A 57,671-nucleotide genomic window follows, 5' to 3' on the forward strand; every position below is an offset into this window, starting at 1 on the left:
GTTTGTTGAGCAAGTACTCGATGAACTTGACTTTGATACACGTTACAAACCAAAACAAATGGAACACATCCCCAGTGAGGGTCATGTTGTTATTGTTGCGAACCATCCAATTGGCTCGCTCGATGCATTAGCATTAATCAAAGTGCTATCCAGCATTAGACCCGACCTTAAAGTCGTTGCTAACCGCATGCTAATGTCAATCACGCCAATGCACTCATTGTTATTACCCGTCGACAACTTATCGGGGACAAGTAAAAAGAAAGAGCTGGCCAATATTCAACAGCATTTAAAATCAGAAGGCGCATTATTAATATTTCCGGCTGGTGAAGTGTCACGACTAAGCCCTACAGGTATCAAAGATTGTAAGTGGAACAGCGGCTTTTTACGCATGGCAAAAAAAGCCAACGCGCCGATCTTGCCAATTTATATTAAAGCCAAAAACAGCCCACTATTTTATGGCACTTCGATGATCTACAAACCATTAGCAAGCTTGTTATTGGTCAAAGAAATGTTTAAACAACGGCAAAAATCGTTAGAGTTTGAAATTGGTGCATCAATACCGCCTGAGTCATATTTAATTGAGAATTTAAAAGATAAAGAAATTGCGCAATTGATCAGAAAGCAGCTTTATCGCCTGATCACTAAAAAGCCATTACCTTTAAAAACACAAACGCCAATCGCAAGCCCAGAGGCCACTAAGGATTTAAAGAAAGCCATTGAACAGTGCGAACTGCTCGGTGAAACATCAGACGGAATGAAAATTTATCTTTATCAATATAGCGGTAGCTCTCCGATTTTTCGTGAACTCGGTCGTTTACGCGAAATAGCCTTTCGTGCTGTCGGTGAAGGCAGTGGTAAGCGACGTGATATTGATAAATACGATATGGATTATCAGCACCTCGTACTGTGGGATGCAAAACAACTGGAACTAGTTGGTGCATATCGTCTTGCGTGTGCAAAAGATATTATAGAAAAACATGGCCAAAAGGGACTGTATACCGATAGCTTATTTAGTTACAGCGACGAAATGGCGCCATATTTCGCACAAGGTATTGAGCTGGGTCGCAGTTTTGTACAACCCAAATATTGGGGCAGAAAAAGCCTCGATTACTTATGGTTTGGTATTGGCGCATTTGTAAATAGGTACCCGCAATATCGCTATTTATTTGGTGCTGTTAGTGTATCAAATGCCTTACCTGAACAAGCAAAATCTTTACTCGTTCATTACTATCAGCATTATTACGGTGCGCAGCGAACATTAGCGATACCCAACAATGAATTTCGTCATACTGAACAACAGCGTGAACAATGTACTCAGTTATTTTCAGGGAATGATATTAAAGAGGATTTTGTAGAGCTGAAGCATATTCTGGCTAATATTGGCGCTCAAGTCCCCACTTTGTTTAAACAATATACCGAATTATGCGAACCCGGTGGCGTACAATTTCTCAGCTTTAGTATCGATCCTGAGTTTAATAATTGTATCGATGGTCTTGTACTGGTTGATCTTAATAAAGTAAAGGCCAGTAAAGCTAAACGCTATTTGGGCGAGTCTCGCTAAAACACACAGTGGATATCGGCCAATCGGCCGATTATCTATGCTTTTTAGGTGTTAACATTGCTAAAGATATTAACTAACAGCTCGCTGTAAATTTTTTCAATGAGTAGTAAGTCGGCCACAGGAACATGTTCATTCACCTGATGAATAGTGTGGTTTCGCACACCACATTCAATTACTTGCGTATGCTCACTCGCAAAAAAACGGCCATCTGATGTACCACCGTGAGTGCTTAAGACTGGAAATGTGCCTGTTACTTGATGTATCGCCTGCTCAACCTGTTTGAGCAAACAGCCGCCTGATTTATGGGGTGTGTAATAAGACTCACATGGGCGCTCCCACTGCACCTGTAGGTGCTGCGAAAGATCAGCTAAGGCAGCCTGAATTTCATTTTTTATATCGGTACTTTTATAGCCATGGCTGTAACGTACATTAAACGTTAATTCACACTGTGCAGGCACAAGATTATCGACCACATTGGCAATATTAATACCGGTTACTTGTAATGTCGTTTCTGAGCTTGGTTCATCTTTAAACCAGTTAATGGCGATGAGTCGCTTTACGACCTCTGCGCTAATATGTGCCGCATTCACGGTGTTCTCAGGATAAGCAACATGCCCCGCTTTCCCTTTTATAAATAAACGTGCAGAGAGCGCTCCGCGGCGACCATTTTTAATCGTATCACCAACATGCAAATGACTGGTTGGCTCACCCACGAGACACCCATCTAGTATGACGCCTTGTTGAGCCAGTTTCTGTGCAATTAAAAGAGAACCATACTCGGCTTCGCCTTCTTCATCTGAGGTGATCAACCAATAAAAGGTTCCTCGCACGTTTTTGCGTTGTTGCAGCAGCGCCTGTGTTGCACATAACATGGCAGCTACACCGCCTTTCATATCTGCGGCACCGCGTCCATACACAGCGCCATCAACAATGTCACCCGAAAACGCATCAACTTTCCAATCCCCCTGTGCAGCAGGAACAACATCAATATGCCCTGAGAAAGCCACTACGGGTCCATCACCAAATGAGACTTTAGCGATTAGATTCGTTACTTGATTATCGCTAAACACATCACACTCAAAACCAACCGTGGTTAACTTTTTTGCTAACCAATCAATCGCTCCTGCTTGTGCGGGTGTGACAGATTTAAATCGAATTAAGGTTTGTAAAACATCAACCACCTCATCATAGGCAGATAAATGTTGCTCAACGTGTGAATTTAGTACGCAGTTCATAATAACCCTAGCCACTGAGATAAGTAAGGGTATTACAGCGCGCTTTTATTACCGCAATGTGAAAGTAATGACTGTTCGCCATGCATTATCGTCATTTGCATTCATTAATAAGCCTGTTTTGCACAGCACGTTACTGTTGCGAAAACCATGATGAATAACGCCCCTCTCTGCCAAAGGAGGGCACAGTTGCAGGCCCTTTTTTAGTAATAATTAAGGTGTACTAAATACAAATAAACAATAAAAAAGAGCGACTCTAGAGGTTCAAAAAACCGATAAGAGTCAATTACTTTTTTTCTGTTCTTGGTTAAAAACTTAATCTAAATCAAAAAAAGCTTCACTTCGTTCAAACATTTTTGAAACTTTGATCTAGAACAGGTTTTAGCTGTGTCGACTCGGTAATAATAGCCTCAACCAAACAAGACAAGTAGTTCGTGGAGAACAGCATGAAAACTAAATTAAGCATTGCATTACTGACTTCATTATTAGCACTCTCTCCTGTTGCAAACGCTAACTTAAGCGTCAACGTCGGTGCGATTAATGTTAACCCTGATAACGACAGTTCAAAAATCAACGAAGCACCTACTTTAGGTTTACGTGGTGATGACAATACACAAGTGGGTATCACTATCGATTACGCATTTAATGATAATTGGGTACTTGAGTTAGTTGCAGCAACCCCATTTAGTCATGATGTTCAAGGCACGGGAGGCTTAGCTGGCAACAAGATTGCTGACATTAAACAATTACCACCGTCGTTGATCGCGCAATATCACTTTTTAGATTCTACTTACAAATTCCGTCCATTTGTGGGTGTCGGTATCAACTATACAACGTTCTTTGATGAGCAGCCTTCAGCAGCGTTAAAAGCAACGCTGGGTACGAACGATGTAGAAGTAAAATTAGATGATTCATTTGGTTTTGCAGCACAAGCTGGTTTCAACTACATGATGAATGAAAACTGGGGTCTACACGGTATGGTCGCATTAATCGATATCGATACTGATGCAACCGTGTACGCAGATGGCGCAAAAGCACTCACATCAACGGTAGAAATCGATCCAGTTGTTACTATGCTAGGTGTTAAATACAAATTCTAACTTTCATTTTGTGAAAGCCCATACGCACAAAAAGGCCGCAAAGGCCTTTTTTATTGTCTTTTTATTCCTTTCTTCACAGCGCTAGTTGTATAAAATTAAAAGTAAAAATCTGCGAAGTATTAAATTTAAACTACACTTAACACTCGGTGCACAAACAAAGTACTAAAATTACAATTTTGGGTGTAAAAGTAGATGGCATGTTGCATTTATGAGGACAATATCTGAATTTTCAGAGTCAATGTTTGGTTGTTCCAATCTGTTAACGTCGATAGAATGCGTCCGCAGTAAATATTGCCCTAAAGAAATGTAAATAAAGTAAAAACGAGGATCATTTGTTTAAAGTAGTCGTGAATTTTTTGCTTTTATTTGTTTGTCTTGGTTTAGTGGCATGCAAAGTAAAAGATCCAAATGAGGATAAACCTCAACAACAAAAGCAAGATGTGATCGACGCACGTGAATCACTTTTAACAGGCCATGCTAGTGTTTCGCTGACTGTCGTTAATGACGACTTAACTCCCTTAAGTAACATTCCTCTGACTATTGCAGAGCAACAATATACGACTGACAATAATGGTCAGGTATTTATTGATAAGCTGGGTTACGGTAATCATGCCATTACAATTCAACAGAATGGTTACTTTACCAAAGTAGGTATTCTTGTAAATCACCCAAACTCGACAACCACACAAATCAAACTCCACGCCAAACCTGCAACGAGTAAAAGCCTGGTATTTGGGGGTGATTCAATGTTTGGACGTCGTTACTTAGACCCGAGTCTCGCAACAATGGGCACCACAATCCCCAATGTGAGTGACGCACTCATTCGTCCAGCGACAGCCGCAGCAGATAGCATCGCAATTACTAAAGATGTTGCTCCCCTGTTTAAATACGCAAATTTTGCTTCAGTCAATTTAGAGTCACCGATTACCAGTAACCCTGCTGTCGTTCATCCGACCAAAGAATTTAGCTTTTTTTCGTTACCTGATTCGTTACAAGGCTTAACAGAAATTGGGATTGATTACGTGGGACTTGGTAATAATCATATCTACGATTATTTACAAACAGGTTTAGAAGACACACTACTTGAAATATCAAACACAGGGCTGCTGTATAGTGGCGCAGGTCTTGATGAATTTGCTGCATTCAGCCCTATTACAGCACAGCTCGACACATTCAATTTAGTACTCTTTGCTGCTACATCAATTACCGGAAAAGAGCACGAATTTACTTACGTCACCGATGCAATGAAAGGCGGTGCTGCAGATTTAACAAATGCAGAGTATGTGCAAGAAACGCTTGAGAAAATACACCCAAGTAATTTTGTTATTGCGCAAATGCATGGTGGCGACGAATACACTTATTCTCCTTCGCGCTTTATTGCAAGTCGCTTAGTTGATTTATCAACGCAAAATACCGACTTACTCATTGCTCACCACCCTCATGTAGCACAAGGTTTTGCGGTATATAATAATGTGCCTGCCATTTTAGGGTTAGGTAACCTCGTGTTTGATCAAGCTCGCCTCGATACCTTATTAGGGGTAACGGTGATGGTCGAATTAGACTCACAAACTCAAACCGTTCAGCGTGCATTTGCCTACCCTATCTTTATTGAAGATTACAAACCACGTTTTACAACGGGCTTTTTAAGTCACTATTTATTAAGGCGCCTAGCCGAATTTTCAGACGATAATATTACGCTTATCCCCCGCGATAATTATGCTGAGGTGTACTTTAAAAAAGCACACGCAACCAAACGCAATCACAAAGTCAGCGTTGAAGTAAATTCACAGACTCCTATCCTTGATTTACGTGAGTATGCTCCCTCTTCTGCCGCCTATCTATCGGCAATAGAAGTCACCAATGGCACTTTAAATGAGCTTACTTTTGGGCGAGATTTAATGGTCTTTGGGGACTTTGAAGATTGGGATAACGACAGCGAGGCATTTGAAATTAGCCGCTGGGATCATAGCAGTAATAGCGTTTTACCCTGCACTGAAAACCCGCACAATGGCATTCAAGCTTTATGCTCAACACGCGATGAGTTTGATAATACCCCCTCAATCATTCCCTTTAGACACACAATGCGTGTGATGGAGCTAACTGATGAAAATTTTCAACCAATGCTTAGCAAGCAGTTTTCTTTATTTGGTTACATTCAATCTGAAAACGGCGGCAAGATAGAAAGCTTACTCACCTATACCACAGAGGTAGATGATCTGGCTTTTTCACAACATCAAGTCTTAATTAGTGAAGGTGGTGACAGAGCATGGCAATCCTTTAGTCACGATTTCACATTACCATCTGATGAATTTACATTAGGTCAAAAAAAACAACCACCTCGGGGTGTAAAACTACAATTTAGGCACTATGCTCCTAATAAGGGAGAGGCCATGACTCGCTTTGATGATATTGCGATGATTTCATGGCAAAAAAGCGTTGCACTGCAAAACAATCAGTGGAACACAGATAAAATGCACGGATATGACTTTTTAAAGGTCTCTGTAAACGATACAGCAAGCTTAACACTCACTTTTACTTCACTTGATTAAGGAAGAAGCGTGGCTGTCACTCAACGACTATTGTTATTAAAGAATCAGCATATTTTTTGGCTTACGCTTGGCTTGTTTGCTTTAGTGGTGATTAATAATGTTTTGAATCTTTTTCAAGCTAGTAATGCTTATTTCTATCAAAAGTTAGCATCGTTTGGTGAAACGCAGCAAACCAATATCGTACTTATAACAAGTAAAAACTTGGCTAAAAACCATTCAGAACTTATTGAAAAAATAACTGAATATAACCCCAAGGCCGTTATCGTTTTATCAAACCAAAATATAACACCTTCAATTACAAACCGTGTTTATTATCCTATAACGCAAAGCGAATACTGTGTACCACGTGTTGAAATGTGGTCAAGTTACCACATGCGAATCCCAGCCAATGATAAAGAGTCTCTGTGTAATAGCATCTGGCAAACTGTTTTTGGCTATGAAGGTCAGCAACCTCGGCTAATTGATTTTAAGTTAGCGGTCAGTGCTCTCCCTAAATTCAGTGCTGAGCGGGTTCTAAGCTCTGATGTTATGAGTGAACAATTAAAGAATAAAGTCATTATTGTTGGCCAAACAAGTTCTGCGTTTAATGTAAATATTCATGCTCCTAAGTTAACGGGATTGAACGATCCTCTCCTGCTTATGGCCTATGCCGCAGACAGTATCGAAAAAACAACCACGGTGATAGAGCTTAAACCTAGTTATAGCGCCCTCATTGAACTTGCTCTGGTAATTAGCCTGCTGTTTAGCTTTCAAAAACTGGCTGTTATTTACTCATTTGTCATTGCCTTGGCAAGTTGCCTTTTCTGGGTCGTGGTCAGTTACCTTGGTATCGAGTTTGCTGCTGTTTATATCCCTGTTGGCCAATACATTATTGTTATCTTTTCGACCCTTTTTTCGGCTTTGATTGTACGAAAACTATCTGAAGATAAAGCGCTAACGGGGGTTGTAAATAATATCCAACAGAAAATGATGGGCCGTTTTTTACCGCAAACCTTTATTGAGCAAGCCTCTCCATGGGATCCAATAATTCAACTAATAAGCCAGCAATTAGATCTCGAAAAATCAATTTTTTTGGCGAGAAAAGAAGATGATCATCGCATTGTTGAAATAAGAGCGATCAATTGCGAACTCGACAATATCCAAGAAATGCGCCGTGACTACAAACGATCCCCGTACAGTGACGCATTAAAAGCACTGGGTATTGTAAAGATTAGCCGACCTTTTTTTAAAAATGTGCTCAACACTGAAATAGAGTTTATGGTCCCCCTCGTATACGCGGGCGATGTTCGGGGTTTTTGGGCTTTATCGGTTATTCCAAATGAGACTTTTGATCGACACGCCTTTGAGAAAAATGTGAACAAATTTGCAGCACAAGTCGCTGAACTGCTCTTTCATTATCATATCTATAAAACAACTCAGGCGAAGAATCAGAACTTACTCAATAGACTTGTCTCGTTCAAACTACATGAACCAATCGATCAGCAAGTTAAACGTTCGCTCAATGACATGGAGCAAAAGTTAACAACCTTAGAGTTGGTGTTTAATCATACACGCTGCGCAACGGTTCTCTTTAACCTGTTCGGTCAAGTCGTACAAACAAATGCAGCGTTAGAACACTTTGCTAAACAACATCAGCTTACCATTTTTGAAATGACAGCCTTAGATTTGTTATGTCATAGCTGCGCCCTTGATAGCGAAGTAGCCAAAGGTAAATTGCGCTATGTCACATTAAATAAGGCGGATATTCATTTACCGGCAGTCCTTAATAATCAACATTATGTTTTAAATATAAAAGCGATTCATACCGATGGATCGCAAACCGCTTCGGGTGAACCATTTCAAGTATCGGGTATTTTATTTGAATTTCTCGATACCTTTGAGAATGAGCCACAACTCGACGACGGTTATAATGAAACCCTGAGTGAGCAATAATGGACTTTGTCTTAGCTCTCTTTCCTGCAGGCAGTGGCCTTGGACAGTCAGTTATTACCACCGTGTGGGTGGGTACGGCCGTTGTTTGTCTATTGAACTTACGTTTTGGTTTCCCATTAACGGGGCTTGTGGTGCCAGGTTATATCGTGCCTTTGCTCATCATCAGTCCCACATCTGCCGTCGTTATCATTATTGAAGCAATCGTTGTGTATGGCTTAATGCGATTTAGCGCACATTACATAATGGAAAAATGTGGTTATGGCGAGATGTTTGGTCGTGACCGGTTTTTTGCCATTATATTGCTGAGTATTTTAGTACGTGTTTGTATGGACACGTTAGTGTGGCCTCCCGTTGCCAATCAATTAAGTCAGTGGGATATTACCCTAGACTACGCGTCACAACTGTACTCTTTGGGTCTTGTGATTATTGCTTTAACAGCGAATGTAATGTGGAATGGCGGCTTCAAATACGGTCTAAAAGTCACCTTTATTCAACTTTTGATCACCTTTGTGCTCGTTCGCTTCGTACTGATGCCGTTTACTAATTTCAGTATTGCTAATTTAGGTATTATGTACGAAGCCGTTGCGGCATCCATTATTGCCGCTCCCAAAGCCTATATTATTTTAGTGATCACGGCCTTTATTGCCTCAAGAGCAAACATAAAATACGGCTGGGAATTTAACGGAATAATGCTACCCGCCTTATTAGCACTTCAGTTAACTCAACCTAGTAAACTGTTGACCTCTTTCGCTGAAACAGCGGTCATTTTAGTGTTAGGCGGCTCGTTAATTCACTTTACTCGCCTTAAGCACGCCAATATTGAAGGCGCTCGATTACTGCTATTCTTCTTCACTATTGGCTTCGTGTATAAACTAATTCTCAACTACATTGTGGTGTGGTATTTCCCCGCTATAAAGGTCACAGATACGTTTGCATTTGGTTATATGCTTGCCACTTTACTTGCACTCAAAATTTACCAAAAAAACGCATTAGGGCTGGTGATCAGGGCAACATTTCAAACTTCAGTCGTTGGGGGGGCATTTGCTATTTTGGTTGGTTTTATTGTGATGCTTGTACCGTCAATGCTGTCAAAACACACTGAGACTTCAGACATTCAAAGTCACCACGTATTCACCCTTGACCAGCAAATCAGCCGTTACAAAAGTTATTTATATACCGCACAGTCAAACAAAGTCACCGTGAGTAGCTATAAAGCAAATCAAGCTGTCACTGATTTTAAATATGGGGTTTACCAAGTTAATCAGGCGATTAAAAATAATCAATCGATAGCCAGTCTTAACGCGCTGTTTAACCCGATAGGATTCAGACTTGAAAGTGATGAAGACTATATTTATATAATAGACACGTTTGAAGATCAGCAGCGCGGTCTTTTCGTATTAAATAAAAATCCGCAATCAGCGCCTTTATTGATCACCGTACCATTTCCTATCACCGAAAGTTTAGCAAGTGATTCAGCAGGGCTTATATTTCAGCACCTCAAAAGCAAAGCGCTGGTTTATGGTACCGCAAAGACGCCACAACAAACGTTAGCCCAAGAAAACCAACAAAGTCCTTTCTATCAGGCATTTATTACGGCACTTAACACTGATGAAGTATTGCAGGTACGTGAGTCTAACCACTTTACTAAAGTCTCTTTAACTGATTCTCCAGCAAAAACACAGAGCCAATATTGGATTTATAATCAACTTCCTGCATCAATAAGCCAACGAGAAATTCACCAATTTATGGGGTCTGAAGAAACGTTCTTTGGTAGCGCAACAGTAAATAGTCTACCCACCTCACAATTTTCGGGCTCCTTGCTTGAGGTGTTTTTAGATAGCGACAACTACGCGAGTATATTAGCCAATGCTTATCGCGATAATAAACGCTACAGCACACTTCAGTTTAATAAATTAGAACGAGACATTAACCAAATCATTGATGATTTTTCTGTGCATATCAGTGAAAAAGGCAGTTTTAAATATCAACCGCTGTCTAAAAACCAAGTGGCCCTTTGGGAGTTCGAAATACTTAAACCACTGTATAAATTAATTGCACAGATAGGAAATGATCCTCTCAATGAGAATAACCTAAATCAGTTAAAACAAATTAATGGCACTGCTGAGTTACTTAACTACCAATTACAACAGGTCCAGACAATGAGCGGCCGCTATTTACTATTGAGCCCTCAGGACAAAAACCAAGCGTATCAGCAAGGTCAGGGCTTATATATCTTTAAGTTAAGTGAACATGAGTCTATCACTCTTAGTGTTCCCCGCCCTTTATTTGAAAGTAATACATTGGCTGTTGCCAGCGAGTTGTTCAGCCGCACCAATGCAGCTTACTTAGCAATTGCGGGTGCTCATCCGTATGCACATCCAAAAGCGAATGTATTAGCCGTCGATAATGTAGGGTCGTTATTTAATATCGTTCATCAAAGCTACTTACGCTTTAATGAAATGACACCCAGTTTAAACATTCAGATAAGAAGCCACAGCGCGCCTTCTTGGGTGCGCCCGAATGCTATCGCGTTCTCGACGACACAGATTAATGAGCTTGCCACACCACTGATGAATCAACTGAGTAATCAGTTAACGGCTTTGGGGATTAAGTATCAAGTTGTTGAAGGACAAACAGCAACTAGAGGGCTTGAAATTGGTAGCTCTCCTCAAGCGGGCTATCAACAATTTAATGCGAATAGCGAGCTGGCAACCTTGTGGTTAGCGTCTGATTTCAAAACACAATTTTCAGTAAGCCAAAGCAGTTTGTTACAGCGTTTACTGGCTATTTCGAACACCCCAACACTAACAGTGATCAATCTCGCTACTTTGTCGCCGTCGAACTGGCAAGCGTTAAGCGACCTTGATAAGCAAAATATGAAGAGCATTATTGATAGCTACGCCGCGAACCAACGTCTCACGTCTTTGGCACGATTATGCAACGAAATGAATAAATGTTCACTGCACACAATTGAGTTAGAGCATGTCAATAAATATGCTTTGATGTTCAAACACAACAGCAAAGTCACAGCCATATATTACCCCACTAAAAATCAGCTATTTGACCTAGATGGGTTTAATCTTATGATGAGCGGAGGCGACAGTGTATTTAATTAAACGCTTGCTTGCGCTACTGGTTATTGTCAGTGTGGTATTCACCCCACTGTTCTTAGGTCGACACTTTTTTGTTTGGCTCGATTCAGCTGAGCCTATTGGTGCCAGCACAGGCGAAGAAACACGCTCTAATGTGCAATGGTTGAGTAGCGATAAGCCATTGCGATTCAATTTTTCGAATCAGCGGACCCACTCGTTGCGCATTCTTTCTAATGCCGTATTTGATAACTCGATTTCTTTTGATCAACCGGTTAACTACGCTATTAAGTATGTTCTGTATGACCAACAAGAGCGTGTGATTTTAGACGATATTTATCATCATGCTTCTAAGCTGTACACCGACTTAGACGGCCAAAAAGTTAAGCAAATTATTGAAAACAAACAATCCTTGAGTGTTGCCTCGGGACAATCTTTTTACTTACCCATAGCTCATTACCCACATGCGACCAGCTTAGAGCTGACTATGATCCCCGAACAGGCTAATCTTCAAGGAGTGGTCGTTCGTGTGCATGCTAAAACCCCTGAACAAAGTATTGATCCTCTTAACACATGGCTTAAAAGACCATTAGATCGCCGTCAACGGGCAACAAACTATTTAACGTTAGGTGAAAATGCCTTAACCAGTAACGAAATCAGTAATGCGATGGCTTATTGGTGGCAGAAAATCGCCCCGCAAGGTATTCCAGATATCGACTTTAAATCTGATATTCTCTACGAAAGCCTCCCCTATAACGTGTTGACCTATGACTTTAGTGTTGAGCAGCACGATTTAGGTGCTTACTTTACCGAAGAGGGTTTATGCGCCAGCGTTCGCTTAGATGAACCCGACAGCCTTATTTTCACCGTCAAAGAAGGCGCAAAACTGCCACATTTAATGTGGTATGACAAACTGCAATTCTCGGCGCCGACGCCTGTCAGCTTTGCTCCTACCGATATCGAAAACCGCTATCAAACACAGCTCATTGCAGCTGGATTAGTGAGTATTTGTAGTGATGAAGCGATACTTACTCAATGGCAAACTCTCTCAGACACCCCAATTTTAACGAGTTATGCTGGCAGTTATTTAATAAATGAGCTAGGCAATGTCGAGTTTGATATTGACCCCAAAAGTGACTTAAAGCTAGACGTACGTGCTTTAGAAACAAGTCAGTTAGAGGTCGTTTTATTTGATCAAACACACACAGAAATCGAACGCTACTCTTTAGCGCATAAAGGCGACGTCTCACACTACGATCGCCTTATAGACGATACAACGCAAAGGCAGCGTGTTGGTTTACTCACCTCGTATTATTTGCGCACGCCAGCTAATGCGTATCGAGTACAAATAAAGGCGAATAAAGACACTTATGTCCAGTTGCGCGCTCGTTACGCACAATTTCATTATCAGCGTGTAGTTGCTCATCAAAATATCACAACGCCGATTGATCAATTTTATGATATTGCAGCGTGGTACGAACTACGCGCGAATAATCATTTTGAATTAACACAGCAGGCACGTTTTGCCAATATTCGAACCTTTACGCCCCCTGCTGAAGTTGAGCCAATGACGACCTTTTATCAGCCAAGAGAGCTTTACACTCTACTGCCTATTTCAAATGTGGCCCTCGCACTTAGCCCTGACCGTTACTTTATACCTAAACAACCGGCACAAATTTTTAACTTTGGACTTTACACACCTAAGACCCCAGCCAGTTATTCTGATACGGGTGATAACAAACTGATTTTTAAGTTGTCTAATACCCGTGCTCAAGAACGTAATGCATCAGATGTGTCAGCGACTGAGTTAAAACAATTACAAAATAAAGCAACGGCAACCTATCAAAACTGGCATGGTGAGAGACCGTGGATTAAACAACGCCTCTATCAACTCAATAAAAATACGCCTTTGATACTCAACTTTGATGCGCAAGAACAACCAATGAGTGTGGTCTTTAAGCTGTTTCGTTCGCGCAGTGCACAGCCTATTGAGTTTAACATTCTTGAAAAAGCTAATTACAAATCAGGATTAACCAGCGAGTACAGTATCGCTAAACAGCGTGTTCAATTGCATAGCTCAGAATTACTTAACGCGTTTCTAATTCATCCAAAAAATAGCCAATTAAATAGCTACCCTAGCGTCACGCATACGGTATCAAGTGACATAAATAAACTGCACTCACTGACAATTAGCGCATCTGAGACAGTCTGGTTATCGATACTTCAGGAGTACCCGCTGGGGGAGCAAAAAGTAAGGTGGTGGAACAATGAATATTAAGTTTATCATCATTATCACGGGGTTATTGGTCTCGGCATGCCAAGCTGAATCAAACATCTCTGAACTTCATACCGACTTTCAGCAGTGGTTAAAAAATAGCGAGGCCGTCCCTTCCCATTTCACGTTAAAGGATGGAGGGTTATACGCAAAGAAATCATTAGATTCTGGCGGTGAAATACATTTTAAAGAAACCGGATATGCCTGTATTGCGTATGCCCCACACCGCTTCTATGACCTGCATACTTTAGATATTGCACGCTCCCTATTTAATGACTGCCAGGTACTCCTTACCAATACCAAGCACCGCACAAGTCGCGACGCAAATGGCGTGCTTATTGACTTTGGTAAATATAAAGAAAGTGCTGCAAATGCATTTATTTTAGCTTATGCGGATACCGTTGAGTCTTTTACCATTTTCCAATTACATGGATTCGCCAAAGAAAAACGTAAAACTAATCAAGGCAGAAAAGCCGACATTATTGTCAGTCAAGGTCGTGAAAATGCATCGTTATTTACACGTAATATCACCGACTGCTTAAATGAAAAACTAAACATTGCTGTGATGCTCTATGGCCGAGATATTTATGAGCTTGGAGGAACAAAAAATATACTCACAACCCTTGCGCCAAGCAATAGTCAATTTATCCATATTGAATTAAGCCGCGAAATTCGCGAAAAATTAATTACTGATAACCACTTATTAAAGCTGTTTAAACAATGCCTTACTTCGTAATTGCTCTCGTTAGTATAACGCTGCTGCTATGTCAGCCAGCCAAAGCCTCACAGCCAAAACACGCCGTGCTGATGCCCCCTACTTGGTTAAACACATCACCACACTTATCGCCTTTGGCGACAACGCAGCACCTAACTTTTGATGCCAAACAGCACCGTTATTTGTGGCTACCTGAAGGTCATTGGCTTGAAATAGCCCCTGCACTTTTAAATCAGTTTATTCTAAGTGCAGGGAACACGCAGTATTTACAACAACGCTTACGCGTTCACAGCGACTTACTTTGTAATACCAAACGCTGTCAGCTGCCAGCCACTGGGCATAACCGCATTATTGCCATACAAAATCATCTCGACGAGCGTGCTGAATTTACTGCCATGATAGGCCATTACCAAGGCGCAAGAGACAGCTTTAGGCGCGCCATAAAAATAGCCGCTCCTTCCATACAACTAAGCTCTGCCCAAGGAAATGAGCGGTATTATGCGCTCAAAAAAAATGAAGAAGTGAAGCTGTTTTTTCCTGCTGCAAAAAAACTAACGATCTCTGTACGTCAAAATATGCAGCAGCCCGATCCTAATGGTGTGGTGTACGCATCTATTGATAACGAACTGGTTGCCAGAGTAAATACCATAAATAGCCAAGCATTTGAGTTTAGCGAATACGATGTTGGACTTGTAAACAGTGACTACCTTGCCATTGCGGCTGGGCAGTATTTAACTCTTAAAAGTCACACCAATGCGTATATTAAAATAGAGCAAAGCCACCGCGCTATTTATGATGACCGCGCAGCCGAAAAAGAACAAGAAAAACTGTTACTCCCCTATTGGCTAACCACCGCAAATGAAGCGATTGAATCGGTTTATAACACACACTCTTTCAGTGTGTTTAGCGATGATGTGTACACACAAAACAACCCGCTTTCGCTAAAACGTCATTATAACTTATTATCGATGATGACTGTGCAATCAAACCTCACTGGCAGTACTGAGCATTCATCACTACAAATGCATAGCAAAACCATTAGCGAATTAGTGGAGCAACGCCTCGTTGATGAGCGGTTTTACCCACGTATTAATCAGCAAGTGCGCGAATTAACCTACCTTGGACACCAACCCATTGAGTTCGATTTAAGCATTCAACAACGTGCAACGCCGTGGTTAACCCTTATTGCAAAAACACAACAAGACACCCAATTTCAGTTAACCGCGGGTGAGCGTAATTGGCTTATAAACCTAAAAGCGACCGAACATTATCAAACACTTATGATTTCGGTGCCTATTTCAACCTCATCGGTAACGATTAAAAGGCTAACCAACACCTCGAAGCCTATCGATTTTGCCCTGTATGCGAGAACACTCGCCTCCTTACCGAGTGACGAATTACTGTATCAGCAACAGGGAGACCTCAGTGAAACAAGCCCTATTATCGCTAATTTATTGAGTCGTTATTTAAACAAACAACATGACGACTATGTGGCTTCAATCGAACCCTATACACCGGCTTTGCAAAATAACCCCGATATAGACTGGCAAGCGTCACTCACAAAAGCACAACATATTGCTACATCAGCGCCTCTAGAAGCACTGGCTTTATTGAAACCGTTGAGCACAAGCCCAGACCCTGATATTGCAATTCAAGCATGGCAGCTAAGAGTAGCCATACTGCGTGAACAACATCAGTTTCACCTTGCCAACAGTTACCTTGAAGGCTTGTATAAAAGCGCGCAGCACGCTCAGTTAAAGCACTATGCCGCACAAGCCCTTGTTCGTGCCTATCAAGCAGAACAAATCGAGCATAAACTTTTTGCATTATGTGCAGGGAACGTGAGGACAATAGAGCAATGTGAAGCTCAACTTATAAACCTCGCAGTAAAACAGCAAAAGAATCGTTTAGCAGTATGGCTTGCACATCACACCCAGGCGCAAACACAGGTTGAACACAGTTTTAGTGCACTCAATTATCAGAGTTTAACGGAACTTGAAAAACCTGAAGAGGCACTTTATCAACGCTCTATTGGCTCGCAATACGCGTTTATTAACCCAGAAGGAAAGCAACAAAGCACCCTCGTTAATAACGATATACCTTGGGTATTTACCGCTAACCGCGCAATGCATTTAAGCATAAAGGCGCGGACTAAAGCCGATCAAAGTGGTGAATATCATACCGCGTGGTTGAAAGCTGATAGTCAGTATCAGCATAAGTTAATGCCCATTTTTAGTGATATAGCGGCCACATCCCAATTCGTCAGTAATCAGCAAGCAGTCTCTATTGCCGCTAATTTGGTTATTAGCTTGCAAGCCGGTGAAACGCTCACTGTGACCACCAATCAAGCTGCTTACCTTGATATAAGTGTTATTCCAAAGCCGTTATTTGCACTTTTTGATTATTATTCTGATGCCACCACTCAAGCAACCAGCGATGATATTAGCTCGCTTATTCATGCGTACGATACAACGCCAAACAAACTCCTTATCAATGGGTTGTATCTACTATCTGAAAAACGTCTTAGCAATAATCAGTACACACAACTGCTGCAACGAATCGACACACTTCCCCCCTCTGCCCATTCGGTTTTCTTACAAAATAGAATTGAACGCTTTGGTCAGTGGCAGCCCATTGAAAACATGCTCGATTACGCTGGTACACGTCTGTTTAATATGCAAGAGACTGAACAACGTAGTTTTGCCGATAGGTTTGCTCAACACACGACTCAATCCGCACCAGAGCAAGGGATCTTATTACGCCCTTTTCATACTTTATACGTTGATTTAACGAAGACTGAAGGCACACAAATTCGCTTTAAATTTAACTTTTCTAGCGCAGAATTAGCGCGTGCAAATAGAGCAAATATCTCTTTTCAGTTAGCAAATCAACAAAAGGTGTGGTCTGTTTCTGAGCAGCAAAGCATTCCATTCACTTTTAATAAGCAAGAGTTAAGCAACAATACAATTGCCGTACGTTGGCTCAACCCATACCTGTCGCAACAGCTTGCTATTGAAGCAGAGCAATATATTGCGGGGCAATGGAAAGCGTTGCCGCTACCAACAAATTTAGCGTTTTATACTGTATCAGCTGATACGCCACTTATTGCTAACTTACCTGCCGATACATTAGTAAAACTAGAAGAGATGAATGAAAACAAACGCAGCGAGCGTCGTTTTTTCCATCCAGCAGGTAAAATTGAAGTGCGCACGGATCAATTAAAGTATGTACGCCTCTATCGTTGGCATTTAAGTGAAAGAAACAACAAGATTACGAGTTTTTCTGACATCGATACGCCACTGCCAGAACTAATCACTTATCAGGCACCATCAGCACCTAAAATAGTGAATAAGCAAGCCACTTTGCATAGCGATGAGACCAACCTACAAGGCTTTATTCGCTTTGATCGACAACATATATTTCAAAGTGCAGAAGACATTCCTGCACAACAAGAAACCGACATAGGTGTGAGGCTTCGCTTTAATGATCAACAACATTGGTATCAATTAGAAGGCTATTATGCGTTTGACGAAAAGCAGCATGACTTCATTGCCTTAAATGGTTACCACTCTTGGCTTGATGACACGAGTCATTGGTTTATCGATTCACAGATCACAAGTCGATGGCAGCTTAGTCGTGATAACTCAGATAGCCAATACGCGTTAAATGGCGCGATTAGTATTGGACAAGTATGGCGCCAAGATACAGTGCATCGGCATCAATGGTCTGTTGCCCCTTTTATTCACACCAGTAGCGCAGACTTAAACGACTACCTCAATGACAAGAAACTAAACTCAAATATTTTTAATTTTTATCGTGAAAATCATGCTTCTGGCTGGCAAGGTTCTTACCAATATCGCTACCAACCTTGGGTAGATAACTACCTCAACTTTGGTGTTGCATCTGGCTCAAATGATGATTGGCTAAGTCTTGATTATTTGCGGTTTAACAGCAGTTGGAACCAATATTACCATGGTCACATTTTGCAAGTTGGTCTTGATAGCTACTACCGTTTTGCCGATGATCATCGTGCAACAGCCACGTGGCAGTACATCAGTCGGGTAGCTTGGCAAAAACAAATTGATATAGGCTCCTTCTCACAGGGTTGGCTAAAAATCAGTTGGCAGCAAGACTGGGGATGGAATAACCATAATATCAGTCTGGAATTTTCATCGGGCAATAATCAGCATACTGGCTTTGCTCCCTATGCCCATGATGAAATTATTTTTCCGACACTTCAACTTAACCATTTGCTAGAGCGAAGAGATTATGAGCAGTAAAGAACTTAAAAAACGCTTAGAAACCTTACTTTTTGCAGATATCGCAAGCTTTTGGTTAGATCTCTACAGGCAAAAATACCGTCAATTAGTCAACGAGCTAAGTCAGTGGGAATTGATCAAGAACCAACCAGACGGACACGACGAAGATGACTGGTTATTACTGCAAGCAATTGCCTTTTTAACTCATAAAATAGATACCCTACAACATCAACTTACAAAGTTAGATGCAGATCACAGCCGTTTTATAGAAAAGCTAAGTCATGCCGAACTCAAAGCAGAAAGACAGTTCCATATACTGGATTATGCGGCCACGTTAGGGGCTGATAAACAACAGTTACAACAAGATCAAGAAGCCTTCGCACGTTGGTTTGATGAAGGGGCCATGATCAACCGTTATCAAGATAAAGTGTCTGAACTTGAGCAATCATTAAAGTTTTTAATTGGTAAACTGGGCGACTTAACGCACCGTTATTTATGCCTTCATTTACATGAAATAGAGCAGTCATGGCAAACCGTAAATTTAGAAAGCTTTTTTTTAGATTTACTCGAACACACTGATAATGATGCAATAAAAAACTCTCTTTTTAGAGCCTTGGCAAACCAAGTTACTTTATTAAGCGAGCATGTGGACGATCCGGAATTTAGCGCGGATCTGGTTGAAATGCTGTTACTCTCGCTTGAAAAATCAACCACTCCACATGCAGCCAAAGTGGATATATTAGAAATACTGATCAACCTTCGCCCCACCTTTACCCGTTATTTCATGCGTTCGCACATTGACTTAGAGGTCCCAAATACGGGTAAAGTTGACCGCCAGCAATTATTTTTACTAAGCGCTTTTTCAGCCATCATCAGTAAACAACAAACGCTCAATGAGGCAAATCAAAACCTGTTACAGTTGCTGGCAGCTCACCCCTACCCGCGCGTGCGTCAAAGTGTGATAGAACAATGTTTTATTTTGCCGTGCTCATTCGCACTTGCACTAATAACCGAGCGTTTAGAAAAAGAAACCCACCTCGCAATCAGGCTCACATTAATTAAACAATTAACCGCAACCCGATTTAGCGATGGGCAACACAGCTTGATTATTTGGCAACAGCAACTTATGCAAGCTCAACATTTTGCAGAGCAACGTTTATTGCTCGAACTTGCACCACGTATTATGTTTAATTTACAGGTTGAGTGTGAGGAGCAACAAGCCAATACGATTTTCAAGCGCTTCATCGACACCTTAAATAAACACCTTGAAGCACAACAAAACCTTGCCATAAAGCGGATTATTAGCCGTGTCCGTGAACAACTTGTCAGTTTTATGCACCAACAACACGTTGCTGAACTCGAGGCAAACTTAAACACCCATTCGTCAATCAATAACCAAAACATTGACGAAGCACTACTAGGCCGGCTTTTAAGTCAACAGGCTCAAAAATATGAAGCCTACAATGTGAGTCAAAAGAAACAAGGTTGGCACATAAATCAAGGTTATCAACGCGGCTTCCGCTTTTGGCGCTTTTGGCATGAATTTAAAAACCCCAGTACAGGTAAGCGCCAAAGCTATAACCATTTACAAGCAAGAAAACCCAGTGCATACATGCATGTTCCTAGCTGCACTGTCGCAGAAATTAGCCAAACAGATGTCCCCGGCGAACCGCGATTTGATGACCTACAATTTAGTTCGCGTCCTCATTTGCCATTGCTCGACTTTCTTTTAAGTACTTTATCGCAAGATAACTTAAAAGCCCCAGCGAAAACCTATACCCCTGATGGCATATTAGTTGTAACACCACCCAAAACAGTATTTAAACGCATTCAAGCATACTGCTGGATTTCACTTAACTTTGAAGAACTTAATAATTTACGAAACGGCTCTGACATAGAGCAAAATAATTTTTTAAATGCTTTAAGAGCGAAAGGATTTACATTTGATTTCCAACAATATGGTGCGGTACTCGATAGCGACTTCCCGGTAGAATCAAGTATTGCGACTCTGTATAAAAAACTCGCTGTTACCCCTTTTATGTTTAATATTTGGGTGAGTTTTAAAGAATATGCCTATTCAATTTATCAAAACAGTATTGGTCAGCTGGTATTTTTCGTGCTGGCTTTCATAGGTTACTTTTGGACACGCCACATAAAAGTGAGCCGCCAAATTCGCGCCGACAGAGCGCAAATTCCAGTATCTATTGGTGGTTGGGGTACTCGCGGAAAATCAGGTACAGAGCGATTAAAAGCAGCACTGTTTAGTAGCTTGAGTTTAAAGCTAATCAGTAAAACAACAGGCTGTGAAGCCACATTAATTTATGCAAGAGCCAGTGGAGAGCAATTCGAAATCCCCTTGTTCAGACCATTCGATAAAGCCAGTATTTGGGAGCAAGGTGATGTGCTTCATTTTGCAAAAAATGTTAAGGCCGATGTGTTTTTGTGGGAATGCATGGGGTTAACACCTCGTTATGTCCGTATTCTGAGAAACTGGATGCAAGATAACTTTTCAACAATAACCAATGCATACCCAGATCATGAAGATATATTAGGCCCCACAGGCATTGATGTTGCAAACGAAACAAGTCATTTCATTGGTGAGAATAGCCTTGTTTTTACCAGTGAACAAAATATGGCGCCGATTTTAGAACTCAATGCCAAACGAAAAAATGCCAGTTTAATTCAAGTGCATTGGGCAGATGGTATGCAAGTTACTGACGATATTCGTGCTTTATACCCATATCAAGAACACCCCGCTAATATTGCACTTGTGTGTAAAATGGCGCAACACATCGGCCTTAGTAAAGACTATGTGTTTAAAGAAACCTCTGCACGCATTATTCCTGATATCGGCGTATTGCAACACTACCCACAGGCACGCATAGGCGCAATATCTCAGTCGTTTGTTAATAGCATGTCAGCCAATGAGCGCCTAGCAACACTAGAAAATTGGCAGCGATTAAGTCTTTATGATTTAAATAATAAAGCAGATACGCAAGTGATCGCCTTAATCAATAACCGCAATGATCGTGTGGCACGATCCAAGGTGTTTGCCGGCATTTTAAGCCATGATTTGCGATTTGACCGCATCGTTGTCATTGGTACTAACGTCGATGGTTTTTATAGTTATTACCTGCAAGCACTCACAGAGCGCATCGATAAAATTATCAGCAATAACGACACCAAAGCGCTTGAAATTTTACTCACTCAGCTTAATTTAATGTCATCTTGTCAACTAAAGGCACGTTTAGTTAACGCCTATGATGAAGATATTGCTGAGAAATTACTCTTGGTGGCGCACCGCACTTCTGTAAATAAAACCGATATCAGCGAAGTACTCACAGATGCGAGTAAAAAGGAAATTTCGACAATCCTATTAAACCTAAAACATTATCAAGCCCGAACAACTTTAGACTCTTTAAAACAAGACACATCTAAGCACAGTGAAGAAATCAAGCAGCAACTACTCAGTATTGCAAAATCAAAAGTGACCTTGCTTGATGATAGTAGTTTATCTGCGGATGCACTCACCGACACAATCTCTGACTTAGCATTAGCAAATACTCATCAAGTCATTGTTGGGATGCAAAATATTAAAGGTGTCGGCCTCAATTATGTTTATGCATGGCAACAGTGGCAAAAGATTTCACACTCGGTAGAACACCTTTTTGATGAGCAATGCACGGCCAAAGAGTTTAGAAGTACACTGTCTAATTTAAATATGATTGTGTCTTTCAATCGTTTAGATATTGATTATCTTCAAGAAAAACTAGCGCTTTTAAAGAAAAGTGCATTGGCGCAAAATGAGTTTTGCCAAGCTGAGATCACAAGTCTATTCAACAAACTAGATAAAACAGATAACAAGCAACAACACACACAACAACATCAACATGCTTTTACACGTTACTTTAACCAAGTCGTTGAATCTTTTTTAGATGCTGGGGCTGCTGTTAAACGTAAAAAGCGCGCAAATCAAATTTACCAAGACATTGCTGATCAACGCATCACATTAGAAAAAGCCATAAAAGTATTGGGTAAGTTAAATCGAAATCAAAAAGCGGGGTGGTTTGCGAACAAGTCAGAACAAGATTAACTAAATAATGACAAAGTAAAATAAAAACCATACTAAAGGAGGTTTAGCATTTTAAACCTCCAAAGCAATTGAAAAATCAGAATTTTCCCAAAGATAAAACAACTGTTTTATCGTCAATAAGTTACCTAATTATTAGGGTATTTCGCATATAAACAGGACCGTTCCTCGTTTGAATACTTCTATCCTAAAGCAGTAAAATGATACCAGCTCACATTAATTAAATGTTAACAAATAAGGTTATCATGAAAAAACTGATTTCTAAATTTGCAATATTACCTTTCACTATTGCAACAAGCATCGCATTGGCTAACACCAATTTAGTTACAAATGGCTCTTTTGAGAATACTAACGCTGTAACAGCAAACTCAGGACAATGGCAACTATTCAGTGATATTCCTCACTGGGATCGTAGTGGCTATGCAAAATTTGAAATTCAAACCAATAAACTTGGCTTAATTACAGCACAAGACGGCATGCAATATCTAGAGCTAGATTCAACATCGAATTACGGTATTGTGCAAAATATTGCCACTCAAGCTGGAAAAAAATATGAATTGAGCTTTTATTATTCAGCACGCATTGTTGGTAACATTCATACCAATAAAGCTGAAGTAAAATGGAATGGAAACTCACTCGCGGTCATTAACAGCAGTGCAAAAGGTTGGACCAAATATACCTTCAACGTAGAGGCCACCAATGCTAACTCCGTACTCGAATTTATCGGCCGTGGTAGCTCAGATTCTGTAGGTGCATTACTTGATAATGTTTCCTTAACTGAAGTACCTGCACCTTGCGCTGTGACGACTGGCTTGTATGGTATCAATAACTTTGGCTCTGAGACTGAAGGGTATGTATACCACTTTAATCCAGAGTCAAATGCTGTCACTGTTGTGGCAGGTATTACGAATACAGCATCGAACATTGCCAGCAATGAGGGTGTGCTTTATTTCATGCAGCAACTAGATAGCACTACAAAAGCATCTCAAATCTTCAGCTTAGATTTAGCAAGTAACGTGCAAGCAGAAGTTGCCAATAGTACATCGTTCCCTATTTACCGCTCAGCTATCACGCCTGATGGTCTATCACTTCGTGCGACAAGCAAAACTTATATGTACGACTTTGATTTAGCAACAGGTAATAAAACTGTGCTTGGTAAGCTTTCATACTCTGGCGACACATTTGCAGATGGTGACATTGCTTATTCAAACGACAATAACGTGTTATATGTGCTTACAGGTAAAGCACTTTACACATTAGATGAAGGCAGCTTTGAATTAACACTGGTTGGCGAGCATGACATTAATTGGGCTTCTGGCATTGCCATTGCAGATGACGGCACTATTTATATTTCTGGCAGAGAAAATAGTGAAAATGCCAAAATCTACCGCTTAGATCAGAACACTGCAGAAGCGACATTCATTATGGACGGTCCTTCGCACATAAACGACTTAACGTTTGTTAGCTACACGGTCTGTGCAGCGAAATAAATTGTGTTCAAAGCCTCAAAAATGCCGGCAAATCGCTTAATGCAGATCAGTTAAGGAAAAACCAATAAAATAAAGGGTTACAGCGATGATTTATAAAAATCTTACTGAAGCCCTTTTGCTATATGGTCTTTAGCTAATTTTGTCCCCACCTGCTTTAAGCAGCTTTAACTGAATAATATTCACATATTTATTCAAAAAACTGCTTAACTGACTGGCATTAGGCAAATCGCTGGCATTTTTTTTACTTTGAGCATTATACCTGTACGCGCTAATAGTGAGTGTTTTGGCAGCGTATTAACATCATTGATTAGTGATCTTTTTTTGCTCAAGCATTTCTTTCCAATGCATTATCTCTGCCGGTAAAATAGGCGCAACACCTTTAAACCCAGCAACTTCAAGCATTTCTTCAACACTAACCACTCCTTTCTTACGCTTGAATACACCGCGTACATAAGCAATGGCATGTAAGCCACGCTCTGAATGAAACTTTTGCTCAATATAAAAATACTTATGATCCCATCCGACTAAACGCGTGCTTACTGTGTATTTTTGCATCGGTTTAATGTCTCGAATGTAGGTGATTGCCGTCGCGTTAACGATTGGAAACCAACGACGCTTCATAATATGCTGCAACAATCCAACCCGCTCAGTCATCCAAGTACGTGCTAAATCCATGATGCCTAAATACCGAGAGTTAGTCAGATGAAAATTTATATCACAGTCAGTGGGTAATGCTTTAAATTCAATATCAATCGTATCAAGTAAGTCTTGGTAATCACGATTACGTTTAATTTTAAAAAACAATAAAATGAGTCGAAAGTAGAGGTTCACGATAAAGGTCTAACCAGTTGTTAATGAGCAAAGTGTATCACAGCATATTGCTATGGCGAATATTCTGCTCTAATCTGTGCATATATTAGTATAAAAAAAGAATAATCTAATGAAATTTATTAATTTAGCGGCCTTGTTGACTGCAAGCTTATATACTCAATCTGCCTTTGCTGATTTTAATTACCCGGGAGAAGGGACTTTAAGTTACCCTACCGGGGTTGAGAAACCCTTTAAGTTTGGTTTTGGCTGGCAACAAGACACAGAGAAATTCACCATTGGTAATAAAACCTATGATATGTCATTGCCTGAGTCTTACTCTGTCGCCATTACATTAAGTAAAGATGAGCAACAAATATGGGTACAGGAATTTAATAATGGGTTCTTCGAAGGGTTTCGTTGGCAAATTGGCGAGCACACTCTGGCATTAGAAAAACGTCAGTTTTCTGAAGCAGTCAAGGGCGATTATGTGATAAGCCTAGATAACCGAGACTACTTTTTTGCGCGCAACAATATCAGTATTGTTATTAAATTTGATAACGAGGGTATAAAAAACATCGCCATTGATGGCGTCACAAAAGACATGGGCACTAAACAATAGTGCCCATAGGGTAATTACACTTTCACCGTTTTACGATTAATGCCGTAATCTCTAAGCTTATTAGCCACCGCGGTATGGCTTAACCCTAAACGCTTCGCTAGCTGACGAGAACTTGGATACGCCGGATACAACTTACGAAGTAACGTGGCTTCAAAGCGTTTTACGGCTTGGTCTAGTGTGCCCTCAAAGTCTGACTCCAAATAGCCTAAATCATGTGTAAATGTTGGTAATTGTAAATGCTCAATTCTAAGCTCATTATCATCTAACAATGAAACAGCGCGATAAATCGCGTTTTCTAATTGTCGCACATTACCCGGCCACGGATAATCCTGTAAAAACCGTAAACATTCCTCCGATAAAACAGGCACCGAATGACCGTTTTGCTGAGCGTATTTTTGAATAAAATGCTCAGCGAGTGGACCCACATCCGCTTTTCTATCACGAAGTGGCGCTATTTCAAGAGTCAAAACGTTGATACGATAGTAAAGATCTTCTCTGAAGGTGCCTTCTTGAACCATGGCTGGCAAATCTTTTTGAGTCGCCGCAATAATACGAACATTCACTTTAACTTCGTTTTCATCGCCTACTTTTCTAAAAGTTCCATCCTGCAAAAAGCGTAATAACTTAGTCTGCAACTGAGTCGACATTTCACCCACTTCATCTAAGAATACGGTGCCGCCATCAGCCTGCTCTAACACGCCTCGTTTTGGGGCTGCATTTTCCTCGTAACCTGCATAGCCAAACAGTTCAGATTCAGCAACATCATCTGGTAACGAGGCGCACGATAAAGCAATAAAAGGTTTTACAGAACGATTAGACGCATAGTGGCAAGCACGCGCTAAAAGCTCTTTACCCGTACCTGTTTCACCGGTTATTAAAATAGGTGCTTCGAGTTGCGCCATTTTCCGTGCTTCTCTGACAACACGACGCATAGCAGTACTAAAGTTATGAATAGTGGCAAAGCTTTCTTGCCCATAACGACGAAAAGCACTGACCTGCTGACCAAGACGGCTTTGCGATTTAATATTAATAACAGCACCTGCAAGCACATCCCCTTCAACGCCTTGGGGAACTGAAATAGGCAGAATATCGGCAATAAAGTCTTCACCTGCCACTTCAACACGCGTGGTTTGTCCTAATACTTCTTTACCCTCAAGCCAGCGGGTGAAGTTAAAGCCTTTCAATAAATTATTTATATTAGCGCCAATAACTTCTTTTTCTGATAACTGTAAATCACGGCATGCTGCATCATTACATAAACGCACCCATCCTTTTGCGTCTATAGAAATAACGCCGTCGGGCAAAGCTCTCAGCAGTGTATTTAGCTCATTATGTTCTCGCTCAGAAGGTAAGAATGCAGTTGTTCGCACATCTTTTACGCCATCAATTAAACGAATTGATGGCATAATTTTTTGAAACTGCTCAAACTCTATCGGTGGAAAACTCACATACATTCGGCAATTAACCGAATCAACTTCGATACCTTTTAAATCGACCTGGTAACTTACCAAAATATTGAGAATTTCTTGTGCGATACCAATTCGGTCGGCACAGTGAATATCTAAACGCATTACATCCTCAAAGAACGGGAACCTATAGTATGAGAATAATACGCTAACTCCCCATTTCTGGGTAGTCTATTGTAAAGATTTTTGGACAAACGTGTGCAAAAAACTCAATTGCTTGGGTACTTGGTCCACTCTTGGCCATCTAATTGGATATAAGGCTGTCCTTTAATGTACATCATAACGGTATCTTGGTTTTCAGCGACTACCGGAGCACTTGGTAAATTATCAAGCACACGCTTAACAGGCACCGTACCCGCAAATACATCCAGTTTCATGGTGTTATTGATAAGTTCAGACAACGAAAAATAGCTCATCGTCTGTTGTACATCATTCAAACCGCTGTGTTTAACATCAGGACCAATAAACTTCACGGCAGTGGGTACAGACACAATTGACGGGCTTGGGATTTCACGAAGACCTGCAAATTGTAGTTTATCACCCTCTAATGCTGCACCATGTTCAGGCACAACCATTAACAGTACATTGCGCCCTTCTCTTTCAAGCTGACTAATAAAGTCATCAATATCACTAAATAAATGCTGCTGGCGAATTGGATAACTCTTTAGGCTATTCATACGAGAGCGGCCCGCTAGCTGATTACCATCATGCAAGCTAATCGTGTTGTAATAAAGCGCACGTGGCTGCTTGGTATTTTTATGACTCTCCAACCAATTACTTAAGATAGCGGCATCTGAATAAATAGGCTTTCCATCGAAACCATATTGCGCAGCTTGAAATTGACTAAAATCCAAATTAGGCACTGACACGCCACCGTATTGTTTGATCAAGCCAATAAAGTCATCAAAATGACCATCATGATTTAATGCCACGCTCGTGTTATAACCTAGCTGCGATAAGTTACTAAATAATTGACACTCTTTAGCCACAGGTTTAAACAGTTGGTCTTGAGGAGTTTGCCCACAACTCGCACGCAGTAACCTTATTGCTGCAGGACCACTGTATGAGGTTGCTGAATTAAAATTACTAAACAAAATATCAAAGTTATCAAATAAATCACGCGGTCTCACACCAATGGCGTCCAGGTCCGCAGTGGCCAAAGAGCAAATATTAAGCACAACCACGTCAAAGGGTTGTCCATTGAAATTAGTCGGAAATTGGCTTTTTAGTTGAGTTTGTTGCTGATAAAAATCATCGAGTTGTTGATCAAACGTTTTTTGTGGTGACGAACTCGACACTGCGACAGGTACCTGTTTTTTCGTTGATTGATTATTCACAACCACAGGGGTTGAGAGTGTATCTGTTACTGTCGTCGCACTCAGCCAATAAACGTAAATAAACCCGATCACTGAAATACTGGTGTAGCGTATCCATTTTACTGAATACCAATACACCACGACTAAAACAAACAGCCCCAGTAATATATCAACACTGATCACTCGCGTCGCAATCTCCGCAAAGTAAGCAAAGCTGAAGTCTTGTACATTTTCAGCTTGTTTAGTTAAACGTGAAATGGGGGGGAGCCACGAATCGTGATACAAAAGTGCAGCCCCAACTACGACACTGATACTCTGTTTTAAATACGTTAACCATTTGATTTGAAATGACACGGCTAAAAAAGCAAAAAACGCTAAATTTGCGACGAGATCAAATGAAATATCACCACGACTATAAAGAAAAAACTTTACTAAAAAGTATAAGTTCCAAACACCTAATCCTGAAAGCCTCACTGAGAATCCTTTTTCTGTTTTTTGGGAGTATAGGGCGTTAATAACACATGCCTAAAAGTCAATGTACGGTAAATGCTTACTATTTTTTTAAACAAGATTTTACCTGTATTACTAATCAAAACCCCCAATAATAAAGCGATAATAAAAGTAATAAAGAACTGATTTAAACTCATATTTGCTCACCTTTTAAAGTTACTTTTACGGGTTTAGAGATAGGCCTAATCACCTTTTTAAATTCAGGAGTCTCCTTATTCAATGAAGAAATATCAGCTGTTTTAGCATCAAAAACATAACTGACATTTTCTTTTAATTGCTCGGTGTAATCAGGCACGTCAACATTGGTATACCTGCGCTGCAGATGACGGCATTCTTGCTGAATGTAGAAATGATCTGCAATCACATTTTTCGACATAAAAAAGTCGCTAATTTCAAGCTTAAATAAATGCTTAATCGCACTTTCTACGTCATGCTCACGACACGCATGTAAATACAGGTAAATATAATCGTCAGCAAAGCTAAAAATATCCCCTTCACGTTTTACATGAAACAAATGCAGCGGGTGTATTGCATCTATACGGGGTAAAAGTTGTAACATAACAAGCACCCCGCTAACACCTAAATTTGCAGCTGAGTCACTATGCTTAGCAACTTGTTCAACAAATTTATTTATCGGCAGATACCCTTTAGTCAGTACGTTTTCACTGTATTTCAATACCTCATCAATTGAGTTAGGAAGTGGTCTTGAAAACTGGAATCCTTGGATTGATTGAATTTGTGATTGTAACCGCGAAGGCTCAGAGAAACTGTATAAAATAAGGTTCACGCCTAACGTTAAAAAGAGGCACTCATCTTGATGGCGAATAATGCCATCTACATTTTGAATGACTAGCTTTAACTTTCGACCACATTGTTTGCGAAGCGAAAAGCACTCACCAGCCAATGCAGACAAATCAGTGTAGCGCGTTACCGAAAACACTAATGTAGCAGCTTTTTTTGTAAGGCCTAGTTTATACAGTGCATTATTATCTTCGACTATTTTATAAGACAGCGGTAACTTCGTCCCTTGCGGCAACGCATGTTTAACAAGCCATACCTCATCTTCATCTAATCCTTGTTGCGATGATGTTTGCTCATTCGACTCTTCTAAATGAGCATCAAAAACGCTCAATTGCCCCTGCAAAAGCTCACAATTTATAGAATGACCCGCAATTACGCCATCTTTATGGCTCCAATAGTCATATTCTAAGGTACGAATTGAGGCTTCTTGAGTAATAAAAATTTGGCCATCAAAAAGCGTATTTAAAGCCAGAAACTGGCGCCTTACATCACTAATACGCGAGCCCGAAATCAAGAATATAACTGTTACGTTTTTAGCAATAGATAAATCACGGTAAAACCCGAGCTTTTTAGTTAATTGCGCTTCAGTAAGAGGTACTAGCAGCTCTGAATCCAAGTGTAAAATCAGTGTACTATTTCGAAGCTCTTTATATTGTTTTAATTCCTGAATCACGCCGCGAGAGAAATGTAAGTTTTTTGCTAAATTTGCATCGTGATGTAAATGAAAAGGATGCAGCAAACCTTGCTCAAAAAGGCTAAATAATAGCGTGTTATTTTCACTCTCAAAAAACACCTCAACGTGCTCAGAGAGCAGGAAAACAGGGTCTTTATTACTAGCTAATAGGTGTCTTACTAACTCTAATAACTGATTGTCTAAAGATGCCAACAGTGCATAATTTGCACAGCGCTTGAGCGCTGAGTAAGCGTTTTGTAATCCTGTAATTTGTAAATGGGGCACCAGAAAATCCTTTTAAAAGATACTTTAGCGCTAGTTTTAAGCGCTATTCTATATATAATGCGGCTTATGTCCATGTATCGTAGACAAATTAAATTCAGTTTTTGCCGTTATAGGTCTATTAGATGAATGACTTTGCATTTAAAAAATCAACTGTTTTAACAAAAAATGACATTGACAATTTATTACGCCAATTTGGCGGAAAAAATCAAGGTTATATTGAAATAGTCGACGTTGAAAAAAACCGTCAAACGATCGATAAATATCCTTTAATTAAAGATATCGCTTTATCTATTAAAGATACACAACAAGATAAATTATTTAACAAAAGCACATACTAAAGAATGAAAAAGATTTTCGTGAAAGGGATAAAAGGAGGTACTGGAACCACATCGGTAGTGGCAAACCTTGCGTGTGCTTTAAGAAAATCACATGAAACAGTCTATGTAATAGATCTCGATCCTAAAAGCGACATAGGCTTACACCTAGGGCTTGCATGGGACCATTTACTAGGATGGAGTGATTACGCCGATTTTGCATCTGCCAGTGAGCAGTTCCATCAAGATAATGACGGCGTCACATTCTTACCGTACGGAAGTGGCTCAAACACAAAAAGCAGCTTTAAAGATATAATAAATCATTGCCAGCAACTTCATGACAGCGATGACGCGTGGTTCTTATTTGATTGCCCTGCACATATTAATGCACTTGAATACCCGCTTGACTCTGAAGATATTTTTCTTGAAGTCATCAATTGTGACGCCATATGCCATAGTTTGATGTATAAGCAACTGAATTTTTTAAAGCAGTCTGGTTCATCGTGGCAGCACTACTTCTTGACTAATCGTTTTAATTCAGCGTCTGAATTAGAGTCTGACTTATTACAGCTATGGCAATCTGAATTACCTCTTTTTGCGCCTTTATACATCAACAAAGACGAAGCTATCATGGAAGCAACCGCATTTCGTAATGTGGCGATTAATTGTGCTCCATACAGTGTTGCCAACGATGACTTTGAAACCTTAGCCGGTTGGCTCGTTAGTCGTGCAAACAATAATGAATCATAAGCCAACAGCAATGAAATTACCTGAACGTATCATCAAAACCTGCTTAGGCTTCTTATTTACAAAGAAGATAACTCGTTTTGTGTTTTTTAAATTTCATGGCTACTTTAATCAGCATAAAATAAGCCTACTTGGGGCATTTATTCTGCCTTTTTTGGTGTTATTTTTATCCTTGTTTATAAAACTGGACAAAAACAGAAAAAACCAAATAAAACAAAAGTTAAAGTACTTTTATCCGCATGTAACGCGCCCCGTTGTCACACCCAGTAACTGTGTACGCATTTTATTGCAAAGTATTTATTTAGCCTTGTTCAACACCACAACAACATCACAGGCACAGATAAGCTATGAGCAGCGTAAAACATGGCGAAAAATAAAGCATTCACTCAGAATACTGCGCCTTGTCGACAAAAAATTAGTACGTGCATTTAAGCGACTTTGGCTGTTTGCTAAAACAAACCCATCAGCAGAATCTTACCAGCGTATTAGTAAAGCTGAAATTTGGAACAATCGCATACTGAAAATCGCGTTTTTCACCATACTCATTTTTGCTGTGGCAGTTTTTGTCACGGTGCCTTTCAGTATCGAAGCACAAGCGGTGTTCATTAGTTTACTGCTTATCGTTGCCTACTCGCTAAGGCGCGTTGAAGGACAGATGGCCACCATCACCATGATCACGCTGGCAGTCACAACATCAACACGTTATTTATGGTGGCGCTACACCGACACGCTTAACTGGGATGACCCCGTCGCATTAGGGTTAGGTATTGGCTTATTATTAGCTGAAAGCTATGCGTGGCTGGTGCTTATTTTAGGCTTTTTTCAAACCATTAACCCACTAAAACGTAAGCCTTTACCACTTAATGAAGACACGTCAATGTGGCCAACCGTCGACATTTATATTCCGACTTACAATGAGCCATTAAGTGTCGTTAAACCTACCACTATTGCTGCCCAAAGCATCGACTGGCCTGCTGATAAGTTAAACATCTACATTTTAGATGATGGTAAGCGTCCTGAATTCGCTGAATTTGCAAGACAAATTGGGGTTGGCTACCTCACTCGCTCAGACAATAATCACGCTAAAGCGGGTAATATGAATCAGGCTATGAAAGTGACACAGGGCGAATATATCGCTATTTTTGACTGTGATCACATCCCTGCCCGCTCTTTCTTACAAATGACTATGGGGCAATTTCTTAACGACAGCAAAGTGTGTCTAGTGCAGACTCCACATCACTTTTTCTCTGCGGATCCATTTGAACGAAATTTAAAAAACCATCGAAAAATCCCGAATGAAAACATGCTGTTTTATGGCTTAATTCAAGACGGAAATGACATGTGGGACGCTACATTTTTCTGTGGTTCGTGTGCTGTACTCAGGCGAAGTGCGCTTGAAGAAATAGGCGGTTTTGCCGTTGAAACCGTCACCGAAGATGCTCACACTGCATTAAGAATGCAGCGTGCAGGCTACAAAACCACCTATATCAATATTCCACAAGCTGCAGGGTTGGCTACTGATAGTTTATCGGCACATGTGGGTCAAAGAATTCGCTGGGCACGAGGGATGGCGCAAATTTTCCGCTTAGATAACCCTTTGTTTGGTAAAGGCCTGAATATTGCTCAACGACTCTGTTATCTCAATGCAATGTTACACTTTTTATCTGGTATCCCTCGCATTGTCTTTTTAACGGCCCCGCTTGCGCTAATTTACTTCAATGCACAAATTATCTATGCGCCTTTTGTGGCTATTTTCTTATATATAGTGCCAACATTATTGCAGGTAAAAATTACTAACTCTCGTATTCAAGGTAAGTATCGTTACTCTTTTTGGGGGGAGGTCTATGAGTCTGTTCTTGCGTGGTATATTTTAAAGCCCACCACAGTTGCGTTAATTAACCCTAATAAAGGAAAGTTTAATGTGACTGAAAAAGGGGGATTAAACGACACCGATCATTACGACTGGACTATTTCAAGGCCTTACATCATCCTTTTACTTATCAATGTTATCGGCATGACCTATGGCGTATTCAGACTCTTTTTTGGTGATACATCACAGATAGGTGTGTTAATTATCAGTATGTTATGGGCAAGCTACAACGTTATAATTCTGGGTGCTGCGGTTGCCGTTGCAGCTGAAGCAAAACAAGTACGTAGCTCACACCGAATTAAAGCTAACTTCCCTGCTGCAATTAGATTAGCCAACGGACACACGATAAAGGTCAAAATCACCGATTACTCTGATAACGGCGTCGGGCTTGAAACAGAACATAGCCACCTGTGCCGTGTAAACGATAAAGTTGAACTACTAATGAGTCGAGGATTTAAGCAGTATTCATTTGCCACCTACATTTGCAACACACGCGACAAACAATTGGGCTTAACGCTTCGTGATCTAGATTTAGAAAAACAAAAAGCGTTTATTCAATGCACCTTCTCTCGTGCAGATGCCTGGCTTGATTGGCAAGAAAACTTTAAACACGATAAACCGTCATACAGTTTTTCAAATGTATTTTACACCAGCCTTCGAGGCTTTAAGAACTTGATTTTCCACGCTCCAAATGAATTAAGACCCGTCATTGTATTTGTATCGCAGGTCTTATATTTTGTGGCCTCGTTATTACCTAAAAAACCAACAAAAGCGTTTAAACCATCATGATGAAATCACTATTAACCTTGTTATTAGCAGTTGGCACTCTCAGTTTATCTGGCTGGGCTATGAGCGCAGAGCCACTCCCTGATAAATCTATTTTTGATGATGGTTACCCTGAAAGTGCCCCTGTCGAAAGTTTAACGCTCAGTTTTGAACAGTTAGGGCTTAGTAAGTTTAAACTCGATGGCGTGAGTAGTAATACACGTGTTGAGTTTACCAATCGTTTAGACAGGCTCGGGAAAAAGTTAACGCTTAACTTTTCATATACTTACTCACCTTCTTTAATAGGCCGAGTCTCGCATCTAAAAATATTTTTCAATGAAAACTTAGTCACTGTATTACCTATTGACGATAAAAATACGGTACTCGGCAGTGTAGCCGAGCACAGTGTTGCGCTTAATCCCAAGCTAATTAAAGATTTTAACCAAGTGCGTTTTGAACTCATCGGTTACTACGATTTAGTGTGCCAAGACGATTACAGTAAAACAATTTGGGCAGAAATTGGCAAAAGTAGTCATATCAGCATTGAGAGACAATCACTTGCACTTGAAAGTTTACTTGAGTATTTCCCGGCGCCGTTTTTTGACTCGCGTGATTACACCAAACTGACATTACCATTTATTTTTTCTTCGCAACCCGATGAGCCAACACTGGAAGCTGCCGCTGCACTATCAAGTTTTTTTGGTGCGCAAGCGAAATGGCGTAAAGCGCAGTTTCCTGTCCATATCAATAGTACGCCCACTGAGCATAGTGTGGTGTTTGCAACCAATGATAATAAGCCTGACTTTTTACTAAATTATCCCGATGTCGATAAGCCAACAATCGAAATCATCAGTAGCCCGACACATCGCTATGCAAAAGTTTTATTAGTGTTAGGCAAAAACACAGAGCAATTAAAAGAGGCGGTTGTTGGATTAGTGTTTGGCTATAAAGTCATGACAGGTCGAAGCGCCACCGTTGACGCAATTGCCAGCCTGCCTTTAAGAAAAGCTTACGATGCGCCGCTGTGGGTTCGTTCAGACCGTGCTGTGAGCTTTGATGAATTTATCGAATACCCGACCCAATTACAATCACAAGGCTTTCGTGGACAACCTGTCCGTTTAGACTTACGCTTTGCGCCCGACTTATTTACATGGCGCGAAAATGGCATTCCCATTACGCTAAACTACCGCAACACCCCTGTTGAACATGGCATGTTGTCGCGCTTAAATATGCTTATAAATGGCAAATTTGTAGATGGTTTTATTCTTGAGAACGACCATGGTAAAACCATTACCACGCAAACGTTACTGCCGCTATTATCAGACATAAACCCGAGCCAATCACGCCAAGATTTTGAGCTAACAGGGCTTGATTTAACCACTAACAACCAACTCACTTATGACTTTAACTTTGCCGTTGTAAAAACAGGCGAATGCAGTGCGATTCCTGCCGGTGGCGAATTTGGTGCTATCGATGGCAGCTCTACAATTGATGTGAGTAAATTCCATCACTATATTGCTTTACCCAATTTACGAGCATTTGCGAGTGGCGGTTTCCCCTTTACGAAATATGCCGATTTACATCAAAGTACTTTAGTGATGGAGGCTAATAGCTCTACAAATGCGATTAGCTTACTGCTGAATTTTACAGGCCATTTAGGGGCGATTACCGGTTATCCTGCTCATCGTTTGAGTATTCAATTTCCAAGTAGTCAGCTAGATTTTGCTGACAAAGATATTGTCATTATTGGTAAACCAGATTCATTTTTAAGCTCGGTCGCCGAAAACAGCTCTCTCAGTGTATTGATTGATAATAATCAACGTATTGTCGATCAAGCTATTTATAATGGTGCTTATGACAGTACCGATGCCGAAAAAATTAAAGTCAATATACGGAGTTTGGGCCGTTTAGCCATTATATCTGGTTTCCAATCGCCTTTTGATTCTGACCGCTCAGTAGTGTCTTTAATTGCCACTAACGACAATGCTTACTCATTGCTTACAGATGCACTATTAGATAACGCGAAAACATCACAAATAATGGGTAGCTCTGCAATTATTAATAACCAAGGCATTAAAACCATAAAAACCGATGACCAGTATTTTGTTGGCCACGTGCCAATCCACACGTTAATTTGGTTCCATTTTTCAGACCAACCTTTGTTGTTGGCTATTTTATCAATTCTTACCCTACTGCTCATTTCATTTATGTTATGGCGACTATTAATGTTGTTAACAAAGAAACGTTTATCTGAAGGAGATAAAGCATAATGAAAACTCTTGCTTCTTTGCTATTCGTTTTAGCATTTTCAACACCCGCTTTTGCACAATTAACCTGTGCAGCGTGGCCACAGTGGAATACGTTTAAAACGCATTTTATTTCGCCTAAAGGACGTGTTATCGATTTAGGCAGCGAATATGATATAACGACATCGGAGGGTCAATCATATGCACTTTTCTTCGCCTTAGTTGCCAACGATCAAGCCAGCTTTGATACATTATTAGAGTGGACGGAAGTTAATCTTTCTGAAGGTGATTTAAGTACGCGCCTGCCTGCATGGAAATGGGGTATAAAGGAAGGTGAAGGTAAAATTTTAGATTCAAACCCAGCCTCTGACTCTGATTTATGGATAGCATACACCCTCTCTCAAGCAGCCAAGCTATGGCAAGACAGGCGCTATGCTGTGCTAAGCAGTGTGCTTGCAGAACGTATTATTCGTGAAGAAACTGCACAGCTTCCTAAACTGGGGATTACATTACTGCCTGGACCTAATGGCTTTAAGGACGAAAACACTTGGAAACTTAATCCAAGCTATGCCCCACTGTTTATCCTTAAGCAATTTGCTGAACTTTATCCGCACTCTCCTTGGCAGCAATTGCATGACAACTCTGCCAATATGCTTATTAGCACAGCCGCTAAAGGGTTTAGCCCTGACTGGGTTAATTACAATGCAGAGCAAGGCTTTTTTCATGATAAACACGCACCTGCTCTTGGAAGTTATAATGCAATACGGGTCTATTTATGGGCCAGTTTGATGGCTGAAGATGCGCCTTACAAATCAGCATTAATGAAACAATTAACCCCCATGGTTGAGCACATTGTTTCTTCAGGCAAAGTGCCCCTAGAAACACAGACTGTCACGGGGAAAGTATCAGGTACGGGACCTATTGGCTTTGGGGCTGCGTTGTTGCCATTTTTAGCGGCAGAGAATGCATCGCAATCAATCACCGCATTACAACAGCAAATGATGATGGACACCGGTTTTATTAGTAGCCGCTACTATGACAGTGTGTTGTATTTATTTGGCACGAGCGCATTAAGCAAACGCTTCAGCATTGATAAAAATGGCGAACTCATTACGAACTGGAGTGCTGAATGCCAATAAAATGGTTACTTGCTGCAATTATAGCAAGTCCGAGTGCAATCGCCTCTTCGACACAAAACAGCCTTGATACCCAATCTATTGATTGGTTAATAAGCCAAGTGCAACTCGGTGAGATAGAGCTAGACACTGAACTTATGACCAATAGTTTAGATAAGCTGTTGAGTATCGCGCCTAAAGACACGCAAGTGCAGTGTGCAGAGATACGCGTGCTGTATGCGCTGAAAGAAACAGAGCAAGCCAACAACTTGCTAGCAGGCATTGCTCAACAGCCCCACCCCTGTGTTGACAGCCTTGCACTTTTGGCCAGAGTAAATAACGAAGATAAAGCCACGATTCAACAGGCTCGCCTGCGTGCGCGTGCGGGTCAATATGCTGCGGCTGTTAAAATTTACAATACGTTATTTAAATCGACTTATCCGAATATCGAGTTCGAGCTTGAGCATATTAATTGGCTAGCCCAAGACAGCAGCCAATATCAACACGCCCTAAGGGGGTATCGTTCTTTAATGAAACGCTACCCAAATAGCGGCCGTTTTGAGTTGGCTTATGCCCGTCATCTTATTAAGAAAAATCCAGCAAATGCACACGCGATTGACCTGCTAAGTCACTACGCACACAGTAATCAATATGGTGTAGAAGCCGAATTTGCTTGGCTTTCAGCACTCGAAGACATGCCGCTTAACCAACAAACCATGCGTGCCTATGCACGTTATTTTGAAGCGTACCCAAAAAGCAGTAAGGGGCAGTTACAATTTAGTGATTTTGAAAAAAAATACCAAGCAGAGCAAAGAAAGCTTGCAGATCCTGCCTACAAAGCGTGGGTAAGAGGCAACCAAGCACTTGAAAAGAAAGATTTTTCAAAAGCACAGAGGTATTTTAATTCTGCGTTATCAGGGCGTCCAACAGACCCAGAAATCTATAATAGTTTGGGTTTGCTTAATCTTCGGCAAGGCAATAATGAGCAGGCTTACAACTTTTTTAAAAAAGCACAACAGTTCAGCACAGATGTAAATCGTATTACCGTATTAAAAGGCTTAGCAAACACAGCACGATTTTGGCAGTACATCGATGAGGCAAAATCGGCACTCAGTGCATCACACTTTAAACGTGCTGAACTTAAGCTAAATTTAGCCGACACTCTCGATGAAGACCCAGACACTGTGCTGTTTTACCGCGCACAACTTGCTGAACAAAGTGGCCAATATCAAACGGCTATGAATTTGTATAAGCAAGTATTAAAAAACGATCCACTGGCAGAATCGACCCTAAGCGCAATGCTTCGCCTCAGTGCGTCAGATGGTAATTATACGAGAAGCCATCAGTTTTATAATGGTTTAAGCACTCAGCAGCAAGCGCTTATAGCCCAAGATTATACACTTTTACAAACTCAGCAATTACGTGAACAAGCCGATGAATTAACCGCCAAAGGTGACCTCGATGGAGCTGTACAACGCTTATTAGTCGCCATAAAACAAAGCCCGCGCCAAAGTTGGTTGTACTATGATCTAGCAAACTTATACCAACAACAAGGGTTGGTTGATCATGCCAAAGCTCTTTACAAAAAAACCTTATGGCAATTCCCTCTTGATGCTGAGCTTCGCTACAGTCATGCTTTGTTTTTACGCTCATTAAATGACTACGAGGGGGCATTAGCAACCCTTGATTATATTCCAAATAACGCACGCACTGAGCAAATTAATGTATTAACAGAGCAACTGAGTATTAATGCCAAACTTGAAAAGCTTGCGACAAATAATACGGCAACGAATAAAGCCACAATTATTTATAAACTCACGGAATTAGAAGCGCAACCACTCACCCCGCTTATGCAGGCAGAGCTGGCAACTCAGTGGCGACAAATTAATGAAAATAACTATGCTATTCGACAGTTAAAGAAGGCGCTTACACGCGATCCAAGTCTCAACCCTTACTGGCATATGCTCTATGGTGGCTGGCTTATCGAAAGCGCTAATCAAGCAGACACCGACACATGGCTTGCGCATTACCAATTACCCACTAAGGCAACTGAGGCCGAGCAAGCGCAGTGGTTAGCTTTGCAAATTAACTACATTAATACCTTCGAGCAAGGACAACGTCGTATTGCAAAACTGAGCTCACTCGATCAGCAACACAATAATAATCCCCAATTAGTTGAAGCCCTTATCACTGCGTATATTGAACAAAGTGAAGGCGACGCTGCAATTAACCGATACCAACAACACACTGCGGCCGGATTCAGTGTTTCGATTGATACCGCATTGGCAGTTGCTAAATTAAGTCGAGAGCAAGGTGAGCACCTTTTAGCGGATCACATCATTACAGAACAGGTCCATGCTGTTAATGCACAAGAAGCATACCGCCAACAACAGCTAATGGCTGCCCTCGGTAATGTTGAAAACCAGTCAACAGCCCTCAAGCTCGCTCAACAATTGCTCGCCAAGTCAAACAATAATGCCGAGCTTTATTATCAAGCCGCATCCGTTGCCGATTCGCTTGAACAAACTACCCGTGCAGAGAATTGGTATCGTACTGCAATCGCCCCGCAAACACACAACCAGACCACTCTCAGTGATGAACAAAATTATGCGCTTTACGCGCTGAACGACGATGCACCTTGGTACGTCAATAATGCGAAACGCCAGTTGCAACGTATTGAGCGCGATGAGCAGGCGTATATTACTGCGGCCATCAACCTTAGCAGCCAAACCAGCACTCAAAATGAGTCATCATTAGGGGCCGGTGCCACTCCCATAGAGGCTGGTTTCCCGCTTTTTGGCGGCACCGGTATTGTTAAACTCGATCCGATGACGATTTCAAGTCAAGAAACACGTTTTGATGAAACCTTCGCGGGTAGCCGCTACGGACAAGGTGCGTTGTGTATTTTCGATTGCCCATTGACCAGTATTAAGCCGAAGCAACAAGGTATCGATATTGGCCTTGCGTGGCAAAACGAACAGTGGCGCTTTGATATTGGCACGACCCCACTGGGCTTTTTAGTTGAGGACATTGTTTGGGGCATTGATTACAACGGCGATATTGGTGATTTTGGCTATGGTGTTACAGTGAATAAACGCCCTGTCACCAGCTCAGTTTTATCGTATGCTGGTCTAGAAGATGTATTCACTAACCAAGTGTGGGGTGGCGTACGCGCTACACAACTTCAGCTCAGCCTTTCTCACGATCTAGGACTCGACTGGGGATTTTGGGGCAGCACAAACTATCAATTGCTCAAAGGTAAAAACGTTAAAGACAATCAAAGTTACAGTCTTATGGGGGGCAGTTACTACCGAGCCATCCGACAGCGGGATCAAGAGTTAAGCTTGGGCATTAACCTATTACACTGGTCTTATAAATATAATTTAAGTGAAGAAACGTGGGGTCATGGTGGCTATTACAGCCCGCAAAACTACTTAGGGGCTTCTTTTCCTGTGGTTTATGATCACCGAATTGGTCACAATTTTATTTATCGTCTTCGTGGGGGTGTATCGTGGTCAACAACAACGACTGACGAAATTGAATTTTTCCCGAACGATGCTCTTTTGCAGGCTCAAGCACACGCGCAAACAGATGTAACCGGAGTGACACCTATTTTTGAAGATGATAAAAGTAATGGGCTTTCTTATAACTTAGGAGCCAGTTTTGAATACCGTTTTACACCCCATTGGTTTTTTGGCGGGTATTTAAATTTAGATCGTGCAGATTTTTACGAACCAAACTATGCACAGTTCTATTTTAGGTACTACTTTAAGCCGGTTTATAGTGAACTGACCTTCCCTGGAAAGCCCGTTGTACCTTACCAAAGCTACTAAACACTGGCCTATAACCCTTCCCCTGAACTGAAGGTCTATGTATACTGTAGCGCGCATGTAGCTAGGATAAGGGTGTGTCTCTTACCCTCAAGTTCATAACTTGAACAACAAACCATTATCTTAGCTGCATCACACACATGGCCGCCCGTTCAACAATAAAATACACAGAACGACCAATGCAAAAATAACAAGGCCTCAACAAAAACTTAAAGTTAGGAAGTAAATATGAGTTCATTACCTAAAGCAGGTGACTTTTTAGGGCATCCTAAGGGGTTATTCCTGTTGTTCGGCACAGAAATGTGGGAACGATTTGGTTATTACGGCATGCGTGCCATTTTAGTGCTGTACTTAGTTGCACTTGTTCAAGAAGGTGGTTTTGGTTGGTCAAATGCTGATGCATTGAGCCTTTACGGTACCTTCACTATGGCTGTTTATATTACGCCATTACTTGGTGGTTGGTTAGCTGATAACGTGCTAGGTCAGCGTAAAGCAATTATCCTAGGTGGTTTATTAATGGCTGCTGGCCATTTTACCATGGGTATTCCTCACAGCTATTTAGCAGGCCAAGAAGAAAACGTTTTCTATCTTGGTTTAACACTACTGTGTTTAGGTAATGGTTTATTTAAGCCAAACATCTCAACAATGGTAGGTGACCTATATAAAGAAGGTGATCAACGTCGTGATGGCGCGTTCACTATTTTCTACATGGGTATCAACTTAGGGGGTGCACTTGGTCCACTTATCGCTGGCTATGCTGCTGCATCAATGGGCTGGCAATGGGGCTTTGTAGTGGCAGGTATCGGTATGGTGATCTCTGTACTAATGCAACTTGCACTGAGCAACAAATACCTAGGCGATATCGGTGTAGTTCCTTCTGCTAAGCTTTCACAAGCACAATCAGAATCAAACACGAAAGAGCCACTGACTAAAGTGGAAACTGACCGTATTAAAGTTATCTTCACAATGAGTGTATTCAGTATCATCTTCTGGATGGGGTTTGAGCAAGCAGGTGGTCTTATGAACCTATTTGCCAACGACTACACTAACCGTATGCTATTTGACTTTGAAGTACCTGCATCTTGGTTCCAATCGTTAAACTCTATTTTCATCATTGTATTTGCACCGCTCGTTGCCATTATTTGGTTAAAACTTGATAAGCGTGAGCCTAACTCACCAGTTAAGTTTGCTATTGCACTTATCTTCTTAGCACTTGGCTTTATCACCATGATTTTGGCACTAATGACGCAAGGTCAAGGCGATAACCTGCAAATCAGCATGATGTGGCTCGTGTTATTTTACTTATTCCATACACTTGGTGAGCTATGTTTATCACCAATTGGTTTATCAATGGTAAGTAAACTAGCACCACTGCGTTTAGCGTCAATGCTTATGGGTATTTGGTTCCTGTGTACAGCTGTTGCAAACAAGATTGCAGGTTTCGTAGGTTCTTTCCTAGGCGAAGGCGAAGCGGCTGTTGAAAATGCAATGGGTATCTTTATTGGTTTAGGTGCGACAGCAATCATCTCTGCTGTCATCATGTACTTATTAAGCGATAAACTTGTTAAGTGGATGCACGGTGCTGAAGGTCAGCATGTGCCTCACACACAAGAACACATTCTTGCAGAAGAGCTAGAAGTGACTGCTGAAAAGCAATAATACGTTTCCCCACAGCGCCTGCTGTGGGGATTTTCTTTCTAAAGGCTACTTCCCCGTCCTCAATACTGATACTATAATCCAACGTTAATCGGTATATCGGCAAGGACGTTACATTGCGCTTTTTAATTCAACTGTCAGTTTTTTTAACTATTTCATTACTCGCAGCCTGCGGGGGTGACAAAACAACAAAAGAAACAGCAGTCCCCCCTACTCAAACCGGGTTAATTATTTCTGCCGATAATGGCTTAACTGAGCAGTTTGATAATGGCAAAGTCATTCTCACAGCCCCAAAGAATACCGTCACAACAGACACAACGTTCACGTATACATCAACAGCTGCGACACCTACCGATACTGACCAAGGCATTGTCTCTGCGCGCTATACATTCAGACCGAATAATGTGGTTTTTTCAGACCCACTAACCTTAGCGATTAAGCTACCAGAGCAACAAACTGATGTTGCTTTTAGCATCGTAATTTTAAAAAATGAGCAATGGCAGCCCCTTACTACAATAAAAAATGACGATGACTTTGCAGTCAGTCAAATCACTGACTTTGGCACATTTGCTTTAAAGTCGCGCAGTGTGCCTGCGGTCAGTAAAACGATTGGTGAACAATGTGATGATAACGCAACGTCACAAACCGTCCGCTTTATCCATGTAGCTGACTTACATGCTCGCTTTGGGTTTAAAGAGCAGCTTTTTAGTCGTATCCGCAGTTATTACGACAATGCAAAGCAAGCGAACCCAAACACCCTCTTTACGAATGGTGGGGATGACTATGAAAAAGGCACGGTTGCTGAACAAACATCGCAAGGCTTAGCTACGGTTGAAGCCATTAAAGCAATGGCATTTGATGTGAGGGTTATTGGTAACCACGATTACGCCTGGGGTCCTGAGCAATTACTTGATTTTGCCGATGACGATAATGCCATTGTGCTTGCCAGCAACACGGAATACGACGGTAATGCCGACATTGAATTTGCAGCAGTTGATTTTTCAGTGGTAAAGGTAGGCTGTCTGCGTATTGGTTTTTTTGGCATGACTTCAGTGCCATGGAATGAGCTTGATAATCCGATTGAAGATGATCCAATTCCAGATTTTATTGCTAACTTCAAAATGAATTGGCAATGGCAGGAAGTGGCAGAGCAAATCGTTAATCAATATCGACAAGACGTAGACTACATGGTGATGGTAAGCCACCTTGGGGAAGGCACTGATACGCGTATTGCTACCACTGTATCTGGCATTGACTTAGTGCTCGGTGGGCACACCCATGGCGGCGAAAATTATCAAACTCTCGAAAACGGCAGTCTTGTAATTCAGCCAAACTTTTTTGCCCAAGGTCTAACCGATTTAACCTTAACCTTCGACCTTAAAGATAAAAGTATCATCGATGTTGATTACAATACGGTATCGACCAGCGACATAATGACAGTTAGCACAGACACAAAAACAGCAATAGACGAAATTATGGGCCGCTATGCCCCCGACGCCAATACCGAAATTGCTGTGTCTGAAAACTACCCAAGCGCTGAGGAAGTAGCCCTGCTCACAGCGAAAGCAACAAAACAACAATTTGCAGCTATTGATGCAGCTCTTTTTGATGCAAGCCAAGTACAAGATCGCTGGTTGCCCGGCACACTCACACAAGAAGATTTTCATGCCGCGTTTAAAGTTGAGCGCCAACCCTCAAATACATCAGGCTTCAATGCAATTTACCAAGTCAATGTCACAGGCGCTGAGCTTAAAGCCATGGTACAAAGCCAACCTGAGTGGGTTTACTTAGCCCCCGCGAGTATTGACGATGCTGCACAGTATCAAGTGGCACTTTTTAAAGGCCCTGCCCTCAATAGCACCTTATTCTTCCCGACTGTGCCAGCATTAGAGGCAAATTTATTGGCCGAAAGTTGGTGGATACTGGATAACTATGCCCGTTTTCGTACCAGCCAGTGTTTATATTTAGACACAGAGAATACACTGAGTGCCTGCGAAAATGAGGATGTAGTCACTGTCTGGAATTTTAATGATCCGAGCCAAGGGTTTAAAAGTGACTTAGGTCCCGCAGCTCTTAACTTCTTCGACCCAGAACAACGTAATTGGGGAGAAGAAAACAGCCAATTTTCGACGACCAGCGCATTACAAATTGCTGATTTAAAAGACGGTATATCAGGGGTATTAGCGTTTTCTCGGCACAGTCCAAGTCAAGGCTTACTACTAACTGCAAATAGTGCTGCCAATGGCGACTTTACCAATGACGGATTGATTGCCGATTACACACTCGTCATGGATTTACTGTGGCCTGAACAAAGCAGTCAACAATGGCGCGCTCTGTTACAAACCGATATCACCAATATAAGCGATGCCGACTTATATACGAATAAAGCTAACGCGATAGGTATTGCTACAACTAAGAGTGGTTACTTTGGTAACCTAAACGCTGGTGAGTGGCATCGCCTTGCTTTTGTATTCTATGCAGCGCCGACTAACGGAGCACTAAAAATTTACCTAGATGGTAAGCTTATCGGTGTGAAAGACGAAGGCGAAATAAACCAGCGCTGGGCGATTGATAAAGCAACCTTACTGCTGACCGATAATGACTATGAAACGGAGCCTGGGTATTTAAATGCGCTGCTGTTTGCAGGCCGAGCCATGACAGACAATGAAATAGCCACCTTAGGCGCAGCAAAACAACAATTGAATTATGTCCGCTCAACACGCATCTTAAATAACGTTGTTGAACGTCATTACCAAACGGCACCACAAATAATGAATAATCCGTGGTTACAACAACGCAGTAAGTTTTTTAACAAACAACGCCAAAGTGTAAACTAATTAATACACACAAGCTAAATAAAAAGGCCAATATTGGCCTTTTTAACTCCTTTAAAAAAAGCATTTAAAGCATTTAAATTCAAAAGCTTAATAACGAAAAACAATGTGCATCATGCGTCCTATTAAGCCTTTCTATTTGCTTAAGCCTAGGGTGATTGTTGAAATTAAAATCATTGTCCCATTTAATTTACAAAACACACCGTCGCTAAATAAGCCTCAGATCTTCCCCTTATCGGTTTTCTGGTTAATCATCCGCTCATTACACAACAATAACTTTTTTAGCGCAGTGCTTATAATTGCGGGAGTAATGACAATGAGCGAAGTAAATAATCCGTTAGGTTTAGTGGGCATTGAATTCACTGAATACGCAACACCTGATGCAGATTACATGGACAAAGTATTTACTGATTTTGGTTTCTCGAAACTAAAAAAATTCAAAGGTAAAGACATTGTTTACTATAACCAGCACGACATTCATTTCTTACTAAACAATGAGCGTGAAGGTTTCTCGGCCGAATTTGCTAAAAGCCACGGCCCAGCAATCTGTTCAATGGGTTGGCGTGTAGAGAATGCTCAAAAAGCATTTGAAGTAGCGGTTGAACGTGGCGCAAAACCTGCCACTGATTCAGCACACAAAGACTTACCTTACCCTGCAATTTACGGTATTGGTGACAGCTTAATCTACTTCATCGAACAATTTGGTGACAAAGGTTCAATCTATGAGTCTGATTTCGAAGACTTAGAAGAGCAAAACGTTGTTGAAGACAAGGGCTTCCTTCGTATCGACCATTTAACAAATAACGTCTACAAAGGCACCATGGAAACATGGGCTAACTTCTATAAAAATGTATTTGGTTTTACTGAAGTTCGCTATTTCGACATTAAAGGTCAAAAAACAGCGTTATTATCTTATGCACTTAAATCACCGTGCGGAACCTTCTCTATTCCAATCAACGAAGGTAAAGATAACAACAACAACCAAATCGATGAGTATCTAAATGAGTACAATGGTCCGGGTGTACAACACTTAGCATTCCTAACGAATGACCTAGTAGGTTCACTTGATAAGCTAGACCAATCAACAATTGCAACGCTAGATATCATCCCTGAGTACTACGACACCATTTTTGACCGTGTACCTTGGGTTAAAGAAGACAAAGAAAAAATCCGTGAGCACCAAATTCTTGTCGATAGCCAGAGCGAAAACTGCTACTTGCTACAAATCTTCTCGAAGAACCTTTTTGGTCCTATCTTTATTGAGATGATCCAACGTGTAGACGACGGTGGTTTTGGTGAAGGTAATTTCCAAGCATTGTTTGAGTCTATTGAACGTGATCAAGAGCGTCGTGGTGTAATCTAAACCACACGTAACCAAAAAAGCAGCGTGTTTAACACGCTGCTTTTTGTCGTTTTGATTTCTGTTTTCAACGTAACTGTTTAAATTGCGCAGATTGCCTCCATATCACTATCTAACACATCAGCGCGAACTAATAAGGAAAGAGTATGAGCCTAATTAACGAAACCCATGATATTAATTTAAAAAGCTGGGTGAGTTCAGCAAACGAAGCGAACTGTGACTTCCCGATTCAAAACTTACCATTCGCAGAAGTTCGTCGTAAAAACTCAGACGAAGCGTTTCGTGGTGCCGTTGCTATTGGCGATCAAGTAATTGATTTAGCGAAAGTGAATGAACTTGGTATCTTCTCAGGTGATGCACAGGTTGCTGTTGCAGCGGCTAGCAAAGCAACGCTTAATGAGTTTATGGGTTTAGGTCAGCAATACTGGTCTGCACTGCGTCTTGCATTATCAAACGCACTTCGCGAAGGCGCCAAAGAGCAAGCTCAGCTTACTGACGCCCTCATTGCACAGGCTGATATAGAATTTGCACTGCCATGTCGCATTGGTGATTACACAGACTTTTATACCTCTATCTACCATGCAACGGCTGTCGGCAGCTTATTCCGTCCTGATAATCCTTTACTGCCTAACTATAAATGGGTACCCATTGGCTATCATGGTCGTTCTTCATCGATTGATGTATCAGGTCAAACATTCCACCGTCCAAATGGTCAAACAAAAGCACCTGACGCTGAAGTACCTTCATTTGGCCCGTGTAAACGCCTAGATTACGAATTAGAGCTCGGTATTTACTTAGGTAATGGTAACGAGCTGGGCGATGCAATTGCCATCGAAAACGCTGAAAACCATGTATTTGGTTTCTGTGTATTCAATGACTGGTCAGCACGTGACTTGCAAGCATGGGAATACCAACCTTTAGGTCCATTCCTTGCGAAAAACTTTGCATCAACTGTCTCACCATGGATTGTAACAACAGAAGCACTTGCACCGTATAGAACACAGTGGACGCGCGATGAAAATGATCCGCAACCAATGGACTACTTAGAATCGACGCACAACCGTGAATTTGGCGCGTTCGATATTAAGATGGATGTGCAAATTGAAACTGAAAAAATGCGTAAAGAAGGTCACGCTCCAACGCTAGTTTCTAAATCAAGCTTCAAGCACTCATACTGGACAGTGGCACAAATGGTCACACACCACACGGTAAACGGCTGTAACTTCCAACCTGGTGACATGCTAGGTTCGGGTACGCAATCTGGCCCAGAGCACGAAGAAGCGGGTTCTTTATTAGAGCTTTCACGTGGTGGTAAAGAAAAAATCACACTTGAGAACGGTGAACAACGTACTTTCTTAGAAGATGGTGACAACGTTATTATGCGTGGCTGGTGTGAAAAAGAAGGTTTTGCACGTATTGGCTTCGGCAGAGTTGAAGGCACCGTATTACCTGCTAAATAGAAATACTTATCTATTTTCATAAACTAAGGGCATTTTTTGCCCTTTTTTTTGTACTTTTTTTAACTGAGTTACAATTTTTTGCTAGCTTTTTTAGTTCAGATTGCTATCTTAGCTCGGTTATTAGCCGATTTATGTACGCCATGTTAGTTAAACTTAAGTCTTTTTATCGCACGTTTTTTCCAGCTCGACAGCTGCTGATCCGTCAAAACGGCGAAGTAAAACACCTTATATTAGCACCTTGGGTACAATTAACGACTTTACTCGTCGTTTTAACCGCTCTTGTTTGGTTGAGCGTGTCAACATTACAAATCATTTCGCAAGCTGACAAAATGTCTCAAATAGAGCAAACCCAGCTTAGCAAACAACAAGAATGGCAAAAGCAATACCAACAACAGCAAGCCATTTACACAAAACAACTTGAACAATTGGCGGTGTTAGAGCAAAAACAAGCTTTACTGCAAAGCATGATTGAGTCTTTACCTGAGTCAATGAACAAACCAGCATTAAATAATGAGGCTGAACCTATCCTACTGCCGATTCAAGAGAACGCAGACGAGTTTCATGCCCCATTAGAAGACGAGCAACTACCTGCACAGGCAAAACAATACGAAAGCGCCTCAATGCGCATTACACGCCTTAATAAGAGCTATGACTACACCTTCAATTTTTTAGATCAGCAAATTAAGCAACGCCACGAAGAGATTATCGCAATGCTTGAAGGGGCAGGATTAGACAGCGCACTTGCTCGCAGTTCTGTAGCTGAAGATACCGACACTGCACAAGGGGGTCCGTTAGACTTATTTGATGAGTCTAAAATACCCAGTCAATTTTTGGCCATTGCAGACAAACTCTTGGCATTAAACAATTTAGAAAATTTATTAAGTGAACTACCGCAAACACTGCCTGCAGCCGATTACTATATTTCAAGCAGTTACGGTTTACGTAAAGATCCAATGAATGGCCGTCGCGCTTTTCACAAAGGAGTAGACCTGGCAGGTTGGCACAAAACAGAAATTTTTGCGCCTGCTGATGGCACCGTACTTCGCGCAGGTCGCAATGGCGGCTATGGTAATTTTATCGAGCTACAACATAAAAATGGCTTCGTAACACGCTTTGGTCACTTAAATAAAATTAAGGTGAAAAAAGGCCAAACAGTCACTAAAGACGATGTAATTGGTTTAATGGGTAGCACTGGTCGAAGCACCAGCACGCACCTACATTACGAAGTTTTAGTGAATGGTAAACATGTCAATCCAGTTAAAATAACAAAGGCGCTTTCTCGTGTTCGGTAAGAAAAAAAAAGCAGCAACCAGCAGTAGCTCATCTTTAAAAAGAACCAACCACACTCCCTCTATCATTGCAGAAGATATGCGTTTGACGGGCTCACTCACCAGCCAAGGTGAAGTTCAACTTGATGGTCGCATTGAAGGTGATTTGCGTGTAAAGCATTTAGTGATTGGCCTAACCGGTATGATTGAAGGCATGATCGAAGCTGATAGCGTGGTCGTTAAAGGTAAAATTATTGGTTCGTTGATTGCAAACAAAGTGATGATTGAAAGTAGTGCCGAAGTGCATGGTGATGTCTTTCACGACACTTTAAGCATTGAAGCAGGCGCAATGATAGAAGGCAGCCTAAAACATCGACACGAAGAAGACAACGTTGCCCCTATTAAACCTGAAGCAGGCGAAGAAAGTACATCCTCGCTGCTAGTCGATGATGACAACGACTTGTCATTTGTTAATAAACAAGCCGCTGACAAGTCTTAACGCTTTTTAGCCGTTATATACATTGTAATGTCTGCGGTGAATACCAATTCATCGCGGCTGTTATACACCTTAACGGGTACAACTAAATCTTCTTTATCTAGCCATTGCCTAGGGAAATCTATCTCAGCCACTGCGCGCATATCACTATCCACTTTTGCTAAATAATTAACCGTCATACTTTTTGGGATCCAACGGTGCGTTTTAGCAGGTACGGTGGCATCAACCATTAGCCCTGCACATAATTCAGCAATATTACACTGAGCAATGGCATGTATCGTACCAATATGATTATGTATCGCACGGCGATTTTTAACCGTTGCACTGCAATAGCCCAATTTCAATTCATTGACGACAGGCTTTATTGAAGCAAAGTAAGGCGCTTTAAAACACACGGCTTTACTAAAAAGCCATTTTCCTTTTGGCAAAGACTGGCACTTCGACCAAATTTTTAACAGATTCGATTGTGAGCTCACGACATCTATCCAATTTTTTTATTAGAAATAAAAACTAACACATCAGACCAGATAGCGAAATGAAAATTTAAAGTAACCATTACTCGCGCAAACGAATGACAACGTATGTATCACACAATAACCCGCATCAACGCTTTTCTTTTCTTTAAGGGGCACATAAAATACCGTTTTAAGGAGAGCGAATGCAGTCACGCCAGCACAAAAACCCCAGTTTACTATTCATCTTAGGCCTTCTGGTTATCTTTAGCCCGTTAGCTATTGATATTTATTTACCGGCTTTTCCAACTATTGCAGACCAGTTTCATGCATCGGAGAAACAAGTACAACAAACCGTCGCAATTTTTATGCTGACCGTAGGACTTGGGCAGTTAATTGCAGGTCCTTTAGCAGATAAGTTTGGCCGTAAACCTGTCGCCATTGCAGGAGTAACTTTATATGGTTTGGCTGCGTATGGCGCTTACCTATCTCCTGACTTTACCAGCCTTATGTTTGCAAGAGCACTGCAAGGCTTGGGCGCCTGTGCAACCTTTGTCGTAGCATTTGCCATAGTTAGAGACAGATTTGGCAGTGAGCGCAGCGGTCAGATAATTACTTACCTCAATGGTATCGTGTGTTTTATCCCTGCCCTCGCCCCTATTTTAGGTGCGTGGTTAACGGTGCAATTTGGCTGGCGTATGAACTTTTTATTTATGGCTGCCTTTGCCCTCGCAGGCTTACTTATTACGCTAATACTTTATAAAGAAACACGCCCTGCCGACAGTGTATACAGCGGTCACATTCTTGATTTACGGCGCTTTATTCCCATAATCAGCACCCCTCTGTTTTTATTTCATAGCTTAATTTGTTTAGTGACTATGTCAGCAATTTTGGTGTTTGTGACCTTAGCACCCGGCTGGCTTATTACTGAATTAGGCGGTAGCGTCAGCGATTTTACTTTTTGGTTTACCTGTAACGCCGTGCTTAGCATTCTAGCTAGTTTCATAATGCCTCTGTATATAAAGCGACAACCTAAACGCGCATTAAAAATTGGCCTTATGTTATTAGTGCTCTCTGGCGGTTTAATGCTCATTTTAAGCCAGCAGCGTAGCGCTATTGCCCTCATGTTCCCCATGTTTATAGCTGCATTTGGCTTTGCATTAACTTTAGGGTCATCAGCCGGTAGAGCGTTAAGCTTATACCCAAAACAAGCGGGGACTGCATCTGCACTTATTGGTTTAATGCAAATGAGTGGCGCAAGTTTACTGGTGTTTATAACACAGTATTTAAACTTAGTTACGCCCGTTTTAATTGGTGTGCACTTCTTAATGCTTATACCTTTTGCTTATTTACTCTTAAAACACAAACACTTGTCATAGAGTTTAGTTCACATTCGTTACCAAATACGGGTAAATGAGAATAGTTATATTCTATTTACCCGTTTAGACTTCTCAATATAACATTAGATTATAAAAGACCTGTTTCTAGAATTTTTTGTTCCGTTTTTATGGATAATTTTACTTGTACCCACGGTTTTATTAAATTATTGTTTAATTAAGTTAACATTTAGTTAACTCAATAACACGTTTGGGATACGAAATATGAAAAAGAATAAATTAGCTTTAGCGTTAATCATCAGTGGTCTGTGCGCAGCAGGAACTGCACACGCAGCAAACGACCGTTATATCATCCAAGTAGACAACAATAAAAAAGGCGTGGTGAAAGCCCTTGCTAAAAAACTGGGTGGTGATATCAAAGTTGATGGTAATGGCTTTATTGCAGCACAATTTACTGGTCACGATTTAGCAAGCGTTAAAGGCTTACTTAATAACCCACATATTAAACTCATTGAAGAAGATCATAAACGTGTACCCATGGCGGTATACAATGATGATGCTGGCAATGCAATGCAGCAACAGTTAACTCCCTATGCAGTTTATCAGTCACAAGCTGATCAAGTAACATTTGATGCCAATGCCGGTATGAAAGTGTGTGTCATTGACTCAGGCCTTGATGCATCAAACCCTGATTTTGTGTGGGGTAATATCACAGGTGATAACGATAGTGGCACAGGCAACTGGTTTGACAACGGCGGTCCTCACGGTACTCACGTAGCAGGCACTATTGGTGCTGCTGACAACAACCTAGGTGTTGTTGGTATGGCTCCGGGTGTTGCTATGCACATCATCAAAGTATTTAACGCTGAGGGATGGGGTTACTCGTCTGATCTAGCTCATGCAGCTGATTTATGTTCTCAAGCAGGCGCTAATATTATCAGTATGAGCCTTGGCGGTGGTGGCTCAAACAGCACAGAATCAAATGCATTCGCAAACTTCACAAACGCTGGCGGCCTTGTTGTAGCAGCAGCGGGTAATGATGGAAACAGTGTTCGTTCATACCCTGCTGGTTACCCATCAGTAATGATGGTAGGTGCAAACGATGCAAACAATCAAATTGCTGATTTCTCACAATTCCCAAGCTGTACGTCGGGCCGTGGTAAAAATGTAACGACTGACGAAACAATCTGTGTAGAAGTCACTGCGGGTGGTGTTGATACCTTATCTACATACCCTGCTGGCATGGCAACGGCTGCAAGCTTAACCGCGGATAATACCGGCTATGCTACATCTGCAATGGAAAACTCAGGAAATGCTGCGGGTACAGCTTATTATATGGGTACAGCAGAAAGCGTTGATACAGCGGCATCAGGCAAAGTATGTATGATTGACCGTGGTGTCATTTCGTTCTACGACAAAGTGGCAAACTGTGAAAACTCTGGCGGTATTGGTGCAGTTATCATCAATAACGAAGCGGGTATGTTATACGGTACGTTAGGCGATACAAACAACACAAGCATTCCAGCCGTAGGCGCAGCACTTGAAGACCGTGCAGCTTTACTTGCAAGCACGAACATTAGCATTAACATTGGTACTAGCGATTACGGCTACATGAGCGGCACTTCAATGGCAACCCCTGCAGTTTCAGGTGTGGCAGCGCTGGTTTGGTCAAATCATCCACAATGTACTGGTACTGAAATCCGTGCTGCACTTAAAGCAACAGCCGAAGACCAAGGCGCTGCGGGTCACGACGTTTACTTCGGCCACGGTATTGTTAAAGCGGCTGCGGCTGATGCTTACCTAACAGTTAATGGCTGTGCGGGTGGTAATAACGGTGGCGGTACGACACCGGGTGGTGATGAAATTAGCTTATCAACATCAGGTTATAAATCAAAAGGTGTTGCGTATGTTGATCTTAGCTGGAATGGCGCAGCAACCAGTAATGTAGATATTTACCGTAACGGCAGCAAAGTAACGTCTGTAGCAAATAACAACAGTTACACAGACACAATTACAGCGAAAGGCGGCGGTTCTTACACTTATCAAGTATGTGAAGCACAAAGCACAACTGTTTGCTCAAACAATAGCACAGTCGCGTTCTAATACTTTCCCCAACCTCGATGAGCGGGCAACATTGCCCGCTTTTTCTTTTCTTGAAAACTTGTTAACATCAAGCACCTAGCTTTATTCACCTGTGCCAATGATCAATCCTGAGTTTTTACTGTCGTTTTTAGGCGCCAGTTTTTTAATCGCTATTGCCCCCGGTCCTTCTAACGCTTTTTTAATGGCACAAACCTTTGCAAATGGAAGAGCGGCAGGCTTGCAAAGCGCATTTGGTTTTGCGTTAGGCGGGGTTGTGCATACCTTTTTTGCTGTTATAGGTTTAACCGCTATTTTAAAAGCCTCTACAGTTGCTTATACCACGGTTCAATATTTAGGTGCTGCCTACCTGTGTTATTTAGGATTAACGACGTTAAAAGCAACGGTTAGTCAGCCTAATCCACAATGCGAAGATAAGCCCCATGTAAGCACCAGTAAAAAACAGAATGTCATGTTTCAAGCCATGATGACCGAAGTGCTTAACCCAAAAGTTGCGTTGTTTTTTATTGCTTTTATACCGCAGTTTGTCGACCCAAGCTTATCGTCAACCACATTTCAGTTAGCATTTTTTGGATTACTCTATCCTCTTTTTGCTTTTCCTATCGACTGCACGTATATTTATTTCGGCGATAAGATAGCCAGTTACTTTCGTGATCACCCGCAAACCCAACTTTGGATTGATAGAATCACAGGACTGGTCTTTATTGCACTGGCAATTAACCTTCTAATATAAGAGCACTTATGGAACAAAAACAACAAGCCTTACCCGCCAAAAAAAATATTGCCCTTGTTGCCCATGATGGTAAAAAAGCAGCACTGAAAGCATGGTGTGAAAAACACAAAGCGATATTAAGTAAACACACTTTATATGGCACAGGCACAACAGGCCATTTAATAGAGCGTACAACAGGTCTTGAGGTTATTAAGCTGTTAAGTGGCCCAATGGGTGGAGATCAGCAACTAGGGGCTAAAATCGCTGAACACGAAGTGCATATGCTGGTATTTTTCTGGGATCCACTGGCTTCTCAACCTCACGACCCCGATGTAAAGGCGTTACTGCGTTTAGCTGCAGTGTGGAACATACCTGTAGCGTGTAATGAAGTCAGTGCAGATATGCTCTTAAGCTCACCAATGATGGAAAGTGAGCTTAATCGTACGCTACCTGATTACGAGAAGTACTTAGCTACGCGCCAAGTAGCATTGTAATTTTTATCAATGAGCACATTTAGCGATAAAGCGTATGTGCCCATTTAGTTAATCCGGCTGTTACGCTGCCAAAATGGTCACCATTGAGCATATCAATATTTCCCAGATGTGTTTTTAACGCTGCTTTAATTAATGGCGACTGGGCACTGCCTCCCGTTAAATAAATTACGTCGGGTGAAGTGCCGGCCTCTTGTATCGCCTGTTTAGCCAGTGCCACAATTTGGTTTATTGAATCTTCTACCGCTAAAGCTAAATCATTGAGCGTTAAACATTGACTCAACTCTGAATCTAAAAAGCTTAAATCAGTATTGAATGTGTCTGTTGATGAAAGTGCTATTTTTGCAGCCTCACCTTGCTGGACCAACTGGTGACCTTGCTTATTTTGCTGTAAATGAATTAAGCGCTTAAATAAATCAGGTTGCTGCACTTCGCGCAATTGCGTAACAAGTTCTCGATGATGAGCGTCACTATAAAATTGGCTTTGCAGGTTCACATCATTAATTTTGCACGCTTGCCAAAATGGCTGATTTGGTAAAGGTAAGCCTGACTTAAACTCAGTGCCTAAGCCTAATAATGGCATTAAGCCATGAAAGCTCAGGGCGATGTCTAAGTCATTGCCCCCTACTCGTTTACCACTGTGTGCTAAAAAGTCATTGTCGCGACATTGATTTTGACGAAAGCCTGGACCCATCTGCACAAATGAGCAATCACTGGTGCCCCCACCAATATCAACTACCAGTACTTTTTTATCAGCCTGTAGCGACGTTTCATAATCAATCCCCGCAGCCAGTGGCTCATATAGAAATGATACCTCTTTAAAACCCGCACGTTTTGCTGCTCGTTCTAAAATTCCCAGTGCCTGTTGGTTTGACTCTTCTCCGCCCACTGACTGAAAGTTTACAGGCCGACCAATCACTGTTTCAGTTAAGTTTTGCTGTAAAGACTGCTCTGCACGTTGCTTAATTTTTAAGATCATCGCTGTGGCTATGTCTTCAAAAAAGTTAATTTGACCTTGCTTTAAGCCGACTGCGCCAAAAAATGACTTGGGTGATTTAACGAAATAACCTTCTTCTGGAAATTGAACATACTCGCTAATCGCTTCACGACCAATAAATAAGGTTTCATCGCCTGTTTGAATATCTAAATCAGACTTCACACGGGGTATGGTATTGAGTAGCGCTTGGCGCTGTGCCCTAAATTCAGCTTCTTGATCGCTCCCTGTCAAATGTTTCGCAACAAAATCAACAACAAGTGCACTATGGTGGGTATATAACGTTGATGGTAAATAGTGTTTGCCCTGCTCAAGCGGCACCAATGATACTTGCTGCTCATTATTCATCACACCTATTGCACAATTAGAGCTTCCGTAATCAAAGCCTGCAAACATTCTATCACCTATACATCAACAAAAAGGCCGCGAAATTTACCATAGTCGCGGCCATTTTTGAATGCTTAAACGTTACAGCGGTACTCGCTCATGTAAAAAGCTCGCGAAACGTGGCAAACCATTTTTAGTAAATCCATGATATTTATAAGTAATGGTGCTACCTATCGCAGGAGGAAATTGCCGTTGCTTATCAGAAAACCCCGAACCTATTTTAAATTCAACACCCTCGGCATTGCGCACCTTAAGTGCACCTAACATATTTTTATACTTACCTTTGCCAGGAAAGTGAGCAATCACGACCGCTTCTGCATCAAGATAAGGCTTAAGCTTTAACAAAGCATCACTGCGACCCGCTTTATGTGTAGCTAAAGCAAGGTGCAACATTACGCCTTCAGCGCCCTTCGCAACAAGCTCATCCATAAATAAGCTTAGCTGATGGTTATCGGTAAACCGTCT

Annotated in this window: 35 protein-coding genes (2 of these 35 only partly in view); 27 read left to right on the top strand and 8 right to left on the bottom strand. The window is 41.3% G+C overall.

Annotated elements, in window-relative coordinates; genetic code table 11:
• Positions 1–1,561, top strand: partial view of a lysophospholipid acyltransferase family protein gene (locus LPA49_RS02240; RefSeq protein WP_180310985.1) — the 3' portion only. The gene continues 155 nt to the left of window position 1, outside the view; 1,561 of the gene's 1,716 nt are visible here — the last part of the coding sequence; its start codon lies beyond the left edge, outside the window; its stop codon occupies positions 1,559–1,561.
• 44 nt (positions 1,562–1,605) lie between these two features.
• Here LPA49_RS02240 and dapE read toward each other — a convergent pair whose 3' ends face one another.
• A complete protein-coding gene (dapE, locus tag LPA49_RS02245) occupies positions 1,606–2,796 on the bottom strand; it encodes a succinyl-diaminopimelate desuccinylase (protein ID WP_180310986.1) in 1,191 nt (396 codons plus the stop codon).
• 443 nt (positions 2,797–3,239) lie between these two features.
• On the opposite strand from dapE, the gene LPA49_RS02250 reads away from it, so the two are divergent.
• The 9 genes from LPA49_RS02250 (at position 3,240) to LPA49_RS02290 (ending at position 24,292) form a co-directional block, all read left to right on the top strand.
• Positions 3,240–3,893 (top strand): OmpW family protein, encoded by a 654-nt coding sequence (locus LPA49_RS02250; protein WP_074989548.1) that lies wholly within the window; start codon positions 3,240–3,242, stop codon positions 3,891–3,893.
• A gap of 332 nt (positions 3,894–4,225) precedes the next feature.
• Positions 4,226–6,442, top strand: a complete 2,217-nt coding sequence (locus LPA49_RS02255) for a CapA family protein (protein WP_230235381.1) — start codon at positions 4,226–4,228, stop codon at positions 6,440–6,442.
• A gap of 9 nt (positions 6,443–6,451) precedes the next feature.
• Positions 6,452–8,374, top strand: coding sequence for a hypothetical protein (locus LPA49_RS02260; RefSeq protein ID WP_180310987.1), 1,923 nt, complete (start codon positions 6,452–6,454; stop codon positions 8,372–8,374).
• Positions 8,374–11,490, top strand: a complete 3,117-nt coding sequence (locus LPA49_RS02265) for a poly-gamma-glutamate biosynthesis protein PgsC/CapC (RefSeq protein ID WP_180310988.1) — start codon at positions 8,374–8,376, stop codon at positions 11,488–11,490. The genes LPA49_RS02260 and LPA49_RS02265 overlap by 1 nt, the downstream gene beginning before the upstream one ends.
• On the top strand, positions 11,477–13,741 hold the full coding sequence (locus tag LPA49_RS02270; RefSeq protein WP_230235383.1) for a hypothetical protein: 2,265 nt from the start codon (positions 11,477–11,479) through the stop codon (positions 13,739–13,741). The genes LPA49_RS02265 and LPA49_RS02270 overlap by 14 nt, the downstream gene beginning before the upstream one ends.
• On the top strand, positions 13,731–14,474 hold the full coding sequence (locus LPA49_RS02275) for a hypothetical protein (protein WP_118844466.1): 744 nt from the start codon (positions 13,731–13,733) through the stop codon (positions 14,472–14,474). Before LPA49_RS02270 ends, LPA49_RS02275 begins: the two co-directional genes overlap by 11 nt.
• Positions 14,459–18,733, top strand: a complete 4,275-nt coding sequence (locus tag LPA49_RS02280; RefSeq protein WP_118844467.1) for a hypothetical protein — start codon at positions 14,459–14,461, stop codon at positions 18,731–18,733. The genes LPA49_RS02275 and LPA49_RS02280 overlap by 16 nt, the downstream gene beginning before the upstream one ends.
• Positions 18,723–22,805, top strand: coding sequence for a poly-gamma-glutamate synthase PgsB (locus LPA49_RS02285; protein WP_180310990.1), 4,083 nt, complete (start codon positions 18,723–18,725; stop codon positions 22,803–22,805). Before LPA49_RS02280 ends, LPA49_RS02285 begins: the two co-directional genes overlap by 11 nt.
• A gap of 242 nt (positions 22,806–23,047) precedes the next feature.
• Positions 23,048–24,292: a DUF642 domain-containing protein gene (locus LPA49_RS02290; RefSeq protein ID WP_230235385.1), complete on the top strand. Its 1,245-nt coding sequence runs from the start codon at positions 23,048–23,050 to the stop codon at positions 24,290–24,292.
• A gap of 300 nt (positions 24,293–24,592) precedes the next feature.
• On the opposite strand, the gene LPA49_RS02295 is transcribed toward LPA49_RS02290, so the two are convergent.
• Positions 24,593–25,123 carry a thioesterase family protein gene (locus tag LPA49_RS02295; RefSeq protein WP_036966987.1) on the bottom strand — a complete coding sequence of 177 codons (531 nt, stop codon included), beginning with the start codon at positions 25,121–25,123 and terminating at the stop codon, positions 24,593–24,595.
• A 109-nt stretch (positions 25,124–25,232) separates the two neighbouring features.
• Between LPA49_RS02295 and LPA49_RS02300 the strand changes: the two genes are divergently transcribed.
• Entirely contained in the window at positions 25,233–25,721 is a 489-nt protein-coding gene (locus tag LPA49_RS02300) for a hypothetical protein (RefSeq protein ID WP_036966984.1), read from the top strand.
• A 14-nt stretch (positions 25,722–25,735) separates the two neighbouring features.
• Here the strand turns inward: LPA49_RS02300 and tyrR are convergent, their stop codons facing one another.
• The 3 genes from tyrR to bcsE form a co-directional block, all read right to left on the bottom strand.
• Entirely contained in the window at positions 25,736–27,292 is a 1,557-nt protein-coding gene (tyrR, locus tag LPA49_RS02305; protein ID WP_036966980.1) for a transcriptional regulator TyrR, read from the bottom strand.
• A gap of 104 nt (positions 27,293–27,396) precedes the next feature.
• On the bottom strand, positions 27,397–28,977 hold the full coding sequence (bcsG, locus tag LPA49_RS02310) for a cellulose biosynthesis protein BcsG (RefSeq protein WP_036966976.1): 1,581 nt from the start codon (positions 28,975–28,977) through the stop codon (positions 27,397–27,399).
• Positions 28,978–29,146: 169 nt separating this feature from the next.
• Entirely contained in the window at positions 29,147–30,772 is a 1,626-nt protein-coding gene (gene bcsE, locus LPA49_RS02315) for a cellulose biosynthesis protein BcsE (RefSeq protein WP_036966973.1), read from the bottom strand.
• 122 nt (positions 30,773–30,894) lie between these two features.
• On the opposite strand from bcsE, the gene bcsR reads away from it, so the two are divergent.
• From bcsR to LPA49_RS02375, 12 genes are all read left to right on the top strand, one after another.
• Complete coding sequence (gene bcsR, locus LPA49_RS02320; RefSeq protein WP_036966971.1) at positions 30,895–31,110, top strand: BcsR/BcsP family cellulose biosynthesis protein; 216 nt, start codon at positions 30,895–30,897, stop codon at positions 31,108–31,110.
• Positions 31,111–31,113: 3 nt separating this feature from the next.
• Positions 31,114–31,836, top strand: a complete 723-nt coding sequence (bcsQ, locus tag LPA49_RS02325; RefSeq protein WP_036966968.1) for a cellulose biosynthesis protein BcsQ — start codon at positions 31,114–31,116, stop codon at positions 31,834–31,836.
• 10 nt (positions 31,837–31,846) lie between these two features.
• Entirely contained in the window at positions 31,847–34,492 is a 2,646-nt protein-coding gene (gene bcsA, locus LPA49_RS02330) for a UDP-forming cellulose synthase catalytic subunit (protein ID WP_230235586.1), read from the top strand.
• Positions 34,489–36,738, top strand: coding sequence for a cellulose biosynthesis cyclic di-GMP-binding regulatory protein BcsB (gene bcsB / locus LPA49_RS02335; RefSeq protein WP_180310992.1), 2,250 nt, complete (start codon positions 34,489–34,491; stop codon positions 36,736–36,738). The genes bcsA and bcsB overlap by 4 nt, the downstream gene beginning before the upstream one ends.
• Entirely contained in the window at positions 36,738–37,853 is a 1,116-nt protein-coding gene (gene bcsZ, locus LPA49_RS02340; protein ID WP_180310993.1) for a cellulose synthase complex periplasmic endoglucanase BcsZ, read from the top strand. Before bcsB ends, bcsZ begins: the two co-directional genes overlap by 1 nt.
• Positions 37,844–41,662: a cellulose synthase subunit BcsC-related outer membrane protein gene (locus tag LPA49_RS02345; protein ID WP_180310994.1), complete on the top strand. Its 3,819-nt coding sequence runs from the start codon at positions 37,844–37,846 to the stop codon at positions 41,660–41,662. The genes bcsZ and LPA49_RS02345 overlap by 10 nt, the downstream gene beginning before the upstream one ends.
• A gap of 225 nt (positions 41,663–41,887) precedes the next feature.
• Positions 41,888–43,318: a peptide MFS transporter gene (locus LPA49_RS02350; RefSeq protein ID WP_075593749.1), complete on the top strand. Its 1,431-nt coding sequence runs from the start codon at positions 41,888–41,890 to the stop codon at positions 43,316–43,318.
• Positions 43,319–43,431: 113 nt separating this feature from the next.
• A complete protein-coding gene (locus LPA49_RS02355; protein WP_075593750.1) occupies positions 43,432–46,152 on the top strand; it encodes a metallophosphoesterase in 2,721 nt (906 codons plus the stop codon).
• 313 nt (positions 46,153–46,465) lie between these two features.
• The gene (gene hppD, locus LPA49_RS02360) at positions 46,466–47,512 is read left to right on the top strand and encodes a 4-hydroxyphenylpyruvate dioxygenase (protein WP_036969124.1); all 1,047 of its coding nucleotides are present in this window, start codon (positions 46,466–46,468) and stop codon (positions 47,510–47,512) included.
• A 143-nt stretch (positions 47,513–47,655) separates the two neighbouring features.
• Positions 47,656–48,969, top strand: a complete 1,314-nt coding sequence (fahA, locus tag LPA49_RS02365; RefSeq protein ID WP_036966951.1) for a fumarylacetoacetase — start codon at positions 47,656–47,658, stop codon at positions 48,967–48,969.
• A 140-nt stretch (positions 48,970–49,109) separates the two neighbouring features.
• On the top strand, positions 49,110–50,261 hold the full coding sequence (locus LPA49_RS02370) for a M23 family metallopeptidase (protein ID WP_036969122.1): 1,152 nt from the start codon (positions 49,110–49,112) through the stop codon (positions 50,259–50,261).
• Positions 50,251–50,736, top strand: coding sequence for a polymer-forming cytoskeletal protein (locus tag LPA49_RS02375; protein ID WP_074989562.1), 486 nt, complete (start codon positions 50,251–50,253; stop codon positions 50,734–50,736). The genes LPA49_RS02370 and LPA49_RS02375 overlap by 11 nt, the downstream gene beginning before the upstream one ends.
• Here LPA49_RS02375 and LPA49_RS02380 read toward each other — a convergent pair.
• On the bottom strand, positions 50,733–51,209 hold the full coding sequence (locus tag LPA49_RS02380; protein WP_036966946.1) for a hotdog fold domain-containing protein: 477 nt from the start codon (positions 51,207–51,209) through the stop codon (positions 50,733–50,735). The two genes, LPA49_RS02375 and LPA49_RS02380, sit on opposite strands and share 4 nt — an antisense overlap.
• 182 nt (positions 51,210–51,391) lie before the next feature.
• Between LPA49_RS02380 and LPA49_RS02385 the strand changes: the two genes are divergently transcribed.
• From LPA49_RS02385 to LPA49_RS02400, 4 genes are all read left to right on the top strand, one after another.
• Positions 51,392–52,564 (top strand): multidrug effflux MFS transporter, encoded by a 1,173-nt coding sequence (locus LPA49_RS02385; RefSeq protein WP_036966943.1) that lies wholly within the window; start codon positions 51,392–51,394, stop codon positions 52,562–52,564.
• Between the two features lie 222 nt (positions 52,565–52,786).
• The gene (locus LPA49_RS02390; protein ID WP_230235387.1) at positions 52,787–54,625 is read left to right on the top strand and encodes a S8 family serine peptidase; all 1,839 of its coding nucleotides are present in this window, start codon (positions 52,787–52,789) and stop codon (positions 54,623–54,625) included.
• A gap of 97 nt (positions 54,626–54,722) precedes the next feature.
• Positions 54,723–55,355, top strand: coding sequence for a LysE family translocator (locus LPA49_RS02395; RefSeq protein ID WP_036966939.1), 633 nt, complete (start codon positions 54,723–54,725; stop codon positions 55,353–55,355).
• 8 nt (positions 55,356–55,363) lie between these two features.
• Complete coding sequence (locus tag LPA49_RS02400; protein ID WP_036966937.1) at positions 55,364–55,828, top strand: methylglyoxal synthase; 465 nt, start codon at positions 55,364–55,366, stop codon at positions 55,826–55,828.
• A gap of 19 nt (positions 55,829–55,847) precedes the next feature.
• Here the strand turns inward: LPA49_RS02400 and yegD are convergent, their stop codons facing one another.
• Both yegD and LPA49_RS02410 read right to left on the bottom strand, forming a co-directional pair.
• A complete protein-coding gene (yegD, locus tag LPA49_RS02405; protein WP_065978847.1) occupies positions 55,848–57,215 on the bottom strand; it encodes a molecular chaperone in 1,368 nt (455 codons plus the stop codon).
• Positions 57,216–57,287: 72 nt separating this feature from the next.
• Positions 57,288–57,671, bottom strand: the end of a protein-coding gene (locus LPA49_RS02410; protein WP_075593751.1) for a DNA ligase. It continues 462 nt past the right edge of the window; 384 of the gene's 846 nt are visible here — the last part of the coding sequence; its start codon lies off the right edge, out of view — the gene reads right to left on this strand; the stop codon is at positions 57,288–57,290.

This window comes from Pseudoalteromonas sp. MB41 (assembly GCF_020966275.1).
In the GTDB taxonomy this organism is placed as follows: domain Bacteria; phylum Pseudomonadota; class Gammaproteobacteria; order Enterobacterales; family Alteromonadaceae; genus Pseudoalteromonas; species Pseudoalteromonas lipolytica.

What these genes read in the sequence shown, in the direction of transcription:
- LPA49_RS02280 (WP_118844467.1), top strand. Translation starts at nt 14,459, where the DNA reads ATGCCTTACTTCGTAATTGCTCTCGTTAGTATAACGCTGCTGCTATGT.
- LPA49_RS02290 (WP_230235385.1), top strand. Translation starts at nt 23,048, where the DNA reads ATGAAAAAACTGATTTCTAAATTTGCAATATTACCTTTCACTATTGCA.
- bcsB (WP_180310992.1), top strand. Translation starts at nt 34,489, where the DNA reads ATGATGAAATCACTATTAACCTTGTTATTAGCAGTTGGCACTCTCAGT.
- LPA49_RS02250 (WP_074989548.1), top strand. Translation starts at nt 3,240, where the DNA reads ATGAAAACTAAATTAAGCATTGCATTACTGACTTCATTATTAGCACTC.
- LPA49_RS02265 (WP_180310988.1), top strand. Translation starts at nt 8,374, where the DNA reads ATGGACTTTGTCTTAGCTCTCTTTCCTGCAGGCAGTGGCCTTGGACAG.
- LPA49_RS02345 (WP_180310994.1), top strand. Translation starts at nt 37,844, where the DNA reads ATGCCAATAAAATGGTTACTTGCTGCAATTATAGCAAGTCCGAGTGCA.
- dapE (WP_180310986.1), bottom strand. Translation starts at nt 2,796, where the DNA reads ATGAACTGCGTACTAAATTCACACGTTGAGCAACATTTATCTGCCTAT.
- hppD (WP_036969124.1), top strand. Translation starts at nt 46,466, where the DNA reads ATGAGCGAAGTAAATAATCCGTTAGGTTTAGTGGGCATTGAATTCACT.
- bcsZ (WP_180310993.1), top strand. Translation starts at nt 36,738, where the DNA reads ATGAAAACTCTTGCTTCTTTGCTATTCGTTTTAGCATTTTCAACACCC.
- LPA49_RS02285 (WP_180310990.1), top strand. Translation starts at nt 18,723, where the DNA reads ATGAGCAGTAAAGAACTTAAAAAACGCTTAGAAACCTTACTTTTTGCA.
- LPA49_RS02385 (WP_036966943.1), top strand. Translation starts at nt 51,392, where the DNA reads ATGCAGTCACGCCAGCACAAAAACCCCAGTTTACTATTCATCTTAGGC.
- LPA49_RS02390 (WP_230235387.1), top strand. Translation starts at nt 52,787, where the DNA reads ATGAAAAAGAATAAATTAGCTTTAGCGTTAATCATCAGTGGTCTGTGC.
- bcsA (WP_230235586.1), top strand. Translation starts at nt 31,847, where the DNA reads ATGAAATTACCTGAACGTATCATCAAAACCTGCTTAGGCTTCTTATTT.
- bcsR (WP_036966971.1), top strand. Translation starts at nt 30,895, where the DNA reads ATGAATGACTTTGCATTTAAAAAATCAACTGTTTTAACAAAAAATGAC.
- LPA49_RS02400 (WP_036966937.1), top strand. Translation starts at nt 55,364, where the DNA reads ATGGAACAAAAACAACAAGCCTTACCCGCCAAAAAAAATATTGCCCTT.
- LPA49_RS02300 (WP_036966984.1), top strand. Translation starts at nt 25,233, where the DNA reads ATGAAATTTATTAATTTAGCGGCCTTGTTGACTGCAAGCTTATATACT.
- bcsQ (WP_036966968.1), top strand. Translation starts at nt 31,114, where the DNA reads ATGAAAAAGATTTTCGTGAAAGGGATAAAAGGAGGTACTGGAACCACA.
- LPA49_RS02395 (WP_036966939.1), top strand. Translation starts at nt 54,723, where the DNA reads ATGATCAATCCTGAGTTTTTACTGTCGTTTTTAGGCGCCAGTTTTTTA.
- tyrR (WP_036966980.1), bottom strand. Translation starts at nt 27,292, where the DNA reads ATGCGTTTAGATATTCACTGTGCCGACCGAATTGGTATCGCACAAGAA.
- yegD (WP_065978847.1), bottom strand. Translation starts at nt 57,215, where the DNA reads ATGTTTGCAGGCTTTGATTACGGAAGCTCTAATTGTGCAATAGGTGTG.
- fahA (WP_036966951.1), top strand. Translation starts at nt 47,656, where the DNA reads ATGAGCCTAATTAACGAAACCCATGATATTAATTTAAAAAGCTGGGTG.
- LPA49_RS02370 (WP_036969122.1), top strand. Translation starts at nt 49,110, where the DNA reads ATGTTAGTTAAACTTAAGTCTTTTTATCGCACGTTTTTTCCAGCTCGA.
- LPA49_RS02350 (WP_075593749.1), top strand. Translation starts at nt 41,888, where the DNA reads ATGAGTTCATTACCTAAAGCAGGTGACTTTTTAGGGCATCCTAAGGGG.
- LPA49_RS02275 (WP_118844466.1), top strand. Translation starts at nt 13,731, where the DNA reads ATGAATATTAAGTTTATCATCATTATCACGGGGTTATTGGTCTCGGCA.